The sequence below is a fragment of the Ensifer sp. YR511 genome, assembly GCF_900103045.1.
GTDB classification, from domain to species: Bacteria; Pseudomonadota; Alphaproteobacteria; order Rhizobiales; family Rhizobiaceae; genus Ensifer; species Ensifer adhaerens.
In genome coordinates, this window is record NZ_FNGR01000010.1 from 57,672 (window position 1) to 114,153 (window position 56,482).

General features: G+C 62.8%; 52 protein-coding genes (1 of these 52 running past the window's edge). 24 read left to right on the forward strand and 28 right to left on the reverse strand.

The window, feature by feature from the left end:
• The 6 genes from BLU15_RS18385 to BLU15_RS18405 form a co-directional block, all read right to left on the reverse strand.
• A protein-coding gene (locus tag BLU15_RS18385) for an ABC transporter substrate-binding protein (protein ID WP_244496833.1) crosses the window boundary here: on the reverse strand, positions 1-191 show its beginning. The gene continues 1,423 nt to the left of window position 1, outside the view; only the first 191 of its 1,614 coding nucleotides appear in the window; it begins with the start codon at positions 189-191; the stop codon falls past the left edge of the window.
• A 404-nt stretch (positions 192-595) separates the two neighbouring features.
• Positions 596-2,593, reverse strand: a complete 1,998-nt coding sequence (locus BLU15_RS18390) for a glycosyltransferase (RefSeq protein ID WP_090297053.1) — start codon at positions 2,591-2,593, stop codon at positions 596-598.
• Positions 2,575-3,807, reverse strand: coding sequence for an HlyD family secretion protein (locus BLU15_RS18395; RefSeq protein WP_090297055.1), 1,233 nt, complete (start codon positions 3,805-3,807; stop codon positions 2,575-2,577). The genes BLU15_RS18390 and BLU15_RS18395 overlap by 19 nt, the downstream gene beginning before the upstream one ends.
• Positions 3,808-4,057: 250 nt before the next feature.
• Positions 4,058-4,306 carry a DMT family transporter gene (locus tag BLU15_RS40000; protein WP_244546772.1) on the reverse strand — a complete coding sequence of 83 codons (249 nt, stop codon included), beginning with the start codon at positions 4,304-4,306 and terminating at the stop codon, positions 4,058-4,060.
• Entirely contained in the window at positions 4,276-4,701 is a 426-nt protein-coding gene (locus BLU15_RS40005; protein WP_244546773.1) for a hypothetical protein, read from the reverse strand. The genes BLU15_RS40000 and BLU15_RS40005 overlap by 31 nt, the downstream gene beginning before the upstream one ends.
• 111 nt (positions 4,702-4,812) lie before the next feature.
• On the reverse strand, positions 4,813-5,742 hold the full coding sequence (locus BLU15_RS18405; RefSeq protein WP_060519298.1) for a sugar ABC transporter substrate-binding protein: 930 nt from the start codon (positions 5,740-5,742) through the stop codon (positions 4,813-4,815).
• Positions 5,743-6,082: 340 nt separating this feature from the next.
• Between BLU15_RS18405 and BLU15_RS18410 the strand changes: the two genes are divergently transcribed.
• Positions 6,083-6,880, forward strand: a complete 798-nt coding sequence (locus BLU15_RS18410; protein ID WP_060606071.1) for a C1 family peptidase — start codon at positions 6,083-6,085, stop codon at positions 6,878-6,880.
• Between the two features lie 54 nt (positions 6,881-6,934).
• On the opposite strand, the gene BLU15_RS18415 is transcribed toward BLU15_RS18410, so the two are convergent.
• From BLU15_RS18415 to BLU15_RS18425, 3 genes are read right to left on the reverse strand one after another with little or no spacing between them, the layout of a single operon-like run.
• Positions 6,935-10,090: an efflux RND transporter permease subunit gene (locus BLU15_RS18415; RefSeq protein ID WP_060606074.1), complete on the reverse strand. Its 3,156-nt coding sequence runs from the start codon at positions 10,088-10,090 to the stop codon at positions 6,935-6,937.
• 26 nt (positions 10,091-10,116) lie between these two features.
• Positions 10,117-11,268, reverse strand: coding sequence for an efflux RND transporter periplasmic adaptor subunit (locus BLU15_RS18420; protein WP_082572805.1), 1,152 nt, complete (start codon positions 11,266-11,268; stop codon positions 10,117-10,119).
• Between the two features lie 56 nt (positions 11,269-11,324).
• A complete protein-coding gene (locus tag BLU15_RS18425; protein ID WP_034789660.1) occupies positions 11,325-11,933 on the reverse strand; it encodes a TetR/AcrR family transcriptional regulator in 609 nt (202 codons plus the stop codon).
• Positions 11,934-12,198: 265 nt separating this feature from the next.
• Here BLU15_RS18425 and BLU15_RS18430 point away from each other — a divergent pair, with 265 nt between their 5' ends.
• The gene (locus BLU15_RS18430) at positions 12,199-13,167 is read left to right on the forward strand and encodes a DUF808 domain-containing protein (RefSeq protein ID WP_060519290.1); all 969 of its coding nucleotides are present in this window, start codon (positions 12,199-12,201) and stop codon (positions 13,165-13,167) included.
• A 75-nt stretch (positions 13,168-13,242) separates the two neighbouring features.
• Here BLU15_RS18430 and speB read toward each other — a convergent pair whose 3' ends face one another.
• Positions 13,243-14,196 carry an agmatinase gene (gene speB, locus BLU15_RS18435; protein ID WP_090297058.1) on the reverse strand — a complete coding sequence of 318 codons (954 nt, stop codon included), beginning with the start codon at positions 14,194-14,196 and terminating at the stop codon, positions 13,243-13,245.
• Between the two features lie 239 nt (positions 14,197-14,435).
• On the opposite strand from speB, the gene BLU15_RS18440 reads away from it, so the two are divergent.
• From BLU15_RS18440 to BLU15_RS18455, 4 genes are read left to right on the forward strand one after another with little or no spacing between them, the layout of a single operon-like run.
• A complete protein-coding gene (locus BLU15_RS18440; RefSeq protein WP_176960308.1) occupies positions 14,436-15,542 on the forward strand; it encodes an extracellular solute-binding protein in 1,107 nt (368 codons plus the stop codon).
• 29 nt (positions 15,543-15,571) lie between these two features.
• A complete protein-coding gene (locus BLU15_RS18445) occupies positions 15,572-16,639 on the forward strand; it encodes an ABC transporter ATP-binding protein (protein WP_244546769.1) in 1,068 nt (355 codons plus the stop codon).
• 11 nt (positions 16,640-16,650) lie between these two features.
• Positions 16,651-17,568: an ABC transporter permease subunit gene (locus BLU15_RS18450; protein WP_082566251.1), complete on the forward strand. Its 918-nt coding sequence runs from the start codon at positions 16,651-16,653 to the stop codon at positions 17,566-17,568.
• Positions 17,569-17,578: 10 nt separating this feature from the next.
• Positions 17,579-18,376, forward strand: a complete 798-nt coding sequence (locus tag BLU15_RS18455; protein ID WP_060519288.1) for an ABC transporter permease — start codon at positions 17,579-17,581, stop codon at positions 18,374-18,376.
• Positions 18,377-18,428: 52 nt separating this feature from the next.
• Here BLU15_RS18455 and BLU15_RS18460 read toward each other — a convergent pair whose 3' ends face one another.
• Positions 18,429-19,313, reverse strand: a complete 885-nt coding sequence (locus tag BLU15_RS18460; RefSeq protein WP_051659169.1) for a helix-turn-helix transcriptional regulator — start codon at positions 19,311-19,313, stop codon at positions 18,429-18,431.
• A gap of 385 nt (positions 19,314-19,698) precedes the next feature.
• Between BLU15_RS18460 and BLU15_RS18465 the strand changes: the two genes are divergently transcribed.
• The 3 genes from BLU15_RS18465 (at position 19,699) to BLU15_RS18475 (ending at position 24,656) form a co-directional block, all read left to right on the forward strand.
• A complete protein-coding gene (locus BLU15_RS18465; protein ID WP_051659170.1) occupies positions 19,699-20,076 on the forward strand; it encodes a cupin domain-containing protein in 378 nt (125 codons plus the stop codon).
• 14 nt (positions 20,077-20,090) lie between these two features.
• A complete protein-coding gene (locus BLU15_RS18470; RefSeq protein ID WP_090297061.1) occupies positions 20,091-21,485 on the forward strand; it encodes an NAD(P)/FAD-dependent oxidoreductase in 1,395 nt (464 codons plus the stop codon).
• Positions 21,486-21,671: 186 nt separating this feature from the next.
• A complete protein-coding gene (locus BLU15_RS18475) occupies positions 21,672-24,656 on the forward strand; it encodes an autotransporter outer membrane beta-barrel domain-containing protein (RefSeq protein ID WP_060606080.1) in 2,985 nt (994 codons plus the stop codon).
• Between the two features lie 46 nt (positions 24,657-24,702).
• Here BLU15_RS18475 and BLU15_RS18480 read toward each other — a convergent pair whose 3' ends face one another.
• From BLU15_RS18480 to BLU15_RS39545, 6 genes are all read right to left on the reverse strand, one after another.
• On the reverse strand, positions 24,703-25,785 hold the full coding sequence (locus BLU15_RS18480) for an SGNH/GDSL hydrolase family protein (RefSeq protein WP_060519284.1): 1,083 nt from the start codon (positions 25,783-25,785) through the stop codon (positions 24,703-24,705).
• A gap of 25 nt (positions 25,786-25,810) precedes the next feature.
• Positions 25,811-27,058 (reverse strand): SGNH/GDSL hydrolase family protein, encoded by a 1,248-nt coding sequence (locus BLU15_RS18485; RefSeq protein WP_034789684.1) that lies wholly within the window; start codon positions 27,056-27,058, stop codon positions 25,811-25,813.
• 66 nt (positions 27,059-27,124) lie between these two features.
• Positions 27,125-27,538 carry a hypothetical protein gene (locus BLU15_RS18490; protein ID WP_060519282.1) on the reverse strand — a complete coding sequence of 138 codons (414 nt, stop codon included), beginning with the start codon at positions 27,536-27,538 and terminating at the stop codon, positions 27,125-27,127.
• Positions 27,539-27,920: 382 nt separating this feature from the next.
• On the reverse strand, positions 27,921-28,604 hold the full coding sequence (locus tag BLU15_RS18495; RefSeq protein WP_034789687.1) for a response regulator: 684 nt from the start codon (positions 28,602-28,604) through the stop codon (positions 27,921-27,923).
• Positions 28,565-30,373, reverse strand: coding sequence for a sensor histidine kinase (locus BLU15_RS18500; protein ID WP_082566252.1), 1,809 nt, complete (start codon positions 30,371-30,373; stop codon positions 28,565-28,567). Before BLU15_RS18500 ends, BLU15_RS18495 begins: the two co-directional genes overlap by 40 nt.
• Positions 30,370-30,537 (reverse strand): hypothetical protein, encoded by a 168-nt coding sequence (locus BLU15_RS39545; RefSeq protein WP_156400694.1) that lies wholly within the window; start codon positions 30,535-30,537, stop codon positions 30,370-30,372. The genes BLU15_RS18500 and BLU15_RS39545 overlap by 4 nt, the downstream gene beginning before the upstream one ends.
• Before the next feature lie 317 nt (positions 30,538-30,854).
• Between BLU15_RS39545 and BLU15_RS18505 the strand changes: the two genes are divergently transcribed.
• Genes BLU15_RS18505 through BLU15_RS18515 form a run of 3 tightly spaced genes read left to right on the forward strand, consistent with a single transcriptional unit; the run spans position 30,855 to position 33,326 of the window.
• Positions 30,855-31,286, forward strand: coding sequence for an SxtJ family membrane protein (locus BLU15_RS18505; protein ID WP_034789693.1), 432 nt, complete (start codon positions 30,855-30,857; stop codon positions 31,284-31,286).
• A gap of 46 nt (positions 31,287-31,332) precedes the next feature.
• Entirely contained in the window at positions 31,333-31,482 is a 150-nt protein-coding gene (locus tag BLU15_RS39550; RefSeq protein WP_089043047.1) for a DUF5989 family protein, read from the forward strand.
• A gap of 11 nt (positions 31,483-31,493) precedes the next feature.
• Complete coding sequence (locus BLU15_RS18515; protein WP_090297064.1) at positions 31,494-33,326, forward strand: carbamoyltransferase family protein; 1,833 nt, start codon at positions 31,494-31,496, stop codon at positions 33,324-33,326.
• A gap of 57 nt (positions 33,327-33,383) precedes the next feature.
• On the opposite strand, the gene BLU15_RS18520 is transcribed toward BLU15_RS18515, so the two are convergent.
• The 3 genes from BLU15_RS18520 to BLU15_RS18530 form a co-directional block, all read right to left on the reverse strand.
• Positions 33,384-34,322, reverse strand: a complete 939-nt coding sequence (locus BLU15_RS18520; RefSeq protein WP_060643603.1) for a LysR family transcriptional regulator — start codon at positions 34,320-34,322, stop codon at positions 33,384-33,386.
• 206 nt (positions 34,323-34,528) lie between these two features.
• The gene (locus tag BLU15_RS18525; RefSeq protein WP_034789705.1) at positions 34,529-36,232 is read right to left on the reverse strand and encodes an amidohydrolase; all 1,704 of its coding nucleotides are present in this window, start codon (positions 36,230-36,232) and stop codon (positions 34,529-34,531) included.
• Positions 36,233-36,557: 325 nt separating this feature from the next.
• On the reverse strand, positions 36,558-36,968 hold the full coding sequence (locus tag BLU15_RS18530) for a hypothetical protein (protein WP_034789708.1): 411 nt from the start codon (positions 36,966-36,968) through the stop codon (positions 36,558-36,560).
• Positions 36,969-37,280: 312 nt separating this feature from the next.
• On the opposite strand from BLU15_RS18530, the gene BLU15_RS18535 reads away from it, so the two are divergent.
• From BLU15_RS18535 to BLU15_RS18550, 4 genes are all read left to right on the forward strand, one after another.
• On the forward strand, positions 37,281-37,982 hold the full coding sequence (locus BLU15_RS18535; RefSeq protein WP_082584561.1) for an RNA polymerase sigma factor: 702 nt from the start codon (positions 37,281-37,283) through the stop codon (positions 37,980-37,982).
• A gap of 89 nt (positions 37,983-38,071) precedes the next feature.
• A complete protein-coding gene (locus BLU15_RS18540) occupies positions 38,072-38,593 on the forward strand; it encodes a DUF4142 domain-containing protein (RefSeq protein ID WP_060519274.1) in 522 nt (173 codons plus the stop codon).
• Between the two features lie 11 nt (positions 38,594-38,604).
• On the forward strand, positions 38,605-38,916 hold the full coding sequence (locus tag BLU15_RS18545) for a cupredoxin domain-containing protein (RefSeq protein ID WP_034789875.1): 312 nt from the start codon (positions 38,605-38,607) through the stop codon (positions 38,914-38,916).
• Positions 38,917-39,049: 133 nt separating this feature from the next.
• The gene (locus BLU15_RS18550) at positions 39,050-40,072 is read left to right on the forward strand and encodes an LLM class flavin-dependent oxidoreductase (protein ID WP_034789718.1); all 1,023 of its coding nucleotides are present in this window, start codon (positions 39,050-39,052) and stop codon (positions 40,070-40,072) included.
• Between the two features lie 112 nt (positions 40,073-40,184).
• Here the strand turns inward: BLU15_RS18550 and BLU15_RS18555 are convergent, their stop codons facing one another.
• The 5 genes from BLU15_RS18555 to BLU15_RS18575 form a co-directional block, all read right to left on the reverse strand.
• A complete protein-coding gene (locus BLU15_RS18555; RefSeq protein WP_034789721.1) occupies positions 40,185-40,571 on the reverse strand; it encodes a hypothetical protein in 387 nt (128 codons plus the stop codon).
• 113 nt (positions 40,572-40,684) lie between these two features.
• On the reverse strand, positions 40,685-41,455 hold the full coding sequence (locus BLU15_RS18560; protein ID WP_090297065.1) for an ABC transporter ATP-binding protein: 771 nt from the start codon (positions 41,453-41,455) through the stop codon (positions 40,685-40,687).
• Between the two features lie 9 nt (positions 41,456-41,464).
• Positions 41,465-42,448: an ABC transporter substrate-binding protein gene (locus BLU15_RS18565; RefSeq protein WP_089042987.1), complete on the reverse strand. Its 984-nt coding sequence runs from the start codon at positions 42,446-42,448 to the stop codon at positions 41,465-41,467.
• 35 nt (positions 42,449-42,483) lie between these two features.
• Complete coding sequence (locus BLU15_RS18570; protein WP_034789734.1) at positions 42,484-43,368, reverse strand: ABC transporter permease; 885 nt, start codon at positions 43,366-43,368, stop codon at positions 42,484-42,486.
• Positions 43,369-43,377: 9 nt separating this feature from the next.
• Positions 43,378-44,730 carry an LLM class flavin-dependent oxidoreductase gene (locus tag BLU15_RS18575; RefSeq protein WP_034789736.1) on the reverse strand — a complete coding sequence of 451 codons (1,353 nt, stop codon included), beginning with the start codon at positions 44,728-44,730 and terminating at the stop codon, positions 43,378-43,380.
• Between the two features lie 398 nt (positions 44,731-45,128).
• Between BLU15_RS18575 and BLU15_RS18580 the strand changes: the two genes are divergently transcribed.
• The 4 genes from BLU15_RS18580 (at position 45,129) to BLU15_RS18595 (ending at position 48,902) form a co-directional block, all read left to right on the forward strand.
• Positions 45,129-46,490, forward strand: coding sequence for a dicarboxylate/amino acid:cation symporter (locus BLU15_RS18580; protein WP_034789738.1), 1,362 nt, complete (start codon positions 45,129-45,131; stop codon positions 46,488-46,490).
• 81 nt (positions 46,491-46,571) lie between these two features.
• A complete protein-coding gene (locus BLU15_RS18585) occupies positions 46,572-47,030 on the forward strand; it encodes an SRPBCC family protein (RefSeq protein ID WP_034789739.1) in 459 nt (152 codons plus the stop codon).
• 225 nt (positions 47,031-47,255) lie between these two features.
• Positions 47,256-47,531, forward strand: a complete 276-nt coding sequence (locus BLU15_RS18590; RefSeq protein ID WP_089042985.1) for a metal-sensing transcriptional repressor — start codon at positions 47,256-47,258, stop codon at positions 47,529-47,531.
• 48 nt (positions 47,532-47,579) lie between these two features.
• Entirely contained in the window at positions 47,580-48,902 is a 1,323-nt protein-coding gene (locus BLU15_RS18595) for an MFS transporter (protein WP_034789762.1), read from the forward strand.
• A gap of 10 nt (positions 48,903-48,912) precedes the next feature.
• Here the strand turns inward: BLU15_RS18595 and BLU15_RS18600 are convergent, their stop codons facing one another.
• Complete coding sequence (locus BLU15_RS18600) at positions 48,913-49,515, reverse strand: TetR/AcrR family transcriptional regulator (RefSeq protein ID WP_034789764.1); 603 nt, start codon at positions 49,513-49,515, stop codon at positions 48,913-48,915.
• Positions 49,516-49,841: 326 nt separating this feature from the next.
• Between BLU15_RS18600 and BLU15_RS40645 the strand changes: the two genes are divergently transcribed.
• From BLU15_RS40645 to BLU15_RS18610, 3 genes are read left to right on the forward strand one after another with little or no spacing between them, the layout of a single operon-like run.
• Positions 49,842-49,976, forward strand: a complete 135-nt coding sequence (locus BLU15_RS40645; RefSeq protein ID WP_255381203.1) for a hypothetical protein — start codon at positions 49,842-49,844, stop codon at positions 49,974-49,976.
• A complete protein-coding gene (locus tag BLU15_RS18605; RefSeq protein WP_090297068.1) occupies positions 49,973-53,116 on the forward strand; it encodes an efflux RND transporter permease subunit in 3,144 nt (1,047 codons plus the stop codon). Before BLU15_RS40645 ends, BLU15_RS18605 begins: the two co-directional genes overlap by 4 nt.
• A 15-nt stretch (positions 53,117-53,131) precedes the next feature.
• Positions 53,132-54,283 (forward strand): efflux RND transporter periplasmic adaptor subunit, encoded by a 1,152-nt coding sequence (locus tag BLU15_RS18610; protein WP_034789769.1) that lies wholly within the window; start codon positions 53,132-53,134, stop codon positions 54,281-54,283.
• An 18-nt stretch (positions 54,284-54,301) separates the two neighbouring features.
• Here the strand turns inward: BLU15_RS18610 and BLU15_RS18615 are convergent, their stop codons facing one another.
• Complete coding sequence (locus BLU15_RS18615; protein WP_226020735.1) at positions 54,302-55,198, reverse strand: DMT family transporter; 897 nt, start codon at positions 55,196-55,198, stop codon at positions 54,302-54,304.
• A 133-nt stretch (positions 55,199-55,331) separates the two neighbouring features.
• Between BLU15_RS18615 and BLU15_RS18620 the strand changes: the two genes are divergently transcribed.
• Positions 55,332-55,805 (forward strand): Lrp/AsnC family transcriptional regulator, encoded by a 474-nt coding sequence (locus tag BLU15_RS18620; RefSeq protein WP_034789774.1) that lies wholly within the window; start codon positions 55,332-55,334, stop codon positions 55,803-55,805.
• Between the two features lie 161 nt (positions 55,806-55,966).
• On the opposite strand, the gene BLU15_RS18625 is transcribed toward BLU15_RS18620, so the two are convergent.
• Positions 55,967-56,416, reverse strand: coding sequence for an Rrf2 family transcriptional regulator (locus tag BLU15_RS18625; protein WP_060606090.1), 450 nt, complete (start codon positions 56,414-56,416; stop codon positions 55,967-55,969).
• Positions 56,417-56,482: the final 66 nt, after the last annotated feature.

A 56,482-nucleotide genomic window follows, 5' to 3' on the forward strand; every position in this document is an offset into this window, starting at 1 on the left:
GCAAGCCGAAAGACTGGCTTGCCGCCGTCGTAATCATTGAAGATCACCAGCGGCTCGTAGACGAAATCCATGGTGCTCTGCCGCCGACCGCCGAGGTCGAACGGGTTGAAATTCTGCACCCAGCTCGTCTGCTCCTCGATGTGCATGGTGAGCACGGATTCAGCGCGGGCCTCAGCGGCGCCGATCATCATCAGCACGGTCGCGACGCCAACAAAACGCCGTGTCGTTCCGCTCCTTCCGACCCCCGGCGCGTTGCGCAAAGGCCGCATTTCCTCGACTGCCGTCATGACGAATTCCCCCTCAGGTTTCGTTGATCGAACTATTAAGTCAAGTAATTTGACTTAACGATAAGTCCGTCAAAGTCGCGCTGTCAATCGGGGTATTTTCGCCGAGACTAAAGTTATGGTCCGAACCGCCAAGTGGTATTTCGAACGAGAATACCACTTCCGAAAAAGCGGCGTTCAGCGGTTTGTTCAGGCCGCTAAATTGGTCGCAGACGCACCGAGACCGGACATGAAAAGCGAGAATCACTGCGCGGACCGGCGAAGTTTGGCGGGTACCGGAGCTGCCATGCCGGCCTCGCAGCGGCCGTGTGCTAGGAGACAGTACGCGTGCGACCGAAGGCGCGCAGCAAGAGGTTCACGGAAACCGCGACCTTGTCGATATCAGGAATGTCCTGCGAGTATCGCCCCGTATAGAGCTTGACGATCATCCGGTCGCGTTCCTTGCCCTCGAGGTTGTAGTAAAGGTGAAGGTAGAAGCGCCGCTTGTCGCCGGTACGCGATATGTCGCCGCGCCGCTGCGTCACTTGCCTGAGATCGGCCTGCAGCGGCTCGAAACCGTCGAGCCTGAGGGTCACTTGCGCAGACTTGAAGCGCACCTCCGGCGGAACCGCGACCACCGCCTTGTCGAGCGACAGGCTGACCACGCGCCCCGGTGTCCCATCGACATTGGCGGGCTCGTCGAGCTTGAAAGCCTGGAAAAGGCGACGCGGTTTTTCGAAACAGATCAGCGACGCGATGACGAGCACGACGATGTTGATGCCCGACCAGACGGCTCCGATCGCCGAGAACGAGCCTTGAACCTGTGCCGTTTCCGGCACAAGGTTGATCAGAAGTCCCAGCGCCGTGACGGCAATGAAAGCGGCAATCCAGGTAAACGTGTAGGCGTCGAAGCTGTTTGCCTCGTTGCCGGTCCCTTTCGGGGTTACCTTGAACGGCTTGCCGAAGGGGCGCACGAGACTGGAGAGAACGGTCGGCAGCATGCGGAAGGTCGCAAAGGTTCCGACTGCACTGGAGACCACGGGCAGATAACGCGTCGGCGTGATCCAGAGCATCAGAAGGAAATAGGCCGCCAGCACCGGAAGCTGATTTGAAACATAGTCGGCAACGCCCGTGAAATGCAGCGGCAAGGCGCCGAACCAGAGATAGGCGATCGGCACGATCAGGACGATCAGGCGCACCACGTACTGCACCAGCCAGGACATGGGGAGAAACATGATCCGCTGAAACAGCGACAGGCCCGGTCCACGCAAGGGGCCGTTGTGGAGATAGAGCGTCTGGATGCCGCCCTGGCACCAACGTTCCCGCTGGACGAAATAGCCTGTCAGGTTCTCGGCCGCCAATCCCATCGACAGCCGTTCGTTCAGGTAGCGAGTCTTGTAGCCCTTGTTCAGCATCGACAGCGTCGTCAACAGGTCTTCGGTGATTGACTCCGTCGGGAAGCCGCCAATCGCATCGACGGCCTTGCGGCGGGCGATCGAGCACGAACCGCAGCAGAAGCTGACGTCCCAGACGTCGCGGCTTGGCGCGATCTCGTCGAAGAATAGACGTTGTTCGTCCGGCCAGATGTTCTCCAGGCCCAGGTTCGATTGCACCGGATCGACGTTGAAGAAGTGCTGCGGGGTCTGGACGATCCCGATCCCTTCGTCCGAAAAGAACGGCAAGGTGCGCTTGAGAAAGTGGCGATAGGGAACAAAGTCTGCGTCGAAGATGGCGATGAAATCGCCCGAACTCGCGCGCAGCCCATTGTTCATGTTCCCGGCTTTCGCGTGCGCATTGTCCGCTCGTGTCAGGTGGACCGCGCCCCGCTCTGCGCAGAAGGTCTTCAGCCAATCACGCCGGCCGTCGTCGAGGACATAGACCTTGAACCTGTCCTTGGGATAGTCGAGCGCCAACGCTCCGACGATCGTACGCTCCAGGACATCGAGCGGCTCGTTATAGGTCGGAATGAAAACATCGACCGTCGGCAGATCCTGCGCTTCGCGTGCGAAGAACGTCTTTCCCAGGCGTTCCGCCTCGAGACTGCGGTCGACGTATCGGCTCATCAGAATGAGGAAAAGAACGACCTCCGTGAAGGCAAGGAGCTCGATGACAAAGACGATCCAAACCCACCAGACGTTCGCGCCATCGGCGGGATAGGGAAGGACGGTTTCGAAGAGGCGCCAGACCATGTAGCGCAATGCGACCGCCCCAACGACCGCGCAAGTGATGGTGCGCGCCCAGCTTTGATGCCGCGACCAGTTCGATGGCCCAAGCAGGAAGAAGGCGATCACCAGCAATGTGGGCGCGAGCGCTAGAAGAGGTTGAACCAAAGCCCTTTGATCCACTGTGTCAGTTGCAGATTGTGCCGGGAGATGCGGACCTGGGCGGACCGCCCCACCTGGCAAAAATTGCCGAAATCGGTGTTGAGAGCCGAGGGGAGGAGTTGAACGCGGATTCTCGCGTCGCGCTCCTCGGCCTCCGGCTCCTTGGCGGCGAGATTGTCTTTCTCGACGACGGCGGATGAGCCTTTTACGGCCTGCACCTTTCCCTTGAAGACTTCGCTCCGGCCCAGAAGCCGGACTTCCGCTTCGCGGCCCGGATAGATCTCGTCGTAATCGACTTCAGGAACGAGAATATCGACGAACAGTTCGCGGCAGTCGAGGATACGCAACAGCTCGTTGTTCAGGATGACATTGGAGCCGTTGACGACGTTGCGGGTCCACACCACGCCGCTGAACGGCGAAGCGATTTGGGCCAGTTCGAGACTGCGAACGCGCTTCTCCTCCTCCTCCAGCTGCCGCTCAATCTGCTCGGCGCGCGTGCTGTTTTCGACAATGCGGGTGTTGATGTCGTTTATGCGAACGATCACCTCGTCCTGACGCTGGCGCGAATAGGGCACGTCGTTTTGGCCATCGCCGACGATGAATACCCCCTCACGCAGGGCCATCAGCCGTTGTTCGAGAAGATCGAGCGACAAATTGCTGATCTCGACCTCGCCGCCCGTGGCCGCGCCGGCGGCGGCTGCCGCCTCGACCATCTTGCGCGTGAATATTCCCTTGGACTCCAGTTCCTGCCGTCTATCTAGGTCTACCCTTGCAACGACGTCCTGGGCACGCGACACCTCCACCCGCTTCTGCAGGATGCGAAGTTCGCGCTCCAGACTGGCAATGGTGGCGTTCTTGAATTTCTCCAGCCGATGGGCGAGTTGGTTGCGCAAGGCGACGAGTTCGTCGCGTTCACGCTCCAGCGCCGTGACGCGGTCGGTGGCCGTTTTTCCTTCCGCCTGCAGGGAAGCAAGGATCGCCCGATTGACCCGTTCGTTGCGTATGGTCAGAAGCGTCCCGTTTTCGGCGACCGGCGTGCCGATGCGTGGCGGCGCTTGTCCGATTTCCCCGTCAATCGGTGCGTTGATGACGGCAAAGCGGGCATTCACGGTGCCGTCGAGGCTGGTAAAGCCCGTCAGTCCAGGCAGGAGCACGACGATTGCAAGCGTGAGCAGCAGGACGCCGACTGTGATGCGTGTGATGCGATGGTTCAGGAGCATGCCAACCGTTCCCAGTCACGACCCTTGCCGGAGGTGGCAGACATCAGCGCGTAATCCCGCACCAACTGCCGTTCCGGCTGCATGAAGAAGATCGTGCGCAAAGGCGCTGCGGGCAACCCTTAGAAATTGGTGCTTTTGTCATTCGGTTAACCAGTTACGAACGATCCACGCCCTGGACACAGCCGGTCGTCCTCTTGATCCGGAACGATCATGTCAGCGCAAACGCTTCGACTTAAAGTGGGAGTGGTCCTCAGGCGGCCGATCTTGACGGCAAAGCAACCTGACAGATCATGGCGAGGAAGATGACCACATAGCCGAGGACCTGAGAAAGGCTCAAGGGCGTCCCGAGAAACGCCAGTGCAAAGATCAACACCCACACCGGTTCGCAGCACATGATCATCGATGCCCGCGCCGCCGAGATCATCTGCTGGCCGCGAAACTGCAGCACGAAGCGCAGGCAGGTCGAGATCAGGATGCATGCCAGAAACCAGCCCCAGATTTCGACCGACTGGACTGCCGCAGTATCTGTTCGACAGGCAGCGAGACTGCGAGGATGATCACCCCTGCGACCACCAGCTGGATCGCGGCTGCGGCCACCGCGCGTACTTCGGTGGAATTGCGTTTGACCAAAGCAATGGGGCGACCGCAAAGGCGAGCGCGTGGGAAGCAGCAGTCGCACCGCCCTGCCGACTTCGGCAAAGGATGCAAACCCCGCCAAGAGACCGATCGCAGGCCGGCGATAAGAAAGCGGCTGCCGAGGAAGAGCAGCGGTGGAAACTCGGCAAACGCTTGGATCGAAAACAGCCATCTGGCGCCCGCCACAAAGGCCGCGATCGCGATCTGCAGATCGGCAATCGGCTGGGAAGGGGGCTGGGCGGAACGATCAGGGGTCATCTGTTGGACACCAGAGAAGCCGAAAGGCCGTAGCGAGCGGCCTGCCGGCTTCTCTGTCGGTTAAAGCCGAGATCTACCAGTGATTGTTCGGATTGTGACAAGAATGGCCGTCTACTGGTTCGCCTTGGCGTAGTCCTTCATGTTCTCAGGTGTCACCAGTTCGAACGGAACCCAGATCTGCCGTTCGGTCTTTTCCTCCCGCGCCAGGGCGACGGCGGCATCCATCGCGGTCGCGCCCTGCGCGATTGCGTTCTGGAAGACGGTGACGTCGAGATCGCCTGCGGCCATGGCGGCAAGCCCGTCCGGCGTCGCATCGATGCCACCGACCACCACCTTCGACATGTCGGTGCCCGCCGCTTTCATCGCCTGGATCGCGCCGATCGCCATCTCATCATTGTTGGCGATGACCGCATCGAATTCCCGTCCTGTCGAGAGCCAGTTGGTCATGATGTTGCTGGCTTCGAGGCGATCCCAGTTGGCGCTCTGTTCCTCGATCACGCTCATGCCCTTGCAGTCATCGGTGGCGATAACGTCGTGAATATCCTTCGTCCGGGTCAGCGACGAATGATTGTTGAGCGGTCCCATCAGCACATAAACGGAACCCTTGCCGCCAAGCAGCCGGCACACTTCCTTCGTTTCCAGCGTGCCAGAATCGATCTCGTTCGAACCGACGAAGGCGGCAGTCGCCGGGAGCGCATCCGCATCGGCCGGCGGGTGGTTGGCGTAGACGATCGGAATACCGGCGGCACTCGCCATTTTCGTCAGCGCCGGCGTGCCGTCGCCATCGACGGCAACCACGACGATCGCGTCGACGCCGGAGGATATGAAGTTCTGTACCTGGTCCAGCTGCTTGCTCGGATCGTTCTGGGCGTCCTCGACCTGAACCGAAACGCCATCGAGCTTGGCGGCGCGGTCTTCCATGCCCTGACGCAGGATCGTCAGGAACGCGCTATCGGAACGGGCAATGGTGATGCCGATGTTTTCGGCGTGAGCGGTACCAGCCAGCAGAACCGACATGGCGGCAAACAGCAACTTCCTCATTCGAAACCTCCCAAAGGAACAGATGACCTGTGAGTCATAAACGGAATACATGGTCCATTGAAAGTCAATAATGAAACATGCGTTTCATTATTGACTTTCAATGGAATGATCGAAACCCCGCGAAACTCGGGATTTTCGGCATGCAAAATCCTGATAAGATCTACCTATGAGTGCATCATCTTGATACGAGCGCCGCGTTTCCCGGGGAGATTTCGACTGCGCCTTCGGGAAACGAGGGAGCCGCTTTCGGCTGTGTCTCACCGGAAACGCCGGCGGCGCGCGACGCCTGTGACATCACGCCTTTAACCCACGCAACCCTCGCTGTCGGCAGGAGATCCCGATGACCGTACAGGAAGCAATCCTCAACTTCGGCTATGATCCCACGATCAAGGAAGATGGCCCGACGCTCCGGCCGCCGATACCCGCATCACTGCCGAGCGCGGCAACCGTGAACGCGCTCTACCTGCCGCCGCCCAAGGCGCAGGGCACACCGAGCCATGTCGGCAGCCCCGGCAGTTGCGCCGCCTGGGCCACGACCTACGGGCTTGCCACCTATTGGGCGGCCGTTTCGACCGGCGAAGCGCCGTTGCAGCCCCTGCGGCAGGCAAGTCCGGCCCATATCTACATCGAAGTGATGAAGAGCTACGGGAAGACGGGCTGCGCGGGATCACAACTGGCCTCCTATCTCAACCTGCTCAAGCAGCGCGGCACCCCGAACTGGAAGACGGCTCCCTATTTTCCGAATTGTCCCGAGCTGTGGTCGCGCTACGATCCCGGCGCCCTTCCCGACGACAGCTTCCAGATACCCGGCTGGGCGACGGTCGAGACCAGCGATCTCGACGCGATCAAGGCCGTCATCGTCGCGGGCGGAGCGCTCTGCTACGGCACGTCACTGAACAAGGGCTTCATGCAATATGAAGGGCCGGGCCCATTGAGAGGGCCTCTGGAAAAGTTGCCGAACACCGGCCATTGCATGTTGATCATCGGCTATGACGACGAGCAGCAGGCCATTCTCATCCAGAACAGCTTCGGTGAGAATTGGGGCTGCGAATGGAACGGGCGTCGCGGCTACATCTGGATGGGTTACGAGCTGTTCCAATGCCTCGCCCAGGGCCAGGCGATGTACATCACCGGCTGACGTCGGGCGGCTTGCCCGCCGCCCGATCTACCATCCCTGAACGGAGCCGTGGCCCTACTCCGCCGCCACGGCTGCGGGATAGGCTACGGTCTTCGTGTCCTCGGCCTCGAGGCTTTCCGGCGTCTCAGGCTCGACGGAGCTCTTCTTCGGTTCGCGACCGAAGAAGAGCGCATAGCCCGCCGGCAGAACCAGGATGGTCAGCACGGTCGCGACCAGAATGCCGCCCATCATGGCGTAGGCGAGCGGCCCCCAGAAGACACCGCGCGAGATCGGGATCAGCGCCAGCACGGCCGTCAAGGCGGTAAGCGTGATCGGCCGGAAACGCCTGACGGCGGAGCCGATGATCGCCTCGGCGCGGTCCATGCCCGCGGCGATATCCTGGTCGATCTGGTCGACGAGGATGATCGAGTTGCGCATGATGATGCCGAGCAGCGCAATGACGCCCAGGATCGCAACGAAGCCGAAAGGCGCACCGCTGATCAAAAGGGCAGCAGCCGCACCGATGATGCCGAGCGGACCGGTCGCGAGAACCAGCATCGCCTTGCCGAAATGCTGCAGCTGGATCATCAGCAGGATAACGATGACGCCGAGCATGATCGGCGCCTTGGCGGCGATCGAGGCCTGGCTTTCGGCAGAGTCCTCCGCGCCCCCCTGGATGGCGATCGAGTAGCCGGCGGGCAGGCTGTCGCGCAGCGGCTGCATTTCGCCAAACATCTTCATCGCCACGTCGTTCGGCTGCACACCATCCGGCAGGGTGCCGCGCACGGTGATTGTCGGCAGGCGGTCGCGGCGCCATTCGATGCCCTGCTCGAGCACCGGCACGACCTTGGCGACCTGCGAAAGCGGTACGAAGCCACCGAAGTCGGTCGGGATGTATATGGAGTCGACCGAGCTCAACAGCTTGCGGCTTTCCGCGGGCTCGCGGGCAACGATCGCCACCGTCTCCTCGCCATCGCGGAAATTGTCGAGCGGCGCACCCGTGACGCTTGCCTGCAGTATCTGGCGAATGCGCTGCGAGGTGACCCCGAGCGCGCGGGCGCGGTCCTGGTCGATCACCAGCTTCATGCCCGGCACCGGCTCCAGCCAGTCGTCGTGCACGGCGCCGAGCAGCGGGTTCTCGTGGAACTTCGCCTTGACGCGATCGGCAATACGCCTGACTTCGTCGCGATCCGGCCCCATGATGCGCATCTGCACCGGCCAGCCGGTTGGCGGGCCCAGGAACAGGCGATCGACCTTGGCGCGGATCGAGGGGAAGTCGGCAGCTAGAATTCCGCGCATCTTGGCGATCAACCGTTCGCGCGCCGGCTCGTCCTTGGCCATCACGAGAAGCTGGGCAAAGTTCGGATTGCGAAGCTGCTGGTCGAGCGGCAGGAAAAAGCGCGGCGCGCCCTCGCCGATATAGGTGGCGATGAAGCGCTTGTCCTCGTCGTCCATCATGCGGGCTTCGAGTGCCTTGGCCTGCTTCTCGACTTCCTTGATGCTGGTGCCCTCGGGCAGCCAGAGATCGACGAGGATCTCCGGCCGCGACGACTGCGGGAAGAAGTTCTTCGGAATGAACTGGAAGGCCCAGAGGCTGACGAAGAAGAGGGCGAGCGTCGTCGACAGCACGATGATGCGGTGGCGCACGGCCCAGGTGACCGTCGTGCGCAGGCGACGGTAGAAGCGCGTGTCGAAGACGTCGTGATGATTGCCGGCGTGGCTGCGCTGCTTCAGGAGCATGTTGCCGAGCCAGGGGGTGAAATAGACGGCAACGAACCACGAGACGACGAGCGCGATGCCGACCACGTAGAATAGCGAGCGCACATACTCCCCGGCGGTCGAAGCGGCAAAACCAACGGGAATGAAGCCGGCCGTGGTGATCAGCGTTCCGGTCAGCATCGGGAAGGCAGTGGAGGTATAGGCGAAGCTCGCAGCCTCGACCTTCACCAAGCCCTCTTCCAGCTTTCGTTCCATCATCTCGACCACGATCATGGCGTCGTCGACCAGAAGGCCGAGCGCAATGATCAGTGCACCGAGCGAGATGCGCTGCAGGTCGATGCCGAGCTCGTACATGATGGCGAAGGTTGCAGCCAGCACCAGCGGAATGGTGATCGCGATCACCAGGCCCGAGCGCCAGCCGATCGACAGGAACGACACGACGAGCACGATCGCCAGCGCCTCGCCGAGCGCCTTCATGAATTCGCCGACGGCTTCCTTGACCACTTCAGGCTGGTTGGAGACCTGGTCGACCTTGACGCCATAGGGCAGCGACGCCTCGAAGTGCTGATAGGTCGCCTCCACCGCGTTGCCGACATCGGTCACCTTGAAGCCCTTGGCCATGACGACGCCGATCTGGACGCTGTCTTCACCGTTGAAACGGAATTTGCGCGAATAGGGATCTTCGAGACCGGAGCTGACCGTGGCGATATCGCCAAGTCGGGTGATCTGGCCGCCGGCGCGAAGCCTCAGGTTCTTCAGGTCCTCCACCTTGTCAAGGCTGCCTTCGACCGAGATGCGCACCGAGCGCGTGCCGGTATCGACCGCGCCGGCCGGGTCGATGTTGTTCTGGCCGGCAATCGTGCTGCGCAGGTCGTTGAGCGTCAGCCCGCGCTCGGCCAGCGCATTGGATGAGACGTCGATATAGATCTTCTCCGGCTGGTCGCCGATGATGACGGCCTTCTCGACGCCGGGCGTCGTCAAAAGCATGTCACGCGCCTGGATCGCGAACTTCTTCAGCTCCGGATAGCTGTAGCCTTCGCCGCTCAGCGAATGCAGCGTGATGAAGGTGTCGCCGAACTCGTCGTTGAAATAGGGACCGAGCAAACCTTCGGGCAGTTCGTTGGAGATGTCACCGACCTTCTTGCGGACCTGGTAGAAGGCATCCGCCACCTGTTCGGCATTGGTGTCGCCTTCGACCTGCAACGTGATGATCGCGCTGCCGGCACGCGTATAGGAGCGCACGAAATCGAGATGCGGCGTTTCCTGCAGCTTGCGTTCGATCTTGTTGACGACCTGGTCCTGCATCTCCTCGATCGAGGCCCCCGGCCAGAAGGCCTGCACGACCATCACGCGGAAGGTGAAGTCCGGGTCTTCCTTCTGCCCCATGCGCATCAGGCCGAAGACGCCGGCAAGGATGATGAGGCCGAACAGGAAGCGCGCCATGCTCGGGTGCGCGATCGCCCAGCGCGAAAGGTTGAAGGGCCGCTTTTCGTCGGAAGAGGAGGTGGTCATCGGCTCGGTTCCGCGGTTTTCGAGTGTCAGCGCAGGAGCGGGACTTCGGCCTGGGCCGAAGCGGAGTGCTGCGTCGTCGCGTTCGAGATCGTCACCTTGAGATCGTCGGCCATGAACTGCGTCCCGGCAGCAACGACAAGGTCGCCGACCTCAAGCCCATCGGTGACGCGCACGCCGTCAGCGGTGAAGTCGGAAAGCGTGACGGGACGGCTGCTGACGGTTTCGGTGCCGCGATCGACAACCCAGACGATAGTGTAGCCGTCCTTCTGTGCAAGCGCGCTCAAAGGGACCGAGACGTAAGGCTTGCCGTTGCCGGCCGACGCCTCGACGGTCGCGGTCATGCCGAGCAGAACCCGCGGATCGTTCGGCAGGCTTACCCGCACGGAAAAGGTCCGCGACTGCGGGTCGGCGCTGCCCGCCACCTCGCGTACCGTGCCGTCAAGCGACAACCCGGTGTCGGACCAGAGCCCGACCTTGACCGGCAGGCCGGTCTTGAAATTGGCGATCTCCGTCTCGGGCACGGCGACCTGCACTTCCTTTTCGCCTTCGACGGCGACAGTCGCGACAGGCGTGCCCGAACCGACGACCTGGCCGACATCGGCATTGATCGTGGTGACGATGCCCGGCCGGTCGGAGACGAGGTTCGTATAGGTCACCTGGTTCTCCACCTGCGACAGCGCCGACTTCGCAGCGTCGCGCGTCGCCACGGCCTGATTGTAGCTCAGCACCGACTGATCGAATTGGGCCTGCGAGGCAAATTTTCGGGCGAGCAGTTGTTCGGCGCGATCGCGCACCAGCTTGACTGTCTCGACCTGACGCTCGGCCGCTTCCAGATTGGCCGAAGCGCTGCGCACGGCGAGCTCATAATCGGTGGCGTCGACGCGGGCGAGCAGATCGCCGACCTTTACGCGGTCGCCGACATTGACGACCCGCTCGACGATCTTGCCGCTGACGCGGAAGCCGAGGTTCATTTCGGTCCGTGCCCGCACGGAGCCGGAATAGCTGAGCTGGCGGGCCGTGTCGGCCTCAGCAATCTCGACGACCTTGACCGGGCGCACCACCGCAGTGGCTTCGGTCTTTTCCTGCGAGCAGCCGGCCAGTGTCGCCGCGAGCATCGAGAGGAGTGCAGCAGTGGCAAAAAATGAAGTACGGCGGCGAAATTCTATGAGCTTAAACATGTTCGCACTCCCAAAACAGGCTGGCGCAGGCCGAAGCCGCGCCGGAAATATTTCTGCTAAATTTTCAATGCGTTGATCGCGAACTCGACCAGCTCTTCCGGGCTTGCGCGGTTCGTCTTGCTCAGACACTGGGCGACCATTTGCGGGTGGCAAAGCGTGACGGTCGCCGCCCCAAAGCAACGGGACGCGGCATCGGCGTCCTGGTCGCGAAACTCGCCCGCGGCAATCCCCTCGCGGATGACGTCGGCGAGGAGCGCGTCGATCCTGTCGATGTGCTTGTCGATGACGTGCCACTCGCGTTCGATGGCAACGATCACCATCTCGTGCACCTTCGTGTCGTCGAGCATCAGTTCGACCGTCATTTTGTGCTGTGCGTGGACGTAGCGGTGCAGGCGCTCGCTCGCGCTCAGCGGCAACTGGCAGATCTCCTGCGCCATCTGGTAGCTGGCCGCGAGCATGCGCGCGCAAAGCGCCTGGTGGATCTCGGTCTTCGAGGCAAAGAAACGGTAGATGTTTGCCGGCGACATGCCGAGCTCGCGGGCGATGTCGGCAACATTGGTCTTGCTGTAGCCGAAGTGCCGGAACAGCCCCTCCGCTGCATCGAGGATGCGCGTGATGTTGTCCTGCCGTGTCTGGTCGACGACGATATCGTTGCTCACCGGCATCGCTGGCCTTTCGATTTACGACTGACGAATTTCGTATTTCGTCAGTCGTAAATCGAAACGAGGTGTGCGTCAATGGCACAGTCGGGCGTGGTTGATCACGTTTTGAAGAACGAGCGAGACGCCCTCCTCTGGCACACGAGGGCCTCCGCGACGCAGACTGGGTGACGGGGTGCAACCGCGGCGCCGTTGACTCGACACGCTATGGTGGTTACTGGCGACTTAACTGCCGTGTTTTTCGGATTTCTCTCAAAGGGTTCAGCCATCGATGGCCACAGGTCTCATCGCCCTCCTCGACGACATCACTGCGATCGCCAAGATGGCTGCGGCCTCGCTTGACGACGTTGCCGCCCAGACGGTGAAGGCCAGCACCAAGGCCGCTGGCGTCGTGATCGACGATGCGGCCGTGACGCCACGCTATGTCGTTGGCCTGACGCCGGAACGGGAACTGCCGATCATCGCGCGGATCGCCTTCGGCTCGCTCAAGAACAAGCTGCTCTTCCTTCTGCCGGGAGCCCTTCTGCTCGGCTACTTCGCACCCTGGGCGATCACGCCGCTGCTCATGCTCGGCGGCATCTATCTCTGCTACGAGGGCGCCGAGAAGCTCTATGGTGCCCTCTTCCCCCATGCCGCCCACGCACATGAGGAAGCCGTGCTCGGCGCGACGAGCGATCCGGCAGCGCTCGAAAACGAGAAGGTTGCGGGCGCCATCCGAACCGACTTCATTCTTTCCGCCGAGATCATGGCACTGACGCTCTCGACCGTTGCCGACGCCAGCATCTACACACAGGCAGCAGTTCTGGCCGGGGTCGGCATCCTCATCACGCTTGCCGTCTACGGAGCGGTCGGCTTGATCGTGAAGGCCGACGACGCCGGCGTCGCGCTTGCCAAAAACCCCGTCGCGCTCCTGCGGCCGCTCGGCCGCGGACTGGTGCTCGGCATGCCCGTGTTCCTCAAGGCTCTCGCCGCCATCGGCACCGCCGCCATGCTGTGGGTCGGGGGCAGCATTCTCGTGCACGGCATGGCGCAACTTGGCGAGGCCGGGCCTGAACATTTCATCCACGACATCTCCGAGCATGTCGCGCAGGCGCTTCAGTTCGCGCCCGGGCTCGTCGGCTGGTTTGCGACCTCGGCACAGCAGGCACTGCTCGCCCTCGTCGTCGGCGCCATCACGATCGTCGTCTTGGGTAATGTCGTCGCGCCGATCTGGGGGCGTCTGCGCCCGGCAAAGCGCTAAAGGCGTTCGAAAGGTTTTCGGAAAGGAGGCCGCCTCCGGCCTCCTGCCAATCCGCAATCAAGCTTGCCGGAGCCGTTACCGCTTGTACTTCACCCCCGGCAGCACGCAGAGCATTTCATAAAGCAGGTTCGCCGCGGTGATCGCGGTCGTTCCAGTCGTGTCGAAGGGCGGGCTCACCTCGACGAGATCGGCGCCGACCAGGTTGAGACCGCGGCAGCCGCGGATGATCTCGAGTGCCTGGATGACGGTAAGGCCCCCGATCTCGGGCGTGCCGGTGCCCGGCGCATAGGCCGGATCAAGGCTATCGATGTCGAAGGTCAGGTAGGTCTTGTGGTTGCCGATCTTCGCGCGGATGCCTTCGATCAGCGGCACCAGCGACTTGTGCCAGCATTCCTCGGCCGGGACGACGGTGAAGCCCCTGTCGCGCGACCAGTCGAAATCGTCGGAAGCATAGCCGGTGCCGCGCAGGCCGATCTGGAAGACGAGATTGGGATTGAGGCAGCAGTCCTCATAGGCGCGACGGAACGGCGTGCCGTGCGCGATCTTCTCGCCGAACATCGTGTCGTTGATATCCGCATGCGCATCGACATGGATGAGGGCGACCGGCCCGTGTTTTTCGGCAATCGCCTTCAGGATCGGGTAGCTGATCGTGTGATCGCCGCCGAGGGTCAGCGGGATACAGTCATGCTTAAGGATCTCGCGGATGCCGCGGGTGATGATCTCCATATTGGCCGGCAGGTTGAAGGTGTTGATGGCGATGTCGCCGATATCGGCGACCTGCAGGCTTTCGAACGGGGCGGCGCCGGTCGCCATGTTGTAGGGACGGATCATCACGGATTCCGCGCGGATCTGGCGCGGTCCGTAGCGCGTACCAGACCGGTTGGACGCGCCGATATCCATGGGGATGCCAACGAAGCAGGCGTCGAGGCCTTCAGCCGAGGTCGCGGTGGGAAGACGCATCATCGTGCCGGGGCCGCCGAAGCGGGGCATATCGTTGCCGCCCAGCGGCTGGTTGAATTTTTCGTCCATGGAAGTTCTCCCTTTCTGTCGCCGGAACCCTAGCAGCCATTGCCACCCGAGAAATGCCCTTCGATCGAACGTTACTTCGATCGCGGTCAAACAAACATGCCCGATGCGGCAAAGGCCGGCGTCGATTGCCGTTTACGACGCCGCCGCGTCTCCCACACCTAGCCAAAGGGAGTGTTGCCCTCAAAGGACCCGCCAATCACTTTGGCGAAAACAAAAATACGCTGTTCTTGGGAGGAACCATGCAAAAGTTAACCCGCACCGCCCTGCGCTCCATGTTCGCCGCGTCGCTCGCCGCCATTGCGGCCTCAACGACCGCCCAGGCGCAGGACAAGCTGTTCATCTACAATTTCTCCGACTACTTCGCCGAAGACACCGTTTCGAATTTCCAGGCGAAGACCAGCGTTGAAACTCGGTTGGACTTCTACGATTCCCTTGAAGTGCTTGAAACCCGGCTGCTTGCCGGCGGCAGCGGTTTCGACGTCGCCTTCCCGAGCGCCACGGTCGGCGAGCGCCTGATCCAGTCCGGCGCACTGAAGCCGATCGATGTCACAGCGCTCAAGAACTACGGCAATCTCGACAAGGACCTGTTGAAGCTTGTCGCCGAGCACGACCCGGAGAACAAGTATCTCGTTCCCTACATGTGGCTGACGACGGGCGTTGCCTACAACGCCAAGCTGGTCAACGAGCGCCTGCCCGAGGCACCGGTCAATAGCCTCGACATGTTCTTCAAGCCCGAGATCGCCCAGAAATTCCAGGACTGCGGCATCGGCATCGTCGATGCGCCGAACGAGGTGATCCCGATCGCGCTCAACTATCTCGGCCTCGATCCCTATTCCACACAGGCGGAGGATCTCGACAAAGCCAAGGAACTGCTGCTGAAGCTGCGCCCCTTTATCCGGCACATGCAAAGCGGCCAGCTCGTGGCCGACATGGCCTCCGGCCAGCTCTGCCTGGCGCTGATGTGGAGCGGCGACGCCGGCATTGCAGCGGCCCGCGCCGAAGAGGCGGAGACCGGTGTTGCGGTCGCCTACTCGATCCCGAAGGAAGGCACGATCATTTCCTTCGACACGATGGCGATCCCGGCCGACGCACCGGATCCGGAACAGGCGCTGGCTTTCATCGACTATATCCTCGAGCCGAAGACAGTCGCCGCGATCAGCAATCGCGTCTTTTACGCCAACGCCAATGCCGCGGCGACGGCAGAGGTCGACGCCGGCATCCGAGACAACCCGAACATCTATCCGCCTGCCGAGGTCCGTTCCAAGCTCTTCGTCGACAAGTCGCTGCCACCGCGCCAGACGCGCGAGCGCACCCGCGTCTGGTCAGCATTCCGGGCCGGCCAATAGGCCAACCGTCAACAGCAGGACCAGATCCCGTGCCATCCTATATTTCGATCGAAAACCTGGCGAAGTCCTATGGCGTCGTCACGGCCGTCAACAACATCAACCTCGGCATCGAGAGGGGCGAATTCTTCTCGCTCCTTGGGCCCTCCGGCTGCGGAAAGTCGACGCTGCTGCGGATGATCGCCGGCTTCGAGACGCCGACCTCGGGCGCGATCAGGCTGGAAGGCGCCGACGTCACCGACGTTCCGGCGCATCGGCGTCCGACCAACATGATGTTCCAATCCTACGCGCTCTTTCCGCATCTGACGGTCGGCAAGAACATCGCCTTCGGATTGCACCAGGACGGTCTCGACAAGAGCGAGATCAGGAAGCGGATCGACGAGGTCTCGGAAAAGCTGAAGCTGACCGCACTGCTCGATCGCAAGCCGGCGCAGCTTTCCGGCGGCCAGCGCCAGCGCGTGGCGCTCGCCCGCGCACTGGTCAAGCGGCCGAAGGTGTTGCTGCTTGACGAGCCCTTGGGCGCGCTCGACAAGAACCTGCGCACCGAAACCCAACTCGAACTCGTCCGCCTGCAACGCGAACTCGGCCTCACCTTCATCATCGTCACCCATGATCAGCACGAGGCGATGACCGTTTCCACCCGCATCGCCATCATGAAGCAGGGACAGGTGCTGCAGGTCGGCTCGCCGTCAGACGTCTACGAGGCGCCGCGGTCGCGCTACGTCGCGAAATTCCTTGGCGAAACCAATGTCTTTGCCGGCGGACGATCGGAACGCGATGGCGAAGAACTGCGGATCGAAAGCGATGAGGCCGGCGGCGGTGTCCGCGCCGCCTTCACCGACCGGGTGGCGCTCGACCGGCCGTTCTGGGTTTCGGTCCGCCCTGAACGGGTAGAGCTTACAACTTCGGGCAGCGGCCTCGAAGGCACCGTGGAACAGCGCACCTATACCGGTGTCGAGAGACACTACCGCGTGCGGCTGAAGTCGGGCGCGACGCTCGACGCGCGCCGGGTCAATCTCGGCGCCGAGAGCGATCTTCGCGTCGGCGACCGCGTGTTCGCAAACTGGCCGCCGCAGGCAAGCCGGCTGCTGGCCGAATAGGAGGTCGACCCTTGTCTTCCATCGCCCATTCTTCCGCAGCCGCCCCCTCCGCAAAGGCGAACTGGGGCAAGCGCCTGCTGATCGCCATCCCCTATGCCTGGCTGCTCGTGTTGTTCCTCGCGCCCTTCGCGCTGGTTGCCGGTATCAGCCTTTCGACCGTCCGCCTCGGCATGCCGCCATTCGAGCCGCTGACCGCCTGGGACGGCTCGATCCTGAACCTTAGGCTCAATTTCGAGAATTTCCTCTATGTGCTGACCGACGACACCTATCTTCTGGCGTATCTGACGAGCCTCAAGATCGCGGCGATCTCCACGGCTGCCATGCTCTTCATCGCCTATCCCCTCGCCTATGGCATCGCGTCCTGCTCGCCCTCCTCCAGGTCCCTGCTGGTCTTTCTGGTGATCGTGCCGTTCTGGAGCTCGATGCTGATCCGCGTCTATTCCTGGATGAGCATTCTCAGGAACGACGGTCTTTTGAACGCGCTGCTTTTAAAGATCGGGCTGATCAGCGAGCCGCTGCGAATCCTCAACACCGAGACGGCGATCTATATCGGCATCGTCTACACCTACCTGCCCTTCATGGTGCTGCCGATCTATTCGACCTTGAGCAGCGCCGATCGGACTTTGATCGAGGCGGCGCGCGATCTCGGCTGCTCGCGCATCTCCGCCTTCTGGCGGGTCACCTTCCCGTTGAGCCTGCCCGGCGTGCTCGCGGGCTGCGCGCTGGTCTTCATCCCGGTCGTCGGTGAATTCGTGATCCCGGATCTCTTGGGTGGCGCCGACACGCAGATGATCGGCCGCGCCATCTGGCTCGAATTCTTCAACAACCGCGACTGGCCGATGGCCGCTGCCGTAACGATCGTCTTGCTCGCTCTGCTGGTCGTACCGATCGTCTATTTCCAGTCGCGCCAATCGCGTGAACAAGGCTGAGGAGCAAGCCATGACAAAACCAAGCTGGTTCAATCGGCTGTCGATCCTGTTCGGTCTTGCCTTCCTCTATCTGCCGATCGTCGTGCTCGTCGTCTACAGCTTCAACGGCTCGAAGCTCGTGACGGTCTGGGGCGGCTTCTCCACCCAATGGTATGCGACTGTTCTCAACAATCCCTCGATCATCGAGGGCGCGAAAGTCAGCTTCCTGGTCGCGGCGGTCTCGGCCACCGCCGCCACCCTTCTCGGCACGCTTGCCGCCGTCGTCATGGTGCGGCTGCGTCGCTTCCGTGGCCGGGCACTGCTGAACGGCATGCTGCTCGCCCCGATGGTGATGCCCGAGGTGGTGATGGCCGTGTCGATGCTTCTGATGTTCGTGACGCTCGGGATCGACCGCGGGCCGCTCACCATCACGCTGGCGCACACCACCTTCACGCTCTGTTTTGCGACTGTCGTGCTGCAATCGCGGCTGGTCGAACTCGACCCGTCATTGGAGGAGGCGGCGCGCGATCTCGGCTGCCCTCCGGCAAAGGCGTTCGTCAGCGTCGCCTTACCGAACATGATCCCGGCGCTCGTCTCCGCCTGGCTGCTGTCCTTCACCCTGTCGCTGGACGACCTGGTCATCTCGAGCTTCACGACCGGGCCGGGTGCATCGACCCTGCCGATGAAGATCTATTCACAGATCAAGTTCGGCGTGACGCCGGAGATCAACGCGATCTCGACGATTATCCTCGGCATCGTCGTGTTTGGATTGGTGGCCGCTCAACTGGTCTCGCGGCGCTCCGAACAACGGGTGAGCGCCGCGGCTTGAGGTAACTCTGAGGAAGATAGACTTCCCCGGAATTCCCGACAAATGCGCCGGGTCAGTGCGGCCTCAGCGCGCCAGCCGGCGAAAGATACGTGGCCAGCGGATCCTCGAAGGCATTGCTTGCCGAAGACACGGCATCGATAAACAGCGAGAACAATGCCGTCTGCGAAGTGATGTCGAGCTTGGCGTAGAGGTTGCGGCGATGCAGCTTGACGGTCGCCGGCGAGATGCCGAGCTTTTCGGCAGCACCCTTGACCGAGTAACCGCGCAGGATCATCTGCGCCACCTGGCACTCGCGATCGGTCAGCAGGCTGCGGCCAAAATTGCGCACCGCCTGCGCCAGGGCGCTTTGAAGCGGCGAGCCGTCGTCGCCCAGGCCTTCGGGTCTGAGGTCGCGATAATGCCGAAGCACGGCCATGCTGATGAGCGGCGCCGCATTCTGCAGGAAATCCTGATCTTCGCCGCTGAAGGCCGCGTGCGCATGGCGGCGCGCCAGAGAGATTGCGATCTTCGTGTCGGCATCGATGCCGATGAAGACGTTGAATTCGTCGTGCAGGCCCGAATGCCGGTAGTAGTCGCGGTAGTACTGCGACCGGTCGAAGGACGGATCGATTTGCCGCAGGCGATAAAGCCCGTCGTCGCCATTGTCGAGCGCCAGCCGGTAGAACGGATCCATCCGGTACGGCCCCTGCAGATAGGCGCGAATATCCGACAGCCCCCTGTCCGTGCGCCAGTCGTTAAACAGGATCTTCGGCGCGGCGTCGCGTCGATAGAGGAGCATCAGACCGGCATCGATCGCAATGTGCCGCTTGAGCGAATGTGTCAGCCGGTCCTGGAAATCCGAACGGCCCACCCCCTCCATCAGCGACAGCGCCAGATCGCCTACACCGGACACCTGCTGCGCCGGCGCGCAGACTTTGATGATCGTATCGTCGTTCATATTGTTCTCCTCCAAGCGCAGACTAGGCGAAGGTTGGGTTGGTCGCAAGTAACGGAATTTCACTACGGGATTTCCAAAACTATCTTTTGGCGAACCAAAACAACGGCATAGGTGGCCGACATCCGGCGGGGCAAGGCCTTGCGGCGCGGCACGGATGGCCCGCCTCGGAGCGAACCTAGCCCTTTGGCGTATTCCGAGCAGCGATACCGACGCCTAGAAAAATGATGCAAGCCGCACAGTAGATCCGCGGCAGGCAAGGCGGCACGTGACTGTCGAGACGGCATATTGATCTCGGACATCCTATCGTTCCGTAGAAGAATGAAACAACGAAACCCTGGCGCGCGGCCGATCGACTTGGCGCTCGTCTTTCTGAACTGGAGTGAACATGTCGAAGGTCATCAAACTCGGGCGCGATGGTGTCGGCCTCAACGCGCTTGAAAAATGCAGCGTCGTGCCGCCGGAGGCGATCCTTTCGGGCTTTGCGGACGAGCTCGGCGATGTTCATTTCGAAAGCCCCGACAAGGCCGTCGTCATCGGCACGTGGCAGTCGACGCCCTATGCGGAAATGCTCTCCTATCCCGATGGCAATGAATACAGCGTCATCCTCTCTGGCAAAGTCGCGATCACCAACCCGGATGGCTCGGTCGAGACCTTTTCGGCGGGCGAAAGCTACGTGCTTCCAGCCGGCGTCGAAGTGCGTTTCGAAGTGCTGGAGACGATGCGCAAGGTCTACGTCCTCTACACCGCCCCTGCCGCGAAGTGATGTGAGCCGTCCCCATGACCCAGGTAAGAAGCAAAGCCCTTGCAGACGTGACGATGACGCCCTTCTGGCTCGACCGGCCGGATGCGCCCGAGCCGCGAGAGCGACTGACGCGTCATCTGAAGGCCGACCTTCTCGTTGTGGGTGGCGGCTTTACCGGGTTGTGGGGCGCCATCCAGGCAAAGCAGCGCCAGCCCGAGATCGACGTCATTCTGATCGAGAAAGGCTCGGTCGCCAACGGCGCCTCGGGTCGGCCGGGCGGTGTCGTCTCGACCTCGGTCATGCACGGGCTGTCGAACGCCGTGCGCATTTTCCCGAAAGACATCGCAACGCTCGAGAAGCTCGGCCAGGAGAACATGCACGGCTTCCTCAAGACGCTTGAGGAGCATGCGATCGACTGTCATGCCGAGTGGGGCGGGGAGCTAACGGTCGCGGTCGACGACGCCCATATCGAAGCGCTGCACGAGGAGCACGAGCTTCACCTGAAGTACGGCCACCAGGCGGTCTTCCTCGATCAGAGCGCCGTCCGCGCCGAAATCAATTCGCCGCGCTACAAGGCCGGCGTCTGGTCGAAGCATATCTGCGGCACGGTGCATCCGGCGCTGCTGGCGTTCGGACTGAAACGGGTCGCGCTCACGCTCGGCGTACGGATCTTCGAAAACACCGAACTGACAGGCCTTGAAGACCTCGGCGACCGGATGAAGGCACACGCGGCTTCCGGCAGCGTGACCGCGCCGAAGGTGCTGCTCGCCACCAACGCCTTTGCCGCCGGCCACAGGAAGATCAAAAACAGGGTCGTCGCCGTGCGCGATCGGGTGCTGGCGACAGAGCCCCTGTCAGCGGAGCAGATGGCAGCGATCGGCTGGAGCCATCGTCAGGGCGTTTACGACACTCGCACCCAGATGAACTACATGCGGCTCACCAAGGACAACCGGATCATCTTCGGCGGCCGCCTCGCCTATGCCTTCGCCGGCGATCCGTTTCCGTCGATCGACCGGGAACTCGATACCTATGAGCCCCTTGCCGCCGCTTTCTTCGACACCTTTCCACAGCTCGAAGGCCTGCGCTTCAGCCATGCCTGGAGCGGGCCGATCGACCTCAGCACCCGCATGGCCGTACACTTCCAGCGTTACCATGACGAAAAGGTCGTTTATGCCGGCGGCTATTCTGGCTTCGGCGTCTCGGCCTCACGTTTCGGCGCGCGCATAGCGCTCGATATCCTCGACGGCTCGAAGACCCCGGAGAGCCGGCTGGATTTCGCCACCAGCCTTCCGAATACGATCCCACCCGAGCCGTTCCGCTGGCTCGGCGCCCAGATCACCATGTATGCGCTCGACACCGCCGACAAGTCCGGTGGCTGGCGCAGGCCGTGGCTCAAGATGGTCTCGGCCATGGGCTTCCCGCTCAGTTGATCATGCGTTTCCCGGCGGCTTCAAAGGGCAAGCGGAGCCGAGACTTTCGGCTCTGCCACCGGGCGATGGCGGTGGCCCATCCGGCCCGGGAGCAACGGTGGTAGTAAATCGTTAACCATGATTAGATAGCCAAAGCTACCCATTCCGCTGGCTGATTCGCGAGCGTTCGTAGCACCGGCGGCACCCATGCGACAAACACCGCTCGCGGTCCTTTCCAAACGCCTCGGCCTTTTCACGGCACTAGCCTCTCTTGCCGTCTCGACACCGGCGCTTGCCCAGTCCGTTTGGACCGGGGGAGCCGACAACGAATTCGGCAACGGCGCGAACTGGGCGCCCGCCCTGCCCGGCGCGAGCGACGCAGCGGAGGTCAACACCGGCTCTCCGCAGGTCAACGACGGCCGTACGATCCGCCAGCTTGGCGTCGACGGCGGCAATGTCACCATCTCCAACACCGGCGCGCTGACCGTCACCAACGGTAGCACGATCAATTCCGGGAGCGTCAGCATCAACGCGGGCGGCGCACTCACCTCCAATGTCGAGCTGAACGGCGGCAGCCTGTCGATCGATGGGGACCTCAACGGAAGGCTGACGCTGAACAACGGCAACGTGTCGGTGAACGGAACGCTGGACAGCGCCAGCGTCGGCAGCGCCACGTCGCTTTCCAACAACGGCGAGGTTGGTGACGTCAAAGTCTCGGCTGGGGGCACTTTCGTGAACAACACCGGCGCCGTCGCCGGCGCGACGGTGAATGCCGGCACCGCCTCCAACGCCGGAACCATGGGCTCGCTGACGAACACCCAGGGGAACTTCACCAACAATACCGGCGGCACGATCACCGGGAAAACGACGGTGGCGGGCGGAACCGTCACCAACAACTTCGTCGTCACCGACGCGGATGTCGCGGCAGCGGCCGCCTTCGTCAACAACAATGGCGCAACTGCGGGCGCGATTACCAACGCCGGCACGGTCTCGAACGCTGGCACCATCGCATCGGTGCGCAACGACGCCGGAAGCTTCACGAACAATTTCGGCGGCGAAGTGACCGGCGAAACCACGGTCTCTGGCGGCGCCGTCACCAACAACGCGACCCTCGGTACGGTCACCGTCGGCGCGGGCGGCACCTTCACGAACACGTCGGGGGCAAGCGCCGGCGCGGTCACCAACAGCGGCGCCGCGTCGAATGCCGGCACGATCGCCGGACTTACCAACACAGCCGGAAACTTCGCCAACAATGCCGGTGGCACAGTCACCGGCAAGACGACGGTTACAGGCGGCACCGTGACGAACAATTTCGTCGTTAGCGACGCCGACGTCGCGGCCGCGGCAGCCTTCGTCAACAACAGCGGCGCCGTGGCCGCCAACGTCACCAACGCCGGCACCCTGTCCAATGCCGGAACCATCGCTTCCGTGCGCAACGATGGCGGATCCTTCACCAACAACGGCAACGGCACGGTGACCGGAAAGACAACCGTCGCCGGCGGCAGCGTCGTCAACAATGCGGCGCTCGCCGACGTCGAGATCGGTGCCAACGGCACTTTCACCAATAACAGCGGCGCGACTGCCGGGGCAGTTTCCAACGCCGGCACCGGGTCGAACGACGGAACCATCGCTTCGCTCGCAAACAGCGGCGGCCTCTTCCAAAACACCGGCACGATCAGCGGCGCGGCGAACATCACGGGCGGCGCTCTCGTCAACCAGGGTACGGTCGCCGGGACGGTCGAAATCTTCGACGGCGGTCTCTTGTCCGGCAGCGGCATCGTCGGCAGCCTGACGGTCAATGCCGGCGGCGTGGTCTCTCCCGGCCCGGGCATCGCGGTTGCCACCGTCAACGGCGACCTGACGTTCCGTTCGGGCTCGATCTATCAGGTGGATGTGGATGCGGCGGGGCAATCCGACCGCCTGGCCGTTTCGGGCGCGCTTTCGCTTGAGGGCGGCAGGCTAGCGGTCCTCGCCGGCAGCGGCGTCTATGACCCGTCGACGAGCTACACGATCGCTTCCGCCGGCACTGTCAGCGGCCGGTTCGATGCGGTGACAAGCAATCTTGCGTTCCTGTCGCCGACGCTGACCTATGGCGCCACCGGCATCGATCTGAGGCTCGACCGGAACGACGTTGCGTTCGCGGACCTCGCAGAAACCGCCAATGGGCGCGCAGCAGCAAGCGCTGTCGAAGCGCTGGGCGTCACGAGCCCGCTCACGCTGGCCGTGCTCTCGCTGGATGATGCAACGGCCGCAAGCGCCTTTTCCCAGCTGAGCGGCGAGGTACACGCCTCAGTCAAGAGCGCGCTGATGTGGGACAGCCGTTTTCCGCGGGACGCCATTCTGGAGCGCGCGGGCTCGGCCGTCTCGACCCTTCAGGAAACCGAGGACGCCGTCTTCTGGACGTCGGGTTTTGCAGGCGCGGGCCATTTGTCCGGTGACGGCAACGCAGCCGCTATCGGTAACCGCACGGCGGGTGTCCTCGTCGGCGCTGATACGGCGGTTTCCGACGATTGGCGCCTCGGTGGGATCCTCGGCTACAGCCATCTCACCGTTCAGCCGCAGGCGCGTGTCGATGCTTACCATGCGGGCCTCTACGGATATGGGAACATCGGGGCGCTGAACCTTGCAGGCGGCGCGATCTATAGCCACAACGAGGTTTCGTCGGAGCGTGACCTCGCCTTCGGCTCGTTCACAGACCGCCTGACCGCCGACTACGACAGCACTGTTGCCCAGGTGTTCGCCGACCTTTCCTTCACGCTCAGCGCAGACGACATCAGGCTTCAGCCGTTCGCAAACCTGGCCTATGTCTATCTCGATACCGATGCGTTCAAGGAAAACGGTGGTTCGGCGGCGCTCTCGGCAGAAGGTGCCACTGACGACGCCATGCTTACGACCATCGGCGTGCGCTGGTGGGCGAATCTGCCGATAGACCAAATGCCGATCTCAGCCTCCGGCATGCTCGGCTGGCGCCATGCGGAAGGCGACCTTTCGCCGTCCGCGCGCCTTGCCTTTGCCGGTGCCAGCCCCTTCACCATCGCAGGCGTGCCCATCGCGCGCGATGCGCTGGTGGTGGAAGCGGGCATTTCCGCCCGGCTCTCCAAATCCGCGCGGCTGGCAATCACCTATCTCGGCGAATTCGGCGACGGCGCGCGGTCGAGTGCCGGCCGCGCAAACCTGATCGTCGATTTTTGACGCGCATGTCTCCGACCAGGACGTTCAGCAGCCGGTCGCGCTAGCCTCACGGCTGGACCTTGGCGACCGATCCGGCTCCGGCGAAGAGGTCCGGATAGGAGCGTTCCAGCGTTCCGGCGATCGCGGCGGCGAAGCGCTCGTTGGCGATCCGGTTCGGGTGCGCATCCGATGGCGATACCCACAGCGTTTCGGGAACGAGATCCTCGACCGAGGGGCGAAGATCGAGGAAGGGAACCCCCTCGCTTTCGGCGATCTTCTCGACCGCGCCGGTGACTTCCGGGAACGGATACTGCTTGACTTCATGCAGTTCGGGATAGTTGACGAGCACGAGCTTGATGCCACGTTCGCGGCAGAAGCTGATCAGCCGCCGCATGGCATCCTGCCCTTCCGTCCAGCCGGGCTGGTCGTCTTCATAGAGGCCCCGGTAATAGGCCTTCCAGTCCGCCCGACCGAGGAAGATGCGCGAGATTTTGTCGACCGCCGAGGCGAGTACGACATAGGCCTGCGAATACTCGCCCCAGCCGACCTCGTGACGGCGCGGCGTCGGCTCGGCATCGTTGATGAAATAGTTGAGGACGACCACGTCCGGCTTGAGCTCGACGCCCTTGGTCATGAAATAGGCGACTTCCATCTGGGTGTTGTAGTTGCCGACACCGGTGTTGATCACCTCGTATTTCGGCGCCCCCTGGCTGCCGCCGTTGAGGACCGTTTCCAGCAGCCTGGAGGGCGTATCTTCCTCTTTGACGCCCCAGCCGAAGGTCAGCGAATCCCCGAGCATCATCACCCGCGTCGTCCCGGCGGCAACCGGGCCGATTTCGCGGTTGCGCAGGCCGATCGAGTTGATGCTGACCGGCACACCCATGAAGACGCCGCTCGAATTGGGAATATGCTCGTGGCCGATCGCCGGCTCGGCGCTGACCCGTTTCAGGTCGCGGGCGTATTTCCACATCTCGAGGTCGAAATCCATGCCGTTGTCGAAGACGGTGCGCGCCATGCCTTCGATCATGAGGCCGCAAAGGGCGAGGCTGAAAGCCGTCGCGAGAACCGCAAGCAGGGCTCGCTTGAGAATGGAGGATTTCCGGACGCTGTTTTGTTCCATTTGAACGACGCGTGTTACATTGGAATTCATCGGATCTTCCTTTCAGGTCCGCCGATTACTGTCCGACCTGAGAAAACTTCAGGCAATCTGGCTCCACCGGAGCGGTTTTTACGAACTGGTGCTCGCCGACCGTCAGGCCCTTGCCGCCGCTCCAATCATTGACCAGCCACTGGTCGATCGCCTCGGCCACAAGAAAATGTCCGAGCGGAGAAAGGTGCTTGTCGCCGATGCCATAGGTTTTCATCGGATCGTTGGCGGAGAGCTTTTCGGTCGGATCGACCACGTACACTCCGGGCGTCGCAGCGGCGAGCGCCTTGATCATTTCGCGCTGCTTTTCCGGCTGCAGGCCGTCGTCGCGACCAACCAGTTCCGCCCAGCCCGGGAGGATGACGACGAGCAGCTCGGCGCCGTTGGCGCGGGCATCGTCGGCAAGCCGGACGAACAGGCGCCGCGTCAGCTCGATCGCATGGCCGATGTCACGCCGGGACGCCCGGTCGCCGACATAGGGTCTGAGCAGGGTCGAGTAGAACCAGTTGTAGAGCTTGCTGTTCTGCCACAGGTACAGATGTGCCTGCAAAGCGAGGCTGGGCTTCTTGGTTCCGCTACCGGCCGGCTCGACCGTGATATCGATGGACGAGGGCGTCAGAACCGCACGCTCGGCATTGTCCTCAAGGTCGGTGCTGAGCGAGAGCCCGACGACGACGAGGTTATGAGGGATGCTGTGGCCCTTGTCCTCATAGACCCGGATCTCGTTCGGCTGGCCGTAGCCGCCGGTGCCGTAGTTCTTGAGCAGCAGTTGCGGGTGCCATGCGTTCAGGAGCGAGCTGAAGGTTTCGCTTTCCTTGACGAGCGAGCCGCGCACCATGGAATCGCCGAGGACGAACACCGGCGAACCCGTGCCCGTCGCATTGTCGCGGAAACCGTCGCGGTTGATCTGGACGCGGTTCCAAGGATCGAGCGGGCTGAAACGCTCGAAGTAGCTGTTGCCCGGTATTTCCGTATAGCCGTAGAGCGCGTGCGACTGATGCCGCCCCCGCGGCACGCCGCAATAGACATATTCGCCCTCGCCGACCGGAAGCTGCAGGCTCGGCACCAGACGCAGCAGCAGTTCGCACAGCAGAATGGCGACAAGTCCCGAAACGAGAATGATCAGCCCATCCATGACACCGCCGAAATTGCGCGAACGGCGCATGCGTTGCAGGATTCCGCTCGATTGAGGCTTGTTCTGATCGATGAAATCCGCAGGCGTCGCCGTCGGATTGTTGTTGTTGAGCGCATCCTGACGTTCGGCTTTTCGGGGCATGTCAGCTGACACCTTGATTGTGCGATCTGTGTTGAAGCATTTCGGATGATTGCCGCATCGCCCGGTTCAGGCGCTTCCGGCCTCGCGCCAATAGGACCGTGCCAGGCTGGCGAGATAGGTGGTCGTGCGCCTCGATGTCTTTGCGACGGAGGGACGCTTCGGTTCGTCGGAGCCTGCGTGTTCGCCAGTATCTGCGAGCCGGATGCGCTTGGAGGAATCCGGCCGCAGGAGCTCGATCGGTCGAAGCAGCCCGGGCAAAGTCCCGTAGCCGGTCAACTGATCGCGAAACAGGCTGGTCGCGGCATAGACGACATCCGCCGTCTCGACCGCTTCCCGCACGCGGGCATCATCCGAAATCTTGACGTAAAGCACGCCAGGAATGAAAAGAGGCAACGTCGGCACCACGGGATCCAGGATCCGGTTGACCGCGGCCGGCGTCACCTCGTTTAAAACGAAGACGGTAAGCCGCTTCTGGCTCAAACGATAACCCTTTATGATTATCTCGACCGGAAGCCGACCGTCTGTTTCAGCTATTTCAATAACACTTTGAACATGCATAGTGGCTCTCCGGAACAGAGAAGAACACCGTCAATATCTTCAGAATACGAAAACATGAACTTATTCGTTATATAGCGACATGAGCTTCGGAGGTTTCACTTCTCTGCCGGAGACGCCTTACAATTCCGAACTCTATCCTAGGATTTTCGTTCTGAATATATCCAGATGGATATACTCCGGCCCTGTTTCTTACAGTTCGCTTGCGGCAGAAAGCGCCGGTCGCGGCGTCTCGTCGCGGGCTGGATGTTTTCGAAAGGGGAGGCTCAGGCCAGAAGCAGGGGGCCTGCAAGCGCGGGCGACGCCGTCATAGTGGGCTCTTCGGGAGCCGGTTCGCCAGATTGGCCAGCTCGACGCGCGTCGAGATTCCGAGCTTGCTGTAGATGCTGTGGAGATGCAGCTTGACCGTGCCCGGCGATATGCCGAGCCGGGCACCGATCTCCTTGCTGCGGATCCCCGAGGCCGCCAGCCGCGAGACCTCGATCTCGCGCTGTGTCAGGAGGTCGACGCCCCGGGTCTCAACGGCCTCCTGCGCGCGTATCCGCTCGATCGCGGACTTCAGCGCCTGATCCTGGAAATAGGTCTTGCCGCTGGCCACGACATTCATGCAGTCGAGCAGGGTGTCCGGGGCCTGTTCCTTGAGGACGATGCCGTTCACTCCGAGCCGGATCGCTTCGGCAACCTGATCGTCACCGATATCAGCCGTCAGGATGACGATCGCGATCTGCTGTCGGTGGGCGCTGCGCACCCGGCGTATGAATTCGAGCCCGTCCATATGCGGCATGCGAAGATCTGCGACGACGATATCGGCGCCCCGCTCGGACAGAACCTGCAGCGCATCGGTCGCACGCTCGCAGGTCGCCACCACCTCCCAGCCGGGCACGGTCTCGATCAGCCGGCGAAGCCCGTCGAGCACGATCAGATGATCGTCGACGACGACCGCGCGCAACGCTATTGCGGCATTGGCAGCATGACGACCACTCGAGTCCATTCCGCTATCCTTTCGATCGCAAGTTTTCCGCCACGCGCTGCCGCCCGTTCACGCAGGCTCCGCGGTCCGATTTTTTCTCGTTCAAGCTCGGCATGGTCAAGACGCTCACCATAACCGAAGCCGACCCCGTCGTCGTCGATCGTCAGCACGATCGATCCGTTGTCGATGCTGAGCGTGATCCTGACCTTCTGCGCGCCGCCGTGCCTGACCGCGTTGGCGGTCGCTTCGGACGTCATGCGCGCAAGCTCGTAGGTCAGCGCCAGCGGCAGGTCGATGCCGGACGGCGGGTCGAAGGCGATCGAGACGTCGATCTGCCATTGCTGCCGCAGCCGTGCGGCCACCGCTTCCAGTTGACGCTCGAGCTGCATTTCGCCGGTAGCCTGGAGATTGCCACCCGGCTCGAGCGCGCGGATGAAGCCGCGAAGCTCCCGCTGTTCTTCGAGCAGCATCGCCTGGATGGCCTCGAGGCGTTCAGCAAGCACATCCGGCCCCGCATCCTTGAGCTTGCGCAGCGACTGAAGCTGCAGTGCTGTGCCCGCAAGCGCCTGAAGCACCCCGTCGTGCAGGTCGCGGCCGATGCGGATGCGCTCGTCGACGGCCGCCTCGTCACTCAGGCGTCTAACCAGGATCGCCTGTTCGAACAGCGCCTTGATCCTGTCGGCGATGATCTCCGCGATCGCCACGTCATCGAGCGTGAGCGCAGGCGGCTCCAGAACGAAGAGGCGCGCCTGCAGATCGTCGACCTGGAAGAAGGTCGAGACCGCGGCGTTGATGTTGAAAGCTTCCACAAGCGCTGGCGAGATCGGGGGATCGGGATCCGACCATTGATGAAACCGCCCCTCGCCGATATGCACGAGAACGCGACCACGCGCGGCCTCGGTGACAAGCAGGCTGCTGCGCAGCAATTTTTCGTCCGTCCAGGTACCGAAGGCATCGGGCGGCATCTGCATGACCTCGAGTTCGCCTTCGTTCCACAGGGCCGCATAGGTCCAGGGCTCCTCCGCATCGGTCCACAACAAGAGGGCCCGCGGAACCAGCATGACATGGGCGGCATAATCGAGGGCCGCGCGCGCCGGCCACTCGCGTCCCCGCGGCTGGCTCGGTGTTCGCTGCACCAGCCGAAGAAGCTCGGCCCGGACCGCCTCCTGGTGTGCGCCCAGCCAGACGAGCAGCGCAGCCGCAACGAAGATGAAGAGGATCCGCGAGGCGTTCGTCGTCGTATCGGCATCCGGATCGAGCATATCGCCGGCATCGAAGTAACCGAGGTAGAGCAGGGCCGCCAGGCAGACGAGACCGGTGTAGAGCGCCCCGCGCCAGCGCCAGTGCAGCGTCGCGGACAGCAAAGTGAACGGCATCAGCATGAAGAACGGGCTTGCCGGGCCGTCGGTCATCGACATGAAGATCGCAAACGCCGCGACATCGATGATGTGACGCACCAGCGTGCCGCGCACGCGCGAAATCTCCGTGCGCCAGACGAGGAAGGCGGCCGCGATGGCATAGAAGAGATAGCCGATCAGCAGGAAGTAGATGGGCTCTGGCGGCAGCGGCACGTGAACGGAATCGAGCCAGGCGATCCAGACGCTGCCGAGCGCCAGCAGAATGCGCCCGACGGCGATCACCTTGTCGGAACGAGCTCGGAAGGTGTTCGTCCAGACCTTGCGGCCGGACGCCTGGTCCAGATCCATCGGCGCGCCGGCACCGTGTGGTGGAGCGGCCGCCGTCGGGCTCACGCGGCGGGCGCTGAAACGGTTTGACGGCTCTAGCTTCATGCCAAGTCTCCGCTCTGCGCCGCCCCTTTGAAAACAACCCTGCGCGTGACGAGCGAGAATAAATCAAATCGCGGCCACCGACCGTCGCCGACCGCATCTTCGACGACGAGGACGGCACGGCCCTGGCAGCCGCTGCAATCAGCATATTCAAGTGTCGTCAGCATACGCTCGTCTCTTCCAGCGCTCAAATGCATTCGCCACCAGTATAGCCAAGGTTACGCGCGCGCGCCCGGACCACACGAACCTTGCACTGCTGCAGGCAAGCCCTGGAACAGGGCCGACCGGCGGACATCAACCCGAGTATCAGAAGATCGCGCCAAGAATCGTAAGCCGGATATGACCCTCTATATCCATTGGCATATTGACCTACCCCAGTATTTGCCGCTCATATTCTCCCAATATAAATGACTAAAGAGTTTTTCATTCGTCGGCACAATGAAAATTGTGCGTTTTTTAGCTAACCGCTTTGAGGTGGATAGCAATGAGCATTTCTCACGGACCACTGAACGAGAAGCCCCCGGAAGGACCGTCGAACAGAAGTTTCGGCTACACCGTCGGTGGCATCCTTACCCTGATCGCGCTCGTGAAATGGTGGCGGGCTTCCGAGATTACGACCGTAACGGCTGTGCTCGCCCTGATCGGCGTGGTTCTGGTCGTGCTGGCCCTGATCGCGCCTTCGACCCTGACACGCGCCAACCATCTCTGGATGCGGCTCGGCCTTGTGCTGTTCAAGATCGTCAATCCGGTCGTGATGTTCCTGATCTACGTCACGACCTTCGTGCCGATCGGCATTTATCTCAGGCTTCGCGGCAATGACGCGCTGACCGAACAGTTCGACAAGAACGCCAAGACCTACTGGATCGACAAGCCACAGGGCGAAGCAGCCCAGGCAACGATGAAAAACCAGTTCTGAAATTTGAAGAACCTATCCCTTATTGTATCGGACAGAGGACACGAAAATGGACCTTGCTAGGGAACTCCTGTCTTACATGGGCAACCGGAAGAAATACTGGTTGCTGCCGATCCTGGTCATGACGACCATCTTCGGAACCCTGGTGGTACTGACGCAGGGAACGGCCGTCGCCCCCTTCATCTATACGCTGTTCTAGGCGGCACCATCGTGCGTATCCTCGGTATCTCGGCCTTTTACCACGATAGCGCGGCCGCGCTCGTCGAAGACGGGCGCATCGTAGCCGCTGCACAGGAAGAGCGCTTTACGCGCCGGAAACACGACCCCGATTTTCCGGCGCGGGCAATAGAGTACTGCTTGTCGGAAGCAGGCTGCACCATGAACGACATCGACCATGTCGTCTTCTACGAAAAGCCGTTCCTGAAGTTCGAGCGGCTTGTCGAGACCTATCTTGCGACAGTGCCGCACGGCTTCAGTTCGTTTCGCGTGGCGATGCCGGTCTGGATCAAGGAAAAGCTCTTCCAGAAGAAGATGCTGCGCAAGGATCTCGGCAAGCTTGTCGGCAAGAAGGAATGGGATGGCTCGCTGCTTTTCACCGAGCACCACCAGTCCCATGCAGCGAGCGCCTTCTTTCCCTCGCCCTTCGCCTCAGCCGCAGTCCTCACCATGGACGGCGTCGGCGAGTGGTGCACCACATCGCTTGCCCATGGCCATGACAATCGCCTCGACTTCCTGAAGGAGCTGCATTTCCCGCACTCCCTCGGCCTGCTTTATTCGGCCTTTACCTATTACACGGGCTTCAAGGTCAATTCGGGCGAGTACAAGGTGATGGGGCTTGCGCCCTACGGGCGGCCGCGTTTTGCGCAGACGATCCTCGACAACCTGATCGATCTCAAGGACGACGGCTCCTTCCGTCTGGACCAGCACTATTTCGGTTATTGCACGGGCCTGAAGATGACCTCGCCGGCCTTTCACGACCTCTTCGGAGGCGAACCCCGCAAGCCGGAATCGCCGCTGACCCAACGCGAGATGGACCTTGCGGCCTCCGTGCAGGTCGTGACCGAAGAGGCGGTCATGCGGCTCGCCCGCTATGCCCGGCGCCAGACAGGCGAAAAGAACCTCTGCCTTGCCGGTGGCGTCGTGCTCAACTGCGTGGCGAACGGCAAGTTGCTGAAGGCCGGGATCTTCGACGATATCTGGATCCAGCCCGCCGCAGGCGATGCGGGCGGCGCCCTTGGGGCGGCCCTCTCGGTCTGGCACGAATATCTTGGAAGCGCGCGTGTCGTGAAAGACAGCGATTCCATGTCGGGCGGCTATCTGGGACCGGCCTTCGCGCAAGGTGAAGTCGAGCAGCGGCTTGCCAACGCAGGGGCGAACTTCGAGGTCCTCTCGGACGAGGAGATCACCTCCTCCACGGTCTCGGCGCTGACCGAGGAAAAAGCGGTCGGCTGGATGCAGGGGCGGATGGAATTCGGACCGCGGGCTCTCGGCGGACGGTCGATCCTCGGCGACGCCCGTTCGCCGACGATGCAGAAGATGCTCAATCTCAAGGTCAAGTACCGCGAGAGCTTCCGCCCCTTCGCTCCGTCGATCCGGCGTGAAGACCTGTCGGACTGGTTCGATATCGATACGGACAGCCCTTACATGCTGCTTGTCGGCGACGTCCTGGAAAGCCGCCGCCTGCACGCCAATCACCCGCAGGAAAATCTGTTCGGCATCGATCTGCTCAACGTGCCGCGCTCGGAAATACCGGCGGTGACCCATGTCGACTACTCCGCCCGTATCCAGACGGTGCACCGCGAGACCAACCCGCGTTACTGGGAGTTGTTGACCCGGTTCAAGGCGCGCACCGGCTGCCCGGTGCTCGTCAACACCAGCTTCAACGTGCGTGGCGAGCCGATCGTCTGCAATCCCGAAGACGCCTATCGCTGCTTCATGGGAACGGAGATCGAGCGCCTCGTCGTCGGCAATTGCATGCTGAAGAAGGAAAACCAGCCGGAGCACCTGAAGCAGGACTACAAAGAGAACTTCGAGCTCGACTAGAACCGGCCACGTAATCTGTTCCTTCAGAACGCCGGGCCGCAGCAGCGACCCGGCGTTCTAACGTCCGGCACGCAGCCGCGAGGCGCTTCGGCCGGAGGGCGCGACGCCGAACTCGCTCGTCAGCAGCTTGACGAAAAACGGCACCAGCCCCGATTTCGCCCGCGACTTGTCGAAGGCTGCCTGGAAAGGCGCCCTGTAGCTGAAGAGATCCGGGCGGATCGGCCGCAGCAGCCCTGCGCTGACATAGCGGCTGGCGAAGTGATCGGGCAGATAGCCGAGATAGCGCCCGGAAAGGATCAGCCGCGCCTCCGCCTCCATGTCGCTGACCGTCGCGCGCGGATTGGCGATCGAGAATATCTTGAGGTCGCGCGCATTCCAATAGGAGCGACCGATCAGATTGTAGGACCGGATGTCGTCGATTTCGATCGTGCTGTCATCGCGGGAAAACAGCGGATGCTCGGCCCCGCAATAGAAGCGCTGCGTCTCCTCGTAAAGATCGACATATTCGAGCCCCAGCGTCGTGCGCGGGAAGCTCGCGATCGCGATGTGGAGCTCGCCCGTTATCACGTCGCGCAACAGTTCATGCGGCGGTCGGGTGACGATCGAAAGCGCCACCTCGGGCGCTTCATCCGTCATCCGCGCAAAGACGCGGGTCAGACGGGAGGCCGGGTCGGACAGGGTGTTGTCGATCAGACCAACGGAAAGCGTGCCGTTCAGCCGGTGCTGTAGCCCCTTCATGCGGATATCGAACTGGTCGATCGTGCCGAACAGGCGCTTGGCCTCCTCGTAGACTGCACGCCCCTCCTCGGTAAGACGGAAACCGGACCGGCCCCGCTGGCAGAGGATCAGACCCAGGCGACTTTCCAGCGCCGAGATATGGTTGGAGATCGTCGAGAGCGACAGGTTGAGCTCGCCCTGCGCCGCCGCAAAACCACCCGCCTCCACGATTGTCACGAAGATCCGCAGCAGCCGCACGTCCAACGAGTCCAACGCCATTCCATCGCGTCCTTAGCTTGATAAGCTCCAAAGTGAAGCGAAATTATTATGAATTTTCAGGCACTAAGCTAGTGCACCATGGCCCTGAACGGCAGATCGGCCGGCGCTGGTAGCGCCGGCCGAGCGTGATCTGGATCGGTGGGAAGGCTGCCGATCGACGTGTCCTCGCACGGCGACCGGCAAGAGAAGGACGCTGCCGCCCCCGATCAGGGCCGGCGATAGACCTCGTTTCCGGCGAGATAGGTCGCCTCCACCTTGCGCTCGCGGATCGAACGGTCGAGTGGATCGGACAGAGTGCCGTCGATCACGACGAAATCCGCCCACTTGTCGACGCTGATCGAGCCGATCTCACCGCCCCAAGGCGTCATGTCGGCACCCGCCTGGGTGAGACCATGCAGGGCCTGGTCGAAGGTGACCGCTTGCTCGGGGTGCCAGGGACCGTCACCCAAGCCAAAGGGGCTCTCGCGGAAGACGGCATCGTTGATCTGAGTCAGCGGGCTCAGCGGCGATGTCGGCCAGTCCGAACCGAACACCAGCGGTACGCCGGCGTCGAGCATCGAATGCCAGACATAGGCCCGCGGCTCGCGATCGGTACCGATGCGTTCGGTGATGTACTTACCGATCGTGCCGGTCGCATGGTTCGGCTGCATCGAGGCGACGACACCGAGATCCTTGAAGCGCTGGATGTCCTTGGTCTCGACCACCTCGATATGCTCGATACGGTTCGGCTGCGGCCGGGGCACGGACGCTTCGGCGAAAGCGTCGAGAACGAGGCTGACGCCGCCATCGCCGATCGCATGCACCGCCGTCGGGAAGCCGTTTTCGTTGGAGGCCTTGATTGCCGCCGCCAGCTGCTCCTTGGTCTCGAAGGGCTTGCCCTTCCAGCCGTGCTGGTCGGAATAGTCCTCATGCATATAGGCGGTGCGGGTCGAGAGCACCCCGTCGATCACCGACTTGGTGTAGCCGAGCTTGAGCATCGGCCCCTTTACCTCCTGCTCGCCGGAATCGGCGGCCGCTTTGTCGACCTCGTCGCGATCCTTGACCGCTGCGGCAATCTTCTTCGGATCTCCTTCGAAGAAGCCGTACCAGACGCGAAGCGGCATCTTCTTTTCCGAGAGGATCGCGGCATAGTCGTGCACGGCGGCGAGATCCGACATGTCGTTGACGCCGGTGATCCCCAGGCTGTTGGCAAACTTCATTGTCTCAAGCAGCGCTGCCCGCCGCTCGCTGTCGGTCGCCACCGGACGATGCTTCTCGACGAGGTCGCCGGCCTTTTCGAGCAGGATGCCGCTCGGCTCGCCCTTGTCGTTCAAGAGCACCTGCCCGCCCTCTTCGACTTCCGACTTCGCGGTAACGCCGCCCACTTCGAGCGCCTTGGAATTGACCCAGACGGAATGGAAATCGATATCTCGCAGGACCACCACGCGATCCGGCACCACGGCGTCGAGGTCTTCCTTTGTCGGCAGCTTGCCCTCGCCGAGGGTGTAGTCCCAGCCGCCGCCCATCAGCCAGACGCCCTTCGGCAGGCGCTGATCGGCTTCCTTGATCTTTTCGAGCCAGGTCTTCTTGTCCGGGATGTAGGAGAGGTCGACGCCGGTCACCATGTCCATGCCAGATGTGAGGTGCGTATGCCCGTCGATGAAGCCAGGGGTCACGGTCTTGCCGCCGGCGTCGATCACCTTGGTCTCGGCATCCGCCAGTGCCTTGATCTCGTCGTTGCTGCCGACTGCGGTGAACTTGCCGTTCTCGATTGCGAAGGCCTGTGCCTTCGGCTTGCCCTGGTCCACCGTGCGCACGTCGCCGTTGAGCACGATCAGATCGGGTGCGGCCCAAACCGGCTGCGCCGTGCCGACCAGGATCGCCAGCGCGGACGTTGCACCCAGAGCCCGGGTTACTGCTGCCAATGTCATGAAATCCTCCTCCCGCGGCTACATCCCTCCACCCCCGGCGAGCCGCGCGGCACCGGCGTTGAGGGGATGATGCTGCAAGAGGGGAGGATCGCGATATACTCCCTCGGGCTAGGTTTGCGCCATGCCGCGCGACGACCACACTGTGTCCGTTGCAACGCGGTGCGCATCGGCTCGGGCTGACCAAAACCAGGTTTGCCACCCAGTCGGGCGCAATATCCTTACCGGGCGCGAAAGCGAGGCCGCGCCGCTTACGAGAAACAGGAGGTTAGGGAAGCTTCCGGCTGGCGCCCTGGCTTCCCCCGAGGCTGGCCGATGGGCTCAGCCCTCAGCTAAAGAGCGCCTTCAGACGCGGCCAGAGACCAATGGCCGCGCGAACCCGACGGGCGGCATAGGCAGCCCGCACCGAACTACCGAAATTGCAGTCGCAGACGATGTCGTGCAGCTGATGATCCGATATTTCGAAAAAGCGTTTTGCTTCGCCGTAGCTGTCGTCTGCGAGCCCCGCGAGGCGCAATTGCGTATCCTCGAAGGCGACGGTCATGGGCGAACCGTTGACCTGCATGGCCTGACGCACGGCAGCAGTCGCACGTTCAGTACCGGAAAGCGTGCCAAGCCGGCGATCGGGATTGCTTTCCAAGAGTTCGGCCCAACGCTGAAGCCGTTCCGTTCTCGTCATGACGGGATCGGGACGAATTTCGGCGAGCGCCTGCAACTGTTCTATTGTTTGATGCTTCATCGTCGTCTCTCCTAGTGCGAAGATGCGACCGCGATACGCGCCCCTGCACACCGGGGTCGCCGATCCTCAAACTCGCCAGAGGGAACCCCAGTTCCCTGGCCAGAGAAAAAAAGAGGGCTTGCCAATACCGCTGCGCGAACAGCGCCCCAAGACCCAACTTCCGCTGGCGAAAACACGCGAAATGCCGCTTCGTAGAGACACCCTCGCGACTGGAAGCACGCCCCTGCCCCTATTTCGGTTGCCGCTAACGCGGCGTATGTTTTCTCGGGAACGTTTTTGCCCGATCCGCATCAAACGGTGGTTTGGAGGTGGATGATGAAGGATGCCGTGCAGACAAAACCCGCCACGGCGGAAGCGGACCATTTGACGGACGAGACTCTCGTCGAGCGTGCGCTTGCGAGGGATCCGGAAGCCTTCCGGATCATCATGACAAGGCATAACCAGCGGCTTTTTCGCATCGCGCGCGCCGTCGTGCGCAACGACAGCATCGCCGAGGATGTGGTGCAGGAAGCCTATCTGCGCGCGTTCGAACACCTCGAAACGTTTCGTGGCGATGCCAGCCTCGCCACCTGGCTGCATCGGGTCGTGTTGAACGAGGCGCTCGGACGCCTGCGCCGGTCGGCGACGCGACGGGAGGTTCCGCTTCCGACGGACAACGCCGGCGCCGAGATCGTACCCTTTCCCAATGCTGCGAACGCCGACGATCCGGAACGCAGCCTCGCGCAGCGTCAGATCCTGCGGCTGGTGGAAGAGGCCGCCGACGCTTTGCCGGAAGCCTTCCGTCTGGTCTTTACCGCCCGCGTCATCGAAGCGATGAGCGTCGAAGAAACCGCCGCCCTCCTCAGCATCAACCCAAAGACGGTCAGGAGCCGCCTCTACCGGGCTCGTCAGCTCGTCCGTCAGCAGATCGATCGCCAGGTCGGGCCGGTGCTCCTGAATGCCTTTCCCTTCGCTGGACGTCGCTGCGCGCGATTGACGGAGGCGGTCATGCACCGGCTCGGGCTATCAGGCTGACATTTTCGGGAACCTTTGACTGCGGCGCGCATCCAACGGGTGTCATCCATCAAGACCGGTGCCACTTGCGGCCGGAAAAGGAGTTCCCGATGTATGCCCGTTTCACTTCAGCCCTCGCCGTCGCCTGTCTCATCGGTGGCGCTACCCATGCAGCCGACACGAAGGTCACAGATCCGCAAATCGCCCATATCGCCTATACCGCCGGCGTCATCGATATCGAGGCCGCCAAGCAGGCCCTGAAAATCTCGAAGGACAAGGAGGTCATCGGCTTTGCCAACGACATGCTGCGCGACCACGAGGCCGTGAACAAGCAGGCCCTCGATCTCGTCAAGAAGCTCAAGGTGACGCCCGAAGACAACGACACCAGCCGCGCGCTGACGAAAGCGGCTACGCAAGAGCGTGAAAAGCTGGCGAAGCTGAGCGGCGCCGACTTCGACAAGGCCTATGTCGCCAACGAGGTGGCCTACCACAAGCAGGTAAATGGCGCGCTTGAAACCCTGCTTATTCCCTCCGCGAAGAATGCCGAGCTCAAGGACCTGCTGGAGACCGGGCTCAAGCTGTTCCAGGGGCACCAGCAACATGCCGAGCATGTCGCCGGGATGATGAAGTAGGCCGCGACATGATGCGGAAGCGAAGCCTTGGCGCCATTTCCGGCCTGGCTCTGATGCTGGCTGCGCCATCGGCGTGGGCGGAGACCATCCGGGTGACGATCGAAAAGCTCGTGTTTTCGCCCGCCGAAATCAGCGCCGCCGTCGGCGACGTGATCGAGTGGGACAACAAGGACGTCATGGCGCACACGGCAACGGCCAAGGGTGATTTCGACGTGGTGATACCACCGAAAAAGATGGCGACACTCACCGTCACCAAGGCCGGAACCTTCGACTATACCTGCCGCTTTCACCCAAATATGAAAGCGCGCCTGCAGGTGCGATGAAAGACTTGAGGGCGGCGGTGCGAGCGCATCCCCACGCGCCGCCGTTCACGGCGAAGTCACCAGACACCGGCTGTATCCGGGAACCGAATTATGCCATGGAAGCGGCTGGTTCCATCGAGGAGGCGGCACGGCCATGAAGAAGATCGGTTTTCTTTCCTTCGGACACTGGACGCCCTCGCCGCAGTCGCAGACGCGATCGGCGGGCGACGCCCTGCTGCAGTCGATCGATCTCGCCGTTGCGGCCGAAGAACTCGGCGTAGACGGCGCCTATTTCCGCGTTCATCACTTCGCCCGCCAGCTCGCCTCGCCGTTTCCGCTTTTGGCGGCGGTCGGTGCAAAGACGAGCCGGATCGAGATCGGCACCGCCGTCATCGACATGCGCTACGAGAACCCGCTCTACATGGCCGAGGATGCGGGTGCGGCCGATCTCATCGCCGGCGGACGGCTGCAGCTCGGCATCAGCCGCGGCTCGCCGGAACAGGTGATCGATGGCTGGCGCCACTTCGGCTACCAGCCGTCCGAGGGCGAGACTGAGAGCGACATGGCAAGAAGGCACGCGGAAGTGCTGCTCGACGTCCTGCGCGGCGAAGGCTTCGCCGAACCCAATCCGCGGCCGATGTTCCCCAATCCTCCCGGCCTGCTGCGCCTCGAGCCGCATTCCGCGGGCCTCAGAGAACGCATCTGGTGGGGCGCAAGCTCGAACGCCACGGCCGTCTGGGCCGCCAAGCTCGGCATGAACTTGCAGAGCTCGACGCTGAAGGATGACGAGACCGGGCTGCCGTTCCATGTCCAGCAGGCCGACCAGATCCGCGCCTACCGGGAAGCCTGGAAGGCGGCGGGGCACATGCGCGAGCCGCGCGTCTCGGTCAGCCGCAGCATCTTTGCGTTGGTGGACGATCGCGACCGCATGTATTTCGGCGGCGGAAACAAGCAGGAAGACCAGATCGGTTTCATCGACGACAAGACGCGGGCGATTTTCGGGCGCAGCTACGCCGCAGCACCCGACGTGCTGGTCGAGCAACTGGCAAAGGACGAGGCGATTGCCGAGGCCGACACGCTGCTCCTGACGGTCCCGAACCAGCTTGGCGTCGAGTACAACGCCCATGTGATCGAGGCGATCCTCAAGCATGTCGCGCCGGCACTTGGTTGGCGCTAGCGACAGGCGACGCCTCAAACTCCAGGCATCTGAAATAGGCATCTGAATTCAGGCACCCGGCCGAATCAGGGAGCGCGGCGGTACTGCCGCGCCCCTTCGCTTAGCCGGTTCTTCAGGGAACCTGCGGCGGATGCGCGACGCCCAGATAGTAGTCGCCCTGTCCGCCGCTCTGATACTCGCCCGTGTAGCGCTGGCGGGCATCACCCAGCGTGCGGGCCGGCGGGCGGTAGACATAACCCGGCGCCGGATCGACATACGGATCGACATAGATGCTGCCAGTTGGCATCGGATCGACATAGACTTGCGGCTCTACAGGCTCGACATAGACCGGGCCGGGCGCGGGTTCGACATAGTAGGGTTGCCCGTAGAGCACCCGGTTCTGGGTGCCCGGCGGATTGTGCGGATCGATGCCGGTGTAGAAGCCGTTGGCGAGCGCCGGTGTTGCCGTGCCAAGGGCAAAAACGATTGCGGCGAATGACATTCCGTTCGAAAGCTTCATGGCGTTGCTCCTGTCTCGGCTGAGCATCCGACCATCTGGCAGCATCGCCCCCGGTGGATGCGAACGTCGAGAGAGAATAACGCGTAATCGCTGCAACCGTTCCGCACGCGACCTTAGTGCAGTCCGAAGATGCCGAGCAGTTCCTCGCGCTGGCGCACGAAGGCGCTGGCGCTGCGGTCGCGCGGCCGCGGCAGGTCGATCTCGATCAGCCGAGGTTCGCCGCCCTTTTCGCGCGGCAGGATGAGGATACGGTCGGCGAGATAGATCGCCTCCTCGAGATCATGGGTGACGAGCACGGTTGTCACGTCCTCGTCGCGCCAGATCCGCGCCAACTCCTGCTGCATGCTGATCTTGGTCATGGCGTCCAGCGCGCCCAGCGGCTCGTCGAGCAGCAGGATTTCCGGCTGGACCGCAAGCGCCCGGGCAATGCCGACGCGTTGCGCCATACCGCCCGACAATTGCCGCGGATAGGCGTCTTCGAACTGTTGCAGGCCGACCAGTTGCACGTAGCGCCGCGCCCGGTCTCGTGCCTGCCCACGGGAAAGACCACGCGTCTCCAGCCCGAAGCCGACATTGTCGAGCACCGTCAGCCAGGGCAGGAGCCGCGGCTCCTGGAAGATCACGGCACGGTCGTTGCCGACACCTCTCGTCAGCTTTCCGTCGATCAGCACCTCTCCGGCATCCGGATCCTCAAGACCCGCCAGCACCCGAAGCAGGGTCGTCTTGCCCGAACCGCTGGCGCCGACGATAGCGAGCGTCTCGCCGGAGCGGATATTAAGGTTGATATCCCGAAGCACAGGCAAGGGCGTGCCGTTCAGGCGGTAGGACTTGGAGAGGTGACGGATCGTCACCTCTCCCCGGCGAGGGTTCTGGGTAACGCTCATGGAACGTCCTCAGTTGCTGGCCGTTGCGCCGTCGACGGCCAAGAGCACGTCCCTTGGCGCCAGTTGGCCCTGCTTGAGCTTGCCTTCGCGCACCAGCACGTCGATCCAGAATTGGAGGTCACGCTCGACCGGCAGGCCACCGGCCCGCACCCCATAGCCGCGGAAGTACTGGGCGATCTCAGGATTTTCCCCGCGGGCTTTCAGGGCCTTGGCAAGGATGTCCTTCGTTTCCTGCGGATGTTCGCGGGCATAGTCGAGCGCGCGGGCCGACTGCAGCACGAAGGTCTTTGCCGCTTCCGGATGCTCCTTCACGAAGTCGCGTCTGAGCACGACGAAGCCGCCGGCGATCTCGCCGAGCACGTCGGTGTCGTCGAAGATCGCGCGCAGACCACCATTCTTACGAGCCGCGCCCTCGAAGGTCGTCTGCCAATAGCCGAAGGCCGAGATATCCACCTGGCCGGAGCGCAGGACCTGTTCCAGTTGCGGACCGGGCACGACGACCTGGTTGGCGGCATCTGTCGGCAGGCCGACAGAGTGCAAGGCCTCGCGGATCGTATAGTCGAGGTGCGCACCGAGCGTGTTCACCGCTATGCTCTTGCCGGCGATGTCCTTGATGCTTTTGATCGGGCTGCCTTCCAGCACGTAGAAGATCGACTGCACTTCGTCATTGATGCCGTTGGAGGGATAGGCGGCCACGAAATCGTTGCCGCTGATAATCGAGTTCAGCACGGCCGATGTCGCCGCACTGCCGATCTCGACGTCGCCGGAGGCCAGCGCGATCAGTGATGCCGGGCCGCCGGTGGCGTAGCCGACACTCTCGATCGTGATGCCGGTTCCATCAAAATAGCCGAGTTCCTGCGCGAGTTCATGTGCCGACAGACCGCCTTGGCTGGCGAGATAGCGAAGCGTGACCGCGTCGGCAGCGGCCGCCGGTGAAACAAGGCCAAGTGTGACGGCTGCCGAGAGAAGAAGATTGCGGGGGTGGAAGGTCATCTCGATATCCTTTCGAAGGGGAACTGGTAAGGCGGTCAGGCGTTCGGCGCAGACCAGCGGCAGAGATTGCGTTGGATGAGAACGAGCAGCGCATTGGCGGCGAGACCGAGCAGGGCAAGCAGCAGGATCGATGCAAACATCAGCGGGATCTGGAAGTTGTATTGGGCGTTCATCACCTGGAAGCCGATGCCCTTGTTCGCTCCGATCATTTCGGCAGCGATCAGAAGCAGCAACGCGGTCGTGGCCGAGAGCCTGAGGCCGACGAAGATCGCGGGCACGGAGGCCGGCAGAACCACGCGGCGGAAGACGGCGAGCGAGCCGGCGCCGTAGGTGCGAGCCATCTCGATCAGCTTCCTGTCGACCTCCTTGACCCCACCGATCGTCGACAGGAGGATCGGAAAGAGCGTCGCCCAGAAGATCACGAAGACCTTCGACGTTTCGCCGAGACCGAGCAGCAGAATGAAGACCGGGTAGAGCGCCAGGGCCGAGGTCTGGCGGAAAAGCTGAAGGACGGGGTCGAGTGCCTGTTCGACAAGCCGGACCTGGCCCATGAACAGCCCGAGCGGGATTCCCACCGCGACGGCGGCTGCAAAGGCAATGCCCGACCGCTGCAGGCTGATGGCGATGTCGTCGAGCAGCGCGCCGCCGGCGATGCCGTCCCAAAGGGCCGACAGGATCACGTCGAGCGGCGGAAACACCGCCGCGTTGACCCAGCCCACGGTGCTTGCAACCTGCCAGAAGGCCAGAAACGTCAGCACGAGGCCGTAGCGGGCGACGATTGCGCCGAGCAGGCGGCGCCAGCGCGGCACGGAGTTCGGCCGGGAATGCGCGGCGGGCGAAGTGGAACTCTTGGCAAGAGCCTCACGGCGCGCCGTTGCAAAGCCTGCCGCAAGCGAGGGGTTGATGGTTTCATAGGACATGGCAACACCTCACTCCGCTGCTTGAACGGCCGACCGGGCGGCAGTCCAGCGGTTGACGGGAACGGGCAGGCCGAGGTTTTCGCGCAGCGTCTTGCCCTCGTAGGCAGTGCGGAACAGGCCGCGACGCTGCAATTCCGGGATCACCAGCTCGACGAAGTCGTCGAGCGCCGTCGGGAACCATGGCGGCAGGATGTTGAAGCCATCGGCGGCTTCGTTCTCGAACCATTCCTGCAGGGTATCGGCGATCTGCCCCGCCGTACCGACAATCGTGTAGTGGCCGCGCGCCGACGCGATCCATTGGTAGAGCTGGCGAATGGTGAAGTTGTTCTCGTCGGCGATCTGGCGGATCAGCGCCTGGCGGCTCTTCATGCCCTCGGTCGGCGGCGCCGGCGGCAGCGGCCCGTCGAGGTCGTAACCACGGAGATCGAGCGTTCCGCCGGTCAGGCCGTTGAGCAGGCCGATGCCGTCCTCCTCGACGATGAGCGAGGTCAGCCGTTCGTATTTCTCCCGCGCCTCGGCTTCCGTACGGCCGACGAAGGGCGAGACACCGGGCATGACCAGGATGTGGTCCGGGTTGCGGCCCAGGCCCCGGGCGCGGGCCTTGATATCGCGATAGAATTCCTGCGCCGTTTCGATGTGCTGGTGCGCCGTGAAGATCACCTCCGCAGTGGCGGCGGCAAGGCCCCTGCCATCATCGGACTGGCCGGCCTGCACGATGACGGGATGTCCCTGCGGCGAGCGCGAAATGTTGAGCGGGCCGCGGACCTTGAAATGCTCGCCGCGGTGATCCGTGTCGTGCAGCTTCGCCGGATCGAAAAAGACGCCCGTTTGCTTGTCGCGGATGAAGGTATCGTCCTCGAAACTGTCCCAGAGCTTCTTGACCACATCGACATGCTCGGCGGCGCGCCGGTAACGCTCGGCATGCGGAAGCTGCGTGTCGCGGTTGAAATTCTGGGCGGTCGGATCACCCGTGGTCGTCACCACGTTCCATCCGGCGCGACCGCCGGAAATGAGGTCGAGCGACGCGAACTTGCGCGCTGTCGTATAGGGTTCCTCATAGGTCGTCGACGAGGTGGCTATGAAACCGAGATGGGTGGTGAGTGGCGCCAGCGCCGAAAACAGGGTCACCGGTTCGAAGCCGGCAACACGGGCATTGCCGCCCTCTCGCGCGCCACCGAAGCCGATCGCCAGCCCGTCGGCAAGAAAGTAGGCATCGAACAGACCACGTTCGGCGGTCAGCGCCAGCTGCTTGTGAAACTCGAAACTGGTCGCCCCGTCGGCTGGCTGGTCGGGGTGGCGCCAGGCGGCAATATGCTGCCCGCCGCCGGGAAGAAAGGCTCCAAGCCGGATCTTGCGTGTCATCTCAATCCTCTCCTGTTCTCGCTTTAAACTCGAGGAGATCACCCTGCCGAGGGCGAAGCGCACAAGGCGCTCCGCAACACGCGGCGAACTCCGGCCACGACAGACAGGTTACATTATATATTAATTTTATAGAGAAAGAGGATTTCAACGAGACGTGCCGGGATTGAAATGTTTTTCGTCAGTTCGCCCGGTTTAGAGATCGATGACCGCTTCGCCGCCCTCAGGCGCAATCCGGCCGGAGCGAGAGTGCGCGGTTGATCCGGGAAAATATTCCACTTGGAATAGTTTTCGAGCCAAAGGTTTTCTTATCTCGACCAGAATACTCGACTATTTTTCGGGCACTTGCGGCGGCCATTGCCTAAAAATGTGGCCGCCGCCACACAATGAGAGTGAAAGACGTGTCCCAAGCAACCACCCAATCCTCACCAAAGCCGATCTATGCTTCCTTCGGGTTCCAAGTCCTGGCGGCCATGGTCATCGGCCTGCTGCTCGGCCTCATCGCCCGCAATATGGGCGTCGATGCCAGCGGCAATGCCAACTGGCTGACGGTCACCCTGCAGACGATCGGCTCGATCTTCGTCCAGCTTCTGCGTGCGCTCGTACCGCCGCTCGTCTTTACCGCCATCGTCGCCTCGATCGCCAACCTGGCGACGCTGCAGAATGCCGCCAAGCTCGTGTGGCAGACGCTGCTCTGGTTCGCGATCACCTCTCTCATCGCCGTCGTCATCGCCATCGCACTCGGCCTGATCATTCAGCCGGGCATCGGTTCGGCCGTTTCGCAGGAAGCTGCCAAGGCCCCCTCCTATTCCGGCTCGTGGCTCGATTTCCTGAAGGGCCTCGTGCCCGCCAACATGCTCGGCCTTGAAGCCAGCACCAAGGTCACCGACACGGGTGCCACCACCTCGCTCAATTTCAACGTGCTGCAGATCCTCGTCGTTTCGATCGCCGTCGGCGCCGCGGCGCTGAAGGTGGGCGATGCTGCCAAGCCGTTCCTCGCCTTCAACCAGTCGCTTCTCGCGATTGTGCGCAAGGTCCTCTGGTGGGTTATCCGGCTGACGCCGATCGGCACGATCGGCCTGCTCGGTCGCGCCGTTGCCCAGTACGGCTGGGAAACGCTGGCGCAGCTCGGCTGGTACACCGCTGCCGTCTATATCGGCCTTGCGATCGTGCTCTTTGTCGTCTACCCGGCGCTGCTCGTCGGCCACGGCCTGAGGCCCTCGCGCTTCTTTGCCGGCGCCTGGCCGGCGATCCAGCTCGCCTTCGTTTCACGCTCCTCCGTCGGCACCCTGCCCGTTACCGAAACAGTGACCGAAAAGAGCCTCGGCGTGCCGCGCGAATATGCCGCCTTCGCCGTGCCGCTCGGCGCCACCACCAAGATGGACGGCTGCGCCGCGATCTACCCGGCCATCTCGGCGATCTTCATCGCGCAGTTCTTCGGCCTGCCGCTCGGCATCCAGGAATATGTGCTGATCGTCTTCGTCTCGGTGCTCGGCTCTGCCGCAACCGCCGGCCTCACCGGCGCGACTGTCATGCTGACGCTGACGCTTTCGACGCTCGGCCTGCCGCTCGAAGGGGTCGGCCTGCTGCTCGCCATCGACCCGATCCTCGACATGGGCCGCACGGCGGTTAACGTCGCCGGTCAGGCGCTCGTGCCGACGATCGTCGCCAAGCGCGAAGGCATTCTCGACGAGACCGTCTACAACGGCGACAAGGTGCTCGACGACCTGGAACCGCTTGGCGCCGCTGCACGCGCTGCCTGACGGCGTGAAACGACGCATGCGGGCCGCAAGGTCCGCATGCCGTGTTATACTTCAGGCGTTCCGCCTGTTGAGGGATCGGCGATGTCGTCGACCAACTTTCATCTCGTCACCGAATGGACGATCGCCTCCCAGCTTGAAGACGTGTGGCGTGAACTCAGCACGCCGGAACGCTGGCCCGAGTGGTGGCCATCGGTGAAGCAGGTTACGCTGCTAAACGAGGGGGACGAACATGGTGTCGGCGCCGTCAGGCGCATGCGCTGGTCGACGGCACTCCCCTACGAACTGGTCTTCGACATGGAGACCACCAAAGTCGAGCCGCCTCTCTTCATCGAAGGCCGGGCCTTGGGCGAACTCGACGGCATCGGCCGCTGGACCCTGCAAGGCGAAGGCAGCGCTTGCCGCGTTCGCTATGACTGGATCGTGACAGTCACGAAGCCCTGGATGGTCCGTCTTTCCTTTATCCTCAGACCCGTCTTTCGCTGGAACCACGGGGTGGTGATGGAGCGCGGCCGCCGCGGCCTCTCGAAGAGGCTGGCCTAAAGCAACGGCGGGCACATTCCGGAAAGACGCGCAGACGGACGACTATTGCGCCAGGCGCGTGCCTCGTGCCTGATGATTTCGCCCAGGCGCTGGGCACCCGGTCCCGCCGCATCTGGATCCGGATAGACCAGATACATGGCGCCACAACGCCCGCCTTCGGACACCGCAGCAACCATCGAAAATCACTCCCTTGAAATATCCTATCCAGGGGGATAGGATATTGATATGAGCGAGCACAGACACGACACCCATCCCGAGATCGTCAAGCGGCTGAAACGCGCGGAGGGGCACCTGAAGAGCGTCATCACCATGATCGAAGGCGGCCGCTCCTGCCTCGACATCGCCCAGCAGCTCCACGCAGTGGAGAAGGCGATCAGCCAGGCAAAGCGAACCCTGATCCAGGATCACCTGGACCATTGCCTTGAAGACACGATCGGGGCGCTTCCGCACGAGCAGCGCCACTCCATCGACGAGTTCAAGGCGATCACGAAATACCTCTGAGCAGCAAATCCGCTGCCACAAACCGCCACCGAGCGAGGCCCAATCATCATGCTGCAGATCCTCGCAAACCGCACCTATCGCCACCTGTTCCTGGCGCAGGTGATCGCGCTGATCGGAACCGGCCTCGCAACCGTCGCGCTTGGCCTTCTCGCCTATGATCTGGCCGGCGCCGAAGCGGGCGCGGTGCTCGGGACGGCGCTCGCGATCAAGATGATCGCCTATGTCGGCGTGGCGCCGATCGCCGCCGCCTTCGCCGAACGGCTTCCACGCCGTGCCATGCTCGTCAGCCTCGATCTGGTGCGCGCCGCCGTCGCGCTGTTCCTGCCGTTCGTGACCGAGATCTGGCAGGTCTATGTGCTGATCTTCGTGCTGCAGTCGGCCTCGGCCGCCTTTACCCCCACCTTCCAGGCGACCATTCCCGACGTGCTGCCGGATGAAAAGGAATACACCCGCGCCCTGTCGCTCTCGCGGCTTGCCTATGATCTCGAAAGCGTCGCAAGCCCGATGCTCGCTGCGGCACTGCTTACCGTCGTCAGTTTCCATGACCTGTTTGCCGGCACGGTGATCGGCTTCCTCGCCTCGGCCGCCTTCGTCGTGTCCGTCGCGCTGCCAAGCCCGAAGGCTGCGGAACGGCGCGGTATCTACGACCGCACGACACGGGGTCTGCGCATTTATCTCTCGACGCCACGGCTGCGCGGCCTGCTCGCGCTCAATCTCGCGGTCTCGGCGGCGGGTTCGATGGTCATCGTCAACACGGTGGTGCTGGTTCAGGCCGGCTTCGACCTTACCCAGACCGACACGGCGATCGCGCTTGCCGCCTTTGGCTGCGGCTCGATGATTGCCGCGCTGATGCTGCCGCGCCTGCTCGACAGGACGCCTGACCGTTTCGCGATGTTTTCCGGGGCGACGATCCTCGTCGCCGGCCTGTTCATCGGGCCCCTCGTTCCAAATTTCGCTTCGCTGCTGCCGCTGTGGCTCGCCATCGGTATCGGCTACTCGCTGACCCAGACGCCGTCCGGCCGGTTGCTGCGCCGCTCCGCCCAGCCCGAAGACCGGCCGGCGCTCTTTGCAGCGCAGTTCGCCCTTTCGCATGCCTGCTGGCTGATCACCTATCCGCTGGCCGGCTGGCTCGGCGCTACCGCCGGGCTCGGCACGACCTTCATCGCGCTTGGCCTCATCGCCATCGGCGCTGTCGCCGCGGCCGCCCGGCTCTGGCCCGCGCCCGACCCGGACGAAATCGAACACACCCATCATGCGCTGGCGGGCGATCACCCCCATCTTGCCGGTGCGACGCGCGTCGGCAGCGGCCACCGCCACACCCATGTGTTCGTGATCGACAGCCATCACCCGGACTGGCCAGCCCAGCGGTAGGCAACGGCCGCTACTTGGAGGCGGTGCTGTTGCCGGCAAAAGACAGGATCGCCGCATCGGCGATCTCGGCGAAACGAGCACTTGGCCCTTCGGCGCCGCTGCTCTGCTGCGCGGCGCGCGCGCCATCGATCAGCAGCAGCAGCGTGTCGCCGAGCAGCTCTGCGTCGGCGATGCCGGCCCGGCGGCACAGCTCGACGACCCGGTCGCGCTGCGCATCCTTGAAGAGGCGGATCACCTCGCGGCCGGGGTGATCCTCATCGGTCAGCTGCACGGCGGCGCTCATCATTTCGCATTGGCACTTGTCCTCGCCGAGGTGCTCGGCGATACGCCGGACCCAGGCCCTGAGCTGACCGATACCGTCGCCCGGGTGCTGGTCTTCCAGTTCGCGCCAGAAGCCATCCATCTCCATTCCCGCATGGCGCAGGCATTCGACGATCAGCTCGTCCTTCGAACTGAAGTGGCGGTAGAGCGTCATCTTGTTGCTCTCGGCAGCATCGGCAATCGCATCGACGCCGGTTCCGCGAATGCCGCGGCGGCGAAAGAGATCACGCGCAGCCTCGACGATGCGATCGCGCGGCGAACGACGGGATGGTTTGCAGAAATCCGTTGTCATCGCAGTGGTCCGGCGTGAACGGCGCGGAAAATCTTGCCCCTTGACGCCCTGTCATTGGTCGATAACATGCGACGATGTTACCGACCAGTAACATTTTCGCCACCGTGGCAAATCAAGGAGCATCCGCTTGCGGCAAAGAGCTCTTCCGGAAACGGCGGCGGTAACAGCAGAAAAATTTCATGCGCAGTGTCGGTGAGCGCGGTCGCCAGGCGTCTTTTAGCCAGAGCGCACACCGCAGAGACTTTTTAGATTCGATAACGCTCGTGATTTGGTCGTCGTGATTAGGACCGGATCGGCCCTTCATGATCTCGTGCTGGAGCCTTATGATGCGCATGCTGGATGGGCTGAAGGCTGGGGAGACCGTCGCTGACCGCAAGGTCCGCGCGGCGGGCGTGCCGGTGCCGAGTTTCCGCCACGCCGCCTGCTGCGATGGTGGCGCTCCCAAAGGATCGGCCCCATGATTGACTTCTTCATCCACCGGCCGATCTTCGCATCGGCGATCGCCATCATCATGACGCTCGCCGGCGGCATCTGCTATTTCCTGCTGCCGATTTCGCAGTTTCCCGACGTGACGCCGCCGCAGATCGTCGTTGCCGCCAACTATCCGGGCGCCAGCGCCCAGGTGGTCGCCGACACGGTGACGACGCCGCTCGAACAGCAGATCAACGGCGTGCCCGGCATGCTCTACATGACCTCGACCAGCTCGAACGACGGCTCGTCGCGCATCATCATTTCCTTCGAGGTCGGCTATCCGATCGACGTCGCCGCGCTCGACGTGCAGAACCGCGTCTCGCAGGCCGCCTCCTCGCTTCCGGCCCTCGTCAACCAGACCGGCGTGACCATCGCCAAGCAGATCCCGAACTTCACCGTGCTCGTCAGCCTGGATTCGCCTGACAATTCGGTCGATTTCGCCGCGGTCAGCAACTACGCCTACCTGCAGATCCTCGATCCACTCAAACGCCTGCCGGGCGTTGGCGACGTCCAGCTTTTCGGCGAGCGCCGCTATTCGATGCGCGTCTGGCTCGATCCGGATCGCATGGCCAATCTCGGCATTACCGCCGTCGACGTCCAGAACGTCATTGCCGAGCAGAACATCCAGGTCGCCGGCGGCAAGATCGGGCAATCGCCGGCACCGGCCGGCACGCCCTTCGAGATGCAGATCAACGCGCTCGGACGCTTGAGCGACCCGTCCCAGTTCGGCGACATCGTGCTGCGCGCCGACCAGACGACGGGGGCAACGACGCGGCTGCGCGATGTGGCGCGCATCGAGCTCGGCGCGCTGCTCTATTCCTCGTCGGTCACCTTCAACGGCAAGGAAAGCGTCGTGCTTGCCGTCTTCCAGGCACCGGGCTCCAACGCGCTCGACCTGCAGGCCCGCGTGCAGGCGAAGATGGACGAGCTGTCGCAGCGCTTCCCCGCGGGCATCGCCTACCACATGTTCTACGACACCACGCGTTTCGTCTCGGCGGCGATGAAGGATGTCGTGTTCACGCTGCTCGAGGCGCTCGCCCTCGTCGTCTTCGTCGTCTTCATCTTCCTGCAAAACCTGCGCACGACGATCATCCCTACGATCGCCATTCCGGTTTCGTTGATCGCGACGCTGGTCGTCATGTATCTCTTCGGCTTCTCGCTCAACATGCTGAGCCTGCTCGGCATGGTGCTTGCCATCGGGCTTGTGGTCGACGACGCGATCGTCGTCGTCGAGAACGTCGAACGCCAGCTGGAGGCCGGGCTGCCGCCGCTCGAGGCCACCAAAAAGGCGATGCAGGAGGTGACCGGCCCGATCATCGCGACGACCGCGGTGCTGCTGGCCGTCTTCATCCCCGTCGCCTTCATTCCGGGCGTCGCCGGCAGCCTCTACAACCAGTTTGCGCTGACGGTCGCAATCTCCGTCGCTTTTTCCGCCTTCAACTCGCTGACCCTCAGTCCGGCGCTGAGCGCCGCGTTCCTGCGCTATCGCGGCGAGCCGCGTTTTGCCCTCTTCCGCTGGTTCAACAGCGGTTTTCACGCCCTGTCGCACGGTTATGCGCGCAGCGTCGCCGGGCTCGTGCGCTGGCGCTGGGCGCTGTTTGCCGTCTTCCTCGCCGCGATCGCCTCGACCTATGCGCTATGGCAGCGCATCCCCTCGACCTTCCTGCCGGTCGAGGACCAGGGCTATTTCTTCGTCGTCATCCAGTTGCCCGATGGTGCCTCGCTCGAACGCACCGAGGCGGTCGCGCGGCGATCCGAAGAGATCCTGCGCGGCACCGCCGGCGTCGATTTCGTCGGTTCGGTCGTCGGCTTCAACTTCCTGTCCTTCGCCGCCCAGTCAAACTCGGCCGTGCAATTCGCCGTATTGAAGCCATGGGACGAGCGGCCGCCCGAACAAGGCGCCTCGGCGCTGCGTGAAGCGGTGATGCCGCAACTACTGCAGATCCCGGACGCGCTAGTGCTCGCCTTCGACCCGCCGTCGATCCAGGGGCTGGGTGCTACCGGTGGCTTCGAGTTCCAGGTGGAGGACCTTGCCGGCCGCAGCGCCGAGGCGCTGAACGACGCGACGCAGGCGCTGATCGCCGAGGCGCGCAAGCAGCCGGAAATCAATCCCTACCAGCTGTTCACCACCTTCAGCACCTCGAGCCCACAGTTCGACTATGACCTCGACCGCGACAAGGCGAAGCTGCTGGGCCTGAGCCTGCCGGATATCTTCAGCACACTGCAGATCTATTTCGGCTCGCTCTATGTCAACGACTTCAACATCTTCGGCCGCACCTTCCGCGTGACGCTGCAGGCCGATCAAGGCGCACGCGCCTCGGCCACCGATCTCTCTCGTCTCTACGTGCGCAACACTGAGGGGGAAATGGTGCCGCTCAATACGCTAGGAACCTTCAAGCCGACGGTCGGCCCGGAGACCATCACCCACTACAACAATTACCCCTCGGCGCTGATCAACGGTGCGGCAGCACCCGGCTTCAGCTCGAGCCAGGCGGTGGCGGCGATGGAGCGGGTGGCAAAAACGACGCTGCCCAGGGACTACACATTCGAGTGGACCGGCATTACTTATCAGGAGATCCGGGCAGGCTCGATCGCCGCGCTCGTCTTTGCGCTCGCCCTCGTCTTCTGCTTCCTGATCCTGGCCGCCCAGTATGAAAGCTGGTCGATGCCTTTCATGGTGCTGCTGTCAGTGCCGCTCGCGCTTTTGGGCGCGCTTTCGGCGCTCTGGCTGCGCGGTATGCAGATCGACGTCTATTCGCAGATCGGTTTCGTGATGCTGGTCGGACTTGCCGCCAAGAACGCCATCCTGATCGTCGAGTTCGCAAGACGCCGACGCGAGGAAGGGCTCGACGTCGTCGCAGCCGCCGCGGAAGCGGCGCGTCTCCGGCTGCGGCCGATCCTGATGACGGCCTTCGCCTTCATCCTCGGCGTGCTGCCGCTGATGTATGCCAGGGGCGCAGGTGCTGCCAGCCGCCAGTCAATCGGCACCACCGTCTTCGGCGGCATGCTGGCGGCGACGATCCTCACACTCATTTTCGTCCCGGTCTTCTACGCGGTCATCGAAAAATGGCGCGAGGGCACGTCCTCGCAGCCGATCGGCCAGCGTCACGAGCCGGAGGCGGCGGAATAGGAATTGGAGCCTGACATGCGTGGTTCGAGACTGGTCCTTGCCGCAGCGGTCGTGGTCGCCGCCCTTGCTGCGGCCTATCATTACAAGAACGGCGGCTTCGAGCTGAAGGGCGGCGACGCCGGCGCGGCGGTGGGGCCGCCGCAACAGGCCATGCCCGTGCCGGTCGCCTCGGTCGTCAAGAAAACCATTCCGATCTATCTCGACTATTCGGCGCGCACCGAAGCGATCCGCAACGTGACGCTCCGCGCCAAGATCACGGGCTATATCGAGTCGCAGGCGGTGCCCGACGGTTCGGATGTGAAGGAAGGTGATCTGCTCTATCGGATCGACCCGCGCGATTATCGGGCAGCGCTCGATCAGGCAAAGGCCCAGGTCGAGCGCGACCAGGCGTCGCTCGCCTATCTCCGCTCCAATCTCAACCGCGGCAATGAACTGGCCACGACGGGTTACCTCGACAAGGACAGCTTCGATCAGCGCCAGAGTGCTGTGCACCAGGCCGAAGCGGCACTGGAGATGTCGCGGGCGGCGGTGCGCACCGCCGAGATCAATTTCGACTACACCGAAATCCACGCGCCCTTTGCCGGCCGGCTCGGCCGCGACCAGGCGCCGGAGGGAACGCTTGTCAGCAACACCGCCGGGACACCGCTCAACAACCTCGTGCAGCTTTCGCCGATCTATGTTTCCTTCAACCCGAGCGAAACAGAACTCGCCGACATCCAGAAGGCCCGGGCGAAGGGGAAAGTGCAGGCGGAAGTGCTTTTGCCTGGCGACAAGGAACCGCGCTATCGCGGCGACCTCACCTTCATCAACAACACGGTCGAGGGAAATACCGGAACGGTGGTGGCGCGCGTGACGATCGACAATACTGATCTTTCCCTGCTGCCCGGCCAATATGTCCGCGTCCGGCTGAAGATCCGCGACGAGCCGAACGTGCTGATGGTGCCGGAAACGGCGCTCGGCTCGAGCCAGCTCGGCAAGTACATCTATGTCGTCGGCAAGGGGGAAACGGTCGAGCAGCGGCTCGTCACCCTCGGGCCGACGAGCGGTGATCTCATCGGCCTGACCTCAGGCGTTGCGGAAGGCGACCAGGTGATCGCGGGAAACCTGCAGAAGATTTTCCCGGGCGCACCGGTCAAACCGATGCCGGCCGAGCAGGCGCAGAAATAGGCCGTTCGCCGGCCCGGCCTACGCCCTTTTCAGGATCGGGAAGACCATGCCGAACGTGATGACGGCAATGGCAACGACCTGAAGCAGCGTCGGAACTTCACCGAGAACGACGACCCCCGCCGCGGTCGTCGTCACCGGGACGCACGGCATGAACAGCGACGCAGGCTGCGGACCCAATTGACGGATGACATAGGTGTAGAGAACGCTCGCGAGCGCTCCGGCGAGAAAGCCTTGGATGACGAATTGCGTGGCAATTTCGGTGAAAGAGGCGGCAGCGAGCCCGCTGGGCGCCAGAATGTGCAGCAAGGGCAACGGCAGACAGGAGAAGAACACCACTGCGATCGTCGCCGTCACGGCGTCGACGGACCATAGCCGCACCAGCACCGCAAAGGTGGCAAACATCAACCCCGAAACGGCGAACAACAGATCACCGCGCAATGTCCCGGCGTCGGCGACGCCCGATTGGAGCACGAACAGCAAAAGGCCGGCAATGACCGTGGCAACGCCAGCAAGGCGCGTGCCGGAGGCCTTGTCCTTGAAGACGAGACGGGAAAACAGGAACGAGAAGAAGACGATTACGGCGGGAGAGAGTGCTGCCGCATGGGCGACCGGTGCCAGCGAAAGTCCCTGGTTGATGATCAGCGGATAGGGCAGCCCCGTCAGCAGCGCCAGCACGGTTGCCTTGCGCCAGCCAAGCTGCATCAACTTCGGCAAGCCGACGCTGAGGAACACCGGCAGGAAGGCCAGGGCGGCGCCAGAGAACCGCAAGGTGACGATGTCGGCGGCGGTCAGATGCTCGCGCAGACTGAACCGGGCGGCCACGAACTGTAAGGTGGTGATTGCGACGACCGCCACCCCTGCCCATATCGCCAGCCGCCGGCTGCGGTCGCCCTCCCCCATCGTAACACTTTGCACGCCCGTCTCTCCACATTGCGGAAGCCTTACCCGGCGGCTTCGACAGAAGCACCGTATTGCGCGAACGGCCGCGTCAAAATACACTGATTTCGATGAATCTAAGCGATTATCACTCTTTCATGGACAAAATAGCGTGAAGAACGAAATTGCAGGCCTCGACACCATCGATCGCACCTTGTTGAGATTGCTGCAGGAAGATGGCCGGCGGACCACACTGGAGCTGGCAGAGCGTGTCGGCCTGTCGCCAACGGGCACGAGCCAGCGCGTGAAGCGCCTCTTCCGCGAGGGCTACGTGAAGGCCGTGCGAGCGATCCTCGATCCGAAGAAGATCGGCCGGGGCACCGTCGTCTTCATCCAGGTGCGCCTCGACCATACCGCCCCGCATATCTTCGAGCGCTTCTCCGACGCGGTTGCAAAGGCGCCGGAAGTTCTGGAATGCCACATGGTGATCGGCGGCTTCGACTATCTGGTGAAGGCGCGCATTGCCGACATGTCGCTGTTCCAGGATTTTCTCGAACGGGTGATTTTGCCCCTGCCCGGCGTCAGGGAGACGCACACCTACGCCTCGGTCGGCGACGTCAAGCCGGACGCGCTGCTACCGATCTGATGCTCAGGCGGGCTCCGGCCACGGCCAGGTTCGCCCCAGCAAAGCGGCGCAACCTCAAATCGGACGTGAAGTAGCAGGCCGCGGCGAGTCATTGGGGTGCCGGGCGTTATTATTCCTCGAGCGACTGGCGACCTAACGCGCGCGGGCCGCCAATCCCTTCGTCACAGGGTGCAATCTTCGCCCGGCAACGCTGCCCTGAAACCCAGGAGCACGCCGAGCGTCGAGCGTTTTTCGACGAGATCCGCAAGCGTGTACTTGTCGAAGACCGCGACGAAGGCGACCGTCGCTTCCGAAAGGACGGACGGCAGGCTGCAGGCCGGCGCGATGCGGCAACCTCGGCAATCGATCAGATCGGACAACTCCTCCGTGTGCCGGAGGAGAGCGCCGAGATTGATTTCGTTCGCAGCCCTTGCGAGCCTGATACCGCCGTTCCGGCCGCGTACAGCCTCCAGAAACCCCGCATTCGCGAGGTCTTGAACCACTTTCATCATATGGTTCTGCGAGACCGAGAAGGTATCGGATATCTCCCGGATGGAGCTGAGCCCAGTGGGCTGGGAGCCCAGATAGATCATCAGGCGCATCGCATAGTCGGTGTATTTCGTGAGCCTCATCGCGGGATCTGCGTCAAAAAGTCCGTTCAAAAAACATGCATTTAATTAGCATCTTTGATCGCAAGC

Excerpts from the sequence above, each read along its gene's own strand:
- BLU15_RS18455 (WP_060519288.1), top strand. The coding sequence starts at position 17,579 with ATGACAAAACCAAGCTGGTTCAATCGGCTGTCGATCCTGTTCGGTCTT.
- BLU15_RS18395 (WP_090297055.1), bottom strand. The coding sequence starts at position 3,807 with ATGCTCCTGAACCATCGCATCACACGCATCACAGTCGGCGTCCTGCTG.
- BLU15_RS18500 (WP_082566252.1), bottom strand. The coding sequence starts at position 30,373 with ATGAAGCTAGAGCCGTCAAACCGTTTCAGCGCCCGCCGCGTGAGCCCG.
- BLU15_RS18625 (WP_060606090.1), bottom strand. The coding sequence starts at position 56,416 with ATGAGGCTCACGAAATACACCGACTATGCGATGCGCCTGATGATCTAT.
- BLU15_RS18605 (WP_090297068.1), top strand. The coding sequence starts at position 49,973 with ATGATTGACTTCTTCATCCACCGGCCGATCTTCGCATCGGCGATCGCC.
- BLU15_RS18560 (WP_090297065.1), bottom strand. The coding sequence starts at position 41,455 with ATGAGCGTTACCCAGAACCCTCGCCGGGGAGAGGTGACGATCCGTCAC.
- BLU15_RS18610 (WP_034789769.1), top strand. The coding sequence starts at position 53,132 with ATGCGTGGTTCGAGACTGGTCCTTGCCGCAGCGGTCGTGGTCGCCGCC.
- BLU15_RS18405 (WP_060519298.1), bottom strand. The coding sequence starts at position 5,742 with ATGAGGAAGTTGCTGTTTGCCGCCATGTCGGTTCTGCTGGCTGGTACC.
- BLU15_RS18570 (WP_034789734.1), bottom strand. The coding sequence starts at position 43,368 with ATGTCCTATGAAACCATCAACCCCTCGCTTGCGGCAGGCTTTGCAACG.
- BLU15_RS18495 (WP_034789687.1), bottom strand. The coding sequence starts at position 28,604 with ATGGACTCGAGTGGTCGTCATGCTGCCAATGCCGCAATAGCGTTGCGC.
- BLU15_RS18430 (WP_060519290.1), top strand. The coding sequence starts at position 12,199 with ATGGCCACAGGTCTCATCGCCCTCCTCGACGACATCACTGCGATCGCC.
- BLU15_RS18420 (WP_082572805.1), bottom strand. The coding sequence starts at position 11,268 with ATGTTTAAGCTCATAGAATTTCGCCGCCGTACTTCATTTTTTGCCACT.
- BLU15_RS18460 (WP_051659169.1), bottom strand. The coding sequence starts at position 19,313 with ATGAACGACGATACGATCATCAAAGTCTGCGCGCCGGCGCAGCAGGTG.
- BLU15_RS18520 (WP_060643603.1), bottom strand. The coding sequence starts at position 34,322 with ATGGCGTTGGACTCGTTGGACGTGCGGCTGCTGCGGATCTTCGTGACA.
- BLU15_RS18545 (WP_034789875.1), top strand. The coding sequence starts at position 38,605 with ATGCGGAAGCGAAGCCTTGGCGCCATTTCCGGCCTGGCTCTGATGCTG.
- BLU15_RS40005 (WP_244546773.1), bottom strand. The coding sequence starts at position 4,701 with ATGACCCCTGATCGTTCCGCCCAGCCCCCTTCCCAGCCGATTGCCGAT.
- BLU15_RS18600 (WP_034789764.1), bottom strand. The coding sequence starts at position 49,515 with ATGACAACGGATTTCTGCAAACCATCCCGTCGTTCGCCGCGCGATCGC.
- BLU15_RS18480 (WP_060519284.1), bottom strand. The coding sequence starts at position 25,785 with ATGAATTCCAATGTAACACGCGTCGTTCAAATGGAACAAAACAGCGTC.
- BLU15_RS18535 (WP_082584561.1), top strand. The coding sequence starts at position 37,281 with ATGATGAAGGATGCCGTGCAGACAAAACCCGCCACGGCGGAAGCGGAC.
- BLU15_RS18415 (WP_060606074.1), bottom strand. The coding sequence starts at position 10,090 with ATGACCACCTCCTCTTCCGACGAAAAGCGGCCCTTCAACCTTTCGCGC.
- BLU15_RS18595 (WP_034789762.1), top strand. The coding sequence starts at position 47,580 with ATGCTGCAGATCCTCGCAAACCGCACCTATCGCCACCTGTTCCTGGCG.
- BLU15_RS18565 (WP_089042987.1), bottom strand. The coding sequence starts at position 42,448 with ATGACCTTCCACCCCCGCAATCTTCTTCTCTCGGCAGCCGTCACACTT.
- BLU15_RS18550 (WP_034789718.1), top strand. The coding sequence starts at position 39,050 with ATGAAGAAGATCGGTTTTCTTTCCTTCGGACACTGGACGCCCTCGCCG.
- BLU15_RS18410 (WP_060606071.1), top strand. The coding sequence starts at position 6,083 with ATGACCGTACAGGAAGCAATCCTCAACTTCGGCTATGATCCCACGATC.
- BLU15_RS18475 (WP_060606080.1), top strand. The coding sequence starts at position 21,672 with ATGCGACAAACACCGCTCGCGGTCCTTTCCAAACGCCTCGGCCTTTTC.
- BLU15_RS39550 (WP_089043047.1), top strand. The coding sequence starts at position 31,333 with ATGGACCTTGCTAGGGAACTCCTGTCTTACATGGGCAACCGGAAGAAA.
- BLU15_RS18555 (WP_034789721.1), bottom strand. The coding sequence starts at position 40,571 with ATGAAGCTTTCGAACGGAATGTCATTCGCCGCAATCGTTTTTGCCCTT.
- BLU15_RS18440 (WP_176960308.1), top strand. The coding sequence starts at position 14,436 with ATGCAAAAGTTAACCCGCACCGCCCTGCGCTCCATGTTCGCCGCGTCG.
- BLU15_RS18540 (WP_060519274.1), top strand. The coding sequence starts at position 38,072 with ATGTATGCCCGTTTCACTTCAGCCCTCGCCGTCGCCTGTCTCATCGGT.
- BLU15_RS18470 (WP_090297061.1), top strand. The coding sequence starts at position 20,091 with ATGACCCAGGTAAGAAGCAAAGCCCTTGCAGACGTGACGATGACGCCC.
- BLU15_RS18575 (WP_034789736.1), bottom strand. The coding sequence starts at position 44,730 with ATGACACGCAAGATCCGGCTTGGAGCCTTTCTTCCCGGCGGCGGGCAG.
- BLU15_RS18505 (WP_034789693.1), top strand. The coding sequence starts at position 30,855 with ATGAGCATTTCTCACGGACCACTGAACGAGAAGCCCCCGGAAGGACCG.
- BLU15_RS18465 (WP_051659170.1), top strand. The coding sequence starts at position 19,699 with ATGTCGAAGGTCATCAAACTCGGGCGCGATGGTGTCGGCCTCAACGCG.
- BLU15_RS18525 (WP_034789705.1), bottom strand. The coding sequence starts at position 36,232 with ATGACATTGGCAGCAGTAACCCGGGCTCTGGGTGCAACGTCCGCGCTG.
- BLU15_RS18485 (WP_034789684.1), bottom strand. The coding sequence starts at position 27,058 with ATGCCCCGAAAAGCCGAACGTCAGGATGCGCTCAACAACAACAATCCG.
- speB (WP_090297058.1), bottom strand. The coding sequence starts at position 14,196 with ATGGACGAAAAATTCAACCAGCCGCTGGGCGGCAACGATATGCCCCGC.
- BLU15_RS18530 (WP_034789708.1), bottom strand. The coding sequence starts at position 36,968 with ATGAAGCATCAAACAATAGAACAGTTGCAGGCGCTCGCCGAAATTCGT.
- BLU15_RS39545 (WP_156400694.1), bottom strand. The coding sequence starts at position 30,537 with ATGCTGACGACACTTGAATATGCTGATTGCAGCGGCTGCCAGGGCCGT.
- BLU15_RS18585 (WP_034789739.1), top strand. The coding sequence starts at position 46,572 with ATGTCGTCGACCAACTTTCATCTCGTCACCGAATGGACGATCGCCTCC.
- BLU15_RS18590 (WP_089042985.1), top strand. The coding sequence starts at position 47,256 with ATGAGCGAGCACAGACACGACACCCATCCCGAGATCGTCAAGCGGCTG.
- BLU15_RS40645 (WP_255381203.1), top strand. The coding sequence starts at position 49,842 with ATGCGCATGCTGGATGGGCTGAAGGCTGGGGAGACCGTCGCTGACCGC.
- BLU15_RS18425 (WP_034789660.1), bottom strand. The coding sequence starts at position 11,933 with ATGCCGGTGAGCAACGATATCGTCGTCGACCAGACACGGCAGGACAAC.